Here is a 57671-nt window from a genome sequence, read left to right on the forward strand (position 1 = left end):
CACCAAGTTAGTGCCCATGCCGGGCGCACTTTAAAAAGTCTAGTAACCTTGAATTCAAGATTACTAGACTTTTTGTGTCTATAATTATGCAGTAAATGATTGCTTAATATCAGATAAGATCTTGTCATGCAATACTTTATTATTGATGGAGTTTCCAATAGATATCTAGAAAATGAGAGTATTCTAAATAGAACAACAATTTAACTTATATAATCTCAAACCCAAATCAGTTATTGATCTATATCATAACCGAATAGAAAATCATGACTTGCTTGCGTATAATTTTAACCAAAACTTGAGGTCAAATAATTATGCTCTGGAGTCTTCTTTCAGTTTGGTTACTGTTAATTAATCTTGCTTTAATAGCAGTTATTACTTTGATTGCTTTGATTTAAAAATCTGAGTAACAACGACATTGGCAATAATTATTAGAACTATAAAAGTCAGTTTACCAATTGTTTTAAGGCAGTCCCGGTTCGTGAATTAGGATCGGATATACTGTTCTTAGGTATTCCTTCATAACAAACTTGGCCACCGTATTTCCCCGCATCTGGACCCATATCGATCAACCAATCCGCTTGACTGATCAATGACAAATTATGTTCAATCAAAATTAAGGTATTCCCTTTATTTACAAGATCTTCAAACAAATTGATCAGTCGTTTGGTGTCACTTAAATGTAACCCTGTCGTTGGTTCATCTAAGAAGTAGATACTTCCGGTATGGTTCAATTCCATAGCTAATTTCACTCGCTGAACTTCCCCACCAGATAAAGTAGTCATAGATTGACTGAGATTTAAATAGCCTAAACCAACTTGATCTAATAAACTGACTTTTTTATAGATATTTGGCTGATCCTTAAAGAATTCCAAAGTATCAGCAATCGATAAATTTAGTACTTCGGAAATATCTTTGCCATGATATTTGTATTGCAAAGCTTCTTGACTATATCTCTTGCCACCACATAGTTCACAGACTTGAACGACTGGATCCATGAATGCCATTTCAGTAATCGTCACACCCTTACCTTTGCAACGGGGGCAGGCTCCTTTGCCGTTGTAACTAAACAATTGTGTAGACACGCCATCATTAGCTTTGCTAAATAGTTTTCGTAAGGGATTTAAGATATTCAAGTACGTCGCTGGTGTCGAACGAATATTGATTCCGACGGCATTTTGACTAAGATCAATATAATCTCGATCAGCTACCTGTTGTTTAATGGCATTGACCAAGGTACTTTTACCTGAACCAGCCGGACCAGATATAACTGTCATTACTTGCTCAGGAATTTTAGCACTGACGTTTTCCAAATTATGTGAAGTCACATGATCAACTTGTAACCAGCTCTTTGGAGTTCTCGCTTTTCTAAAAGTAGTCGGTTCACGTAACATTCTGCCAGTGATAGTATCTGATTTTAATAGTTCAGGATAAGTACCGGTAAATGTAACCTCACCACCAGCACTACCAGCCTTCGGACCAATTTCAACAATATAATCACCTGATTGAATAATTGCGGGATTATGATCGACTAACACGATTGTGTTTCCTCGGTCTTTAAGCTTTTTCAGTGATTTTGTTATTAATTGAATATCGTGCGGATGCAATCCAACACTGGGTTCATCTAAAACATAGACTAAATCTGATAATGAACTAGTTAAATATTTAGCAATTTTAATCCGTTGCGCTTCACCACCAGAAATCGTATCGGTCCCTCGATCAAGTGACAAATAACCCAAACCAATGTCTACAAGTGCCTGCACTTTGCTACGCAATTCCCTGATCATTGTTTCAGCAATTGGATCAGAAATACTATCAAGGAATTTTAATACATTAACCAGATCCATTGAACTGACTTCGGCAATGTTCTTACCCTGTATTTTTCCTTTGAGGGCTGTTTTATTCAGTCTAGTACCGTGACAAACTGGACAAGCTTTTCTAGTAACTATTTTAGATAAGGCTGCCTGATGATGTCTTCCAGAAGCACTATGGATAACTGAACGCATCATTCTTGGAACCAAACCTTCATACAAGGCAGTTCTACCCCATTCAGCTGGTGGATTTTTCAACTTTTGTTGGGGAGCATGCATGAATAAGTCATATTCTTTTTGGCTATAATCTTTAATTTTCTCATCTAAATCAAATAACCCACTGTGTCCATACTCATTCCAACGCCAAGTTCCTGGTTGAAATCCAGAAAAGGTCATGGCACCTTCATTGAGGGACTTGTTGGGGTCGATTAATTGGCTCTCGTCAACTTCATCAACAAAACCAAGGCCCTGGCAATTCGGACACATCCCCTGTGGTAAATTGAAGGAAAACCATTCTGAATAACCGACCCAAGGTTTTCCAATCCGAGAAAACATTAATCGCAACACGGACTGAATTCCGGTATAAGTTGCTAAAGTTGATCGTGAGCTTCGTCCAATTGGCTTTTGTTCTACAACAATGGCAACTGGCAAATGATCGATACTGTCAAAATCCGGTTGTCCAAATTTAGGCAAATATTGTTGCGTAAAACTTGGAAAAGTTTCATTAAGCTCTCTTCTTGATACCGCTGCTAAGGTGTCAAATACTAAGGAAGATTTTCCAGCCCCAGATAAACCTGCAAAGACCGTTGTCTGATGTTTTGGTATATCTAAATTGATATTTTTTAAATTATTCTCACGAGCGCCATGAATACTAATAGCACCATCCGCAAATAAATCTTTCATCATGAACCTCCTCAAATCTATCTATATATCGGATAAATCAGATTTACTTCTATACTTTGAATAGTATAGATTACCATTAATATTTTTGACAAGATAAGGGCATTGGGAGTACTTCGTTCATTACTACTAAAAAATCTTTAAAAATAAAAATGGACGAAAACCCGAAGGTAATCATCCACTTTAAGTGTGATCCGAAGAGACACACCCCAATTAGTAACTAAAGTATAATTAAAATCACACATATTGTAAAGTTCACCCCTAGCAATATATTGTTCCAAACTATCAAGGCAAGATTAATTAACAATGGTTTCAGATGTTATTTCATCAATTGATAATCTTTTATAGTTCCTTAATTATTCGATGATTAATAATAGTTTGTGAAAAGGAAGCAAAATCCTCTTCTGTTATCATTTGTAAGTTCCCTGTTGTTTACTAGTAACTAAACCGTGCTCCACCTAATTGTTTAACTGTGGCTGGATCATGCATATTACCAAATAAACTCACACCATTATCAAGTATCCTCATTTTTTTCATCTCTTCATCTGTCAAACCAAAATCAAAGATTTCTGAATTCTCAATAATTCTGGCTTCATGAACTGATTTGGGAATGACAACAATATTGCGTTGATTGAGCCATCTCAAAATAACTTGGCCATTGGTCTTGTCATACTTATCAGCAATCTCCTTAATTGTTGGATCAGTGAAGATACCCTTTTTACCTTCGGCAAATGGTCCCCAAGCTTCAGGTACGATATCATTGTCTAACAACCATTGAACCCGTTCAGGCTGAGCATAAAATGGATGCAATTCAATTTGATCAACGACTGGTTTGATTTCATTGTGCATCATCAAATCCTGTAGTCGATCATTTTCAAAATTAGCAACTCCGAGAGCTTTTAATTTGCCAGCTTTATATGCATCCTCCATCGCTCTCCATGAACCATAGATATCCCCGAGTGGTTGATGGATCAAATATAGGTCAATGTAATCCAAACCTAATCTTGAGAGTGAGGCATTAATCGCTTTTTTAGTATTCTCATACCCTGCATCTTGAACCCAAAGTTTAGTTGTCACGAAAATATCTTTCCGATCAAGACCACTTTCTTTGATTGCCGCACCGACTGCACGTTCATTCGAATAAGCTGCAGCGGTGTCAATCAAGCGATAGCCGTTCTTTAGAGCTTCCAAAACAGCCCTTTTACATTCATCAAAATCAGGAATTTGGAAAACACCAAATCCTAAAGTTGGCATTTTGATACCATTGTTTAAAGTTATTTCTTTATCCATAATTATCTCCTTATTATGCCTCATTAATTCCGACACTGGCTTTGTTATCTAGGGTATCTTCTTGACTTAATTTCACGACATAATCCGCAATACTGTCTCTGGAAACATCATGGCCACCAAATGGTTCACCTTTTTGAGTAATCTCATAATTAACCGGCCCATTTGTATACCAACCTGGACGAATGATCGTATAATTCAAATCTGATTGTTCGATTGCGTCTGCAGCTTCTCTAAAAGATCTTAAGATCCCATTACTATAAGGTTCTGGAGACTCACCTAACCATGACGGAATTTCTTGATAGATTCCCATGGTCGTAATGAATACTAATCTTTGAACTTGTTCTTGATCCATTACTTTAACGATGTGTTCTGCAAAGGCCTTCATATCACCACTCAATGCTACAAAGACAAAATCTTGTTCCTTAATAGCTGAACTCAATATTTCATTATCAGTCACATTACCTGATATTGCTTCTTCTCTCGATGCATCAATCTTCAGTCTATTGGCACGTCGTGAGAATAATGTTAATTGTGCGTCAGTCCTTTTTAAAAACATTTGACGTACGGCATTGCCGATTGAACCGGTGGCTCCAATAATTAATACTTTTTTCATAATATTCCCTCCAGAATCCTTATTTGATATCCTCTGTATTCCAGATAAAGTTTGAATTACGTTCAGAAATCAACCATTTATCATTAACCTTTTCATATTTATCCTCATATCTAACGCCCTCGTTAGTTGTAACGATTTTGCCATTTTCATCAGTCTTAACTAAAACAACATAGTTATAAGCCACACCGTTAGCATGATCTGCATCAACAAAATCAACTGTTTGTTGCCCACTCATATGAAAAACCGATGAATATTCATCCATTGACGAACTGAATGCTTTGAAGATGTTTTCTCGTCCTTTAAGAATAAAACTAACTTTACTATCATTGATAATATTAACGACACCATCTTCAGTGAAAAGTGCAACTTGTTTATCATTTTCTTTGGTATCCGAATAATTAGAGAACAAATCTACTAATTGTTTTAATTCAATACGATCTGAAATTTCTTGTGTATTCATTATATATAACTCTCCTCTATTTGTTTACAAGACCTATTATGTGTCCTGATCAACTATAAAAAAATGGTCAGTATTTTTTATTTGGTTACCTATGCCACTCTTTTTATAAAACCGTGACAATAAATTCTACCTTACCTGCTTGACTGGTTCTTTTCTCGTGAAATTGATAACGATGGCGATAATAATTAAGATAAAGCCAATTATCATAATCATATGCATCCCATTAAATAGAATCGTTCGCAATTGTGGTAATAAATCTTGTGGCAGATTTTTGGCCGATGATGCATCAGTTAATTTGTTGATCATTCGACTAGTAACTTTTCCACCATCTTGACTAGCTGTACTGATACTCAAAACAGCACCAAAGATTGCAGACATAAAAGTTTGTCCCAAGGTTCTAAATAACAAGCCAAACGTTGTTGAAACACTGATCAATTCTTTTCTAACACCATCTTGTAAGGAAACTTGCATTGGTGTAAATGAGAGCCCCATACCAAACCCCTCAAACGCACCACTGACTAATAACCACCAGTATGGTGCATTCTTCGTAGCCATGACCATTGCCAATGATGAGATGAAAACACTGACGATTCCTACCGTAACGATTTTCTTGTAAGCAATTTTGGGCATAAGTCTAGCTGTCAAGCGAGTTCCCAATAACAATAAAATTGAACCACCGATTTGAGTTAATCCGCCATATGTAGCATTCGTTCCAATCAATCCTTGAGACCACATCGGTGCATAAACACTGTATCCAATGAAAAATCCATTGATCAAAAACATAATGATATTTTGAGATTGGATCCGCCAATTCTTTAATAGTTCAGTTGGGACCAAAGGATTCTTTTTAGAAGCTTCAATGCGATAGAAAATAACAATCAAAATCAATCCAATCACGAATAAGATTACTGCTCTAGTTATACTCGAGGCGATAGAATCACTAGCAAATAGCAAAACTACCAATGTCAAAATCAACATCCCTGATCCTAAATAATCAAACGATTTATCAGCGATCATTTCCTTCTTCTCTTGATATGTAAATTGAAGCATCAATAAGGAGATGATTCCAATTGGCAAGTTAATAAAGAAAACCCAATGCCATGAAAGTGCATCGACTAACCAACCACCAATCAGTGGCCCAATAACAGTCGATAATGTATATGAAGCTGTTACCCAACCAAGAGCTCTAGCACGTTCGGAAGGATTTGGATAAAGATCAGCGTAAATAATAAATGGAATCGAAACCATCCCACCAGCACCAATTCCCATGAAGGCACGAGCTACGATCAGCATGATCATATCGGTTGACATGCCGCCGACAACCGAACTGATCACGAATAATAACACTGAAATTTGAAAGGTGAGCTTTTTTCCGATAATCTCACCAATACGTCCCCACAGAACCGTTGTTACCGCAGTTCCTAATAAGAAAACCGAACTGATCCAGCCAATCAATCTAATACCATTTAAATCACTAGTAATTGCCGGTAGGGCTGTATTAACAATTGTTGCATCAAGCCCACCCATAAAGTTGGCAACCAATAATGCCACTGTTGCTATTGCCATTCTTCTTTTTGTCATCATTTTTATTCTCTCCTAATACATTGACGCCTGCGACTTTGTAATTTGCCACTGGTTGTTATTTTTTTTCAATTCTGTTCTGGATTGCAGAGGCCAAGTATTACGAAAACCATATATTCTTGCATCAAGTTCGTTTCTTGAAATAACCTGGGCTGTATCTTCATTAACCACAACCTGCATTAACTTTTCTTTACTGCCGAAATAGTGCATTCGACCCATTTTAATTTGTTTTAACCATTCATTTTTACTTTGAGTCGTTCCCGTGATATGAACAAAGGTTGCCTCAGGAGCAATCACTTTATACAAAATATTTAAATCACCATCAATCATCCCTTTAACCTGTTGACGAACAACTGATGCAACTCTCTCTTCTTCATTAATTTTTGTTGCCATTATTATGCCTCATTGCTTTCCTTTGCGATGAATTCATTATGCAATGGATCATTTAGCAAAAAAATGGGCAGTATTTTTAAATGTGTGACATAAGTAACGATTTTCCAAAAAGAGTGTTATAAAATTTAATAACAACTGAATTTGGATGGAAAAATTTTTGCACACAACTGCTTTTCACTCAAAGAAAATAGGCAATAATAATCGCACCTTTGCGATTATTATTGCCTATTTTCCTTGATGTTCAAGGGCTAACCATGTTATCCACTCTCTTATTCAGTAAGTGCTAGCGACTTGTTTAACGATAATCCATTTATCATTTTGCTTTTCAAAATAGACTTTCATTTGTAGTGGCCAAGTATTTACTCCGCCACCCCAAATTCTGGCTTGAACAAGATTTTGACTAGTAAAACTTGCCTTATTACCCTCAATTTGAATGTCCTTAATATTATCTTCCTTAGAGGAAAAATATTGCATCTCATCGTTTTGAATCTGGTTGATCCATTCTAATTTGGGTTGAACATAACCTGTCATGTGAGTTAATTCCATTGAAGGTGCTAATATTTCATTCAAAGTGGCCAAATCTTTTTCAACCATAGCTTTGTTTTCAGTTCTAAACAATTGTTTAATTATTCCTGTATCAGTCAATACTTATCACGCTTTCCAATTTAAATCTACAAACATGATAATACCTTGGTTATTCGCTCTTAGCTATTTCAATTTATCATGATTTTAATAAGTTAAACTTATGAAAATCTTTGTTTCAATAATGCCGCAAAACTTTCAATATAAAAGCCTGAATTATCAGCTTTCCAATATGCATAATAGTTTTGAATCAACTTATGTTCACCCTTTACCAATTGGATGATTTTAACTATTTCAGAATTTAATTGCTTTTCCATTCGTTTATTTATTATCAAATACCCTTGATTAGATGCTACCATCATCTGAGCTTCATCATAATTTTTTGCTATAACAAACTCACCTTTTACTCCAATAATATCATGGTAATAGCTTTCCTCACTTTGTTGATTACCATCGTCAGAAATCAAAATACACGGAAAGTCAGCCAAAGTAGTAATATCGATTTGTTCAGAACTGACGGGTAAGGTTTTGTTAACCACAACTATGAATTCGCTATTCGTCAAAAATTCATTGTGATATTCATTTGTTAAAGCCCGTCTCTGATCGGAGAAAATTAGGTCCATTTCATTATTTTGTAATAGTTCATAGAGTTCTTCATGATTGCCACTAGTTATATGCAGCTTCACTTGTGGATATTTTTGAGAAAACTCTGAGACTGTTTGTAAAAATTCATTTGTCCCGAAGCTACGTAAATAACCAATATTTAAGGTCACCATATCCTTTTTGCCGATATTAACGATGTCTTTAGACAGTTGATTTACATTTTTAATAATATCTTGACTGTGGATATAAAAATACTGACCAGCCTCAGTTACTTCAAAGCTACGTCCCTTTCGTTCTATAAGATTTACGCCTAAATTGCTTTCTAACTCCTTCATCTGTTGAGAGATAGCCGATTGAGAGATGTTACATTCAACTGCTGCCTGAGTAAAACTGTGGTTCTTTACTATCGCGATAAAATACTCCATTTGTTGAAACATTTACTCACCTCAAATTCTTTTTAATCAATTGTAGCAGATAAAAAGCACTCATTTCTTGAAGAATTGAGTGCTTTTTTCTACTTTGTATTTAGGCCAACACTATCATGTGAATAATAATTCTCATCAGCAATTGCGTTCTTAGCAAAGTCAGCAATTGAACTGACAGAAACATTATGTCCCCCAAATGGTTCACCTTTTCTAGTAATTTCGTAATCAACTGGACCATTAGTAAACCAACCTGGTCTAATAATTGTATAGTTTAAGTCTGAAGCTTCAATCACATCCGCCGCATCACGATATGAACGTAGCATTGGATTCTCACTAACATTGCCACCACCTAAAGAAGCAGGGATCTCATTATAAATTCCCATTGAGGTGATAAAAATCAATCGTGATACATTATTGCGATCCATGGATTGGACAATTTTTCTAGCAAAGTTACCTAGATTGCCCGATAAAGCTACGAACACTACATCCTGGCCCTCAATTGCATTGTCCAAATCATCATCTTTAGATACATTGCCAGCAATGGCTGTTTCTCGGTCACCTGGTGTTATTCTACCAGCACTTCTTGCGAACAAAGTAATGTTAGCATTTGTTTCACGGTTCAAAGTTTGACGGACCGCAGAACCAACTGTTCCTGTGGCTCCAATAATTAATACGTTTGTCATTTTTTTACCTTCCAATTCTTGATTAAAATTTATTTTTCACTAATCAAAATCATTGATTTGATGGCAGTTCTTTTATCCATCGCATCATAAGCATCTTCAATATGGTCAAGATCAAAGCTCTTGGTAAAGACTTTACCTGGTTCAATTTTTCCGGAGAGTACTGCATCTAACAATACATTTTTGTCATCAGTAGTGACTGCTGCACTTCCTCCGCGTAAGCCGATATTTCTCCAGAATGGATTGTTAAAATTCATGTTGGCTTTATGAGGAACGCCGACACGTCCGACAATGGCACCAGGGCGTCCAACATCAATAGCTGTATTAATTGATTGCTCCGTACCAACACATTCAAGCACAGCATCAGCACCACTGCCTGTTAACTCCATAACCTCAGTGACTGCTTCATCACCACGTTCAGCAATAATATCCGTGGCTCCAAATTCCTTTGCCAATTTTTGTCTGTCTTCATGACGACTCATAGCAATAATGCGTTTTGCACCAAGTAGTTTTGCAGCCAGCACGCCAGATAAACCAACAGCTCCGTCACCAATAACTACAACCGTGTCATCTTTCTTTACTTCAGCACTAGTTGCTGCGTGGTAACCAGTTGCCATAACATCAGCTAAAGCCAAAAAGTTATTTAACATATCATCTGAATAATCTTCAGGTTTTCCAGGAATTTTAACTAATCCCCAATCAGCATTTTCATAGCTAACGTATTCAGCTTGATACCCTCCATCACGTGGTTGGGCATTCAAGCAATCTCCGTCAAAGCCTGCCAAACAAGCAGCACAGTGTCCACATCCATGGGTGAATGGAACAATTACAAAATCGCCCTTTTTGATATTCTTCAAATCTGATCCAACTTCATCGACAATCCCAATTGCCTCATGTCCTGTTAATGAATTTGGTTCACGTTCAGCTATTCCACGGTACCACCATAGATCTGAGCCACAGACACTTGCTCTGATAACTCTAATAATGGCATCAGTTGATTTTTCTAATTTAGGTTTTTCAACTTCAGTAGTGGACATTTCTCCTGGTTTAATAAAAATGGCTGCTTTCATATGTAAATTCTTCTTTCTCAAACAATTTTATTATAAATCATTTCTTATTTGGCACTTCCACTATTTCTAACCTCAGAAATATTTCCATACCAATATTGTGCTGTAATACCACCATCAGCCAAAAAGTCACTGCCAGTAATGAATGCTCCTCGACGATCCATCAGTAATTCCGCCAAATCAGCAATTTCATCAGGTGTACCCGGACGTTTAGTTACCATAGAGTCAAACATCTTTTTATATCCGGCACCGCGAGGTCCATTTAATTCATCAATAGCTAATGGAGTCATAATGATACCTGGACTAATAGCGTTAATTCTGGCACCTCTTTCTTGCCACTTAACTGATTCTGCCGCCACGCGTAAGACATTAGTCCTTTTGGCATATTGATAAGCTGCTAGGGAATCTTTAATTATGTCTTTCTGTAGAATTGGTAGATTCAATAATTCTTCAGTTGGCGTCATGGCTAATTTTTGATTATCTTCTGGTGATAGAGCGGGCAAACGATGTCCAGATTGTGATGAAATAACGATTCCCGCACCACCTGAAGTCATGACTTTACCAAATTCTTCTAATAAGACAGAAGTTCCATAAAGATCAACTTTTAAAATTTGTTCTGGACTAGCTTGTGATGGTGAAACACCAGCCGCATTGACTAATCCCATAATATCTCCCAAACTTTGAGCTTTCGTAACGACCCTTTTGATTGATTCACGAGATGAAAGGTCTGCCTTGATGGTTGAAACCACAAATCCCGATTCAGTCAAACGTTGTTTCTGTTCAATTAGTTTTGCTTCATTATAGTCAGCAATTAATAACTTGCGGCCAGCAGAAACTCGTCTAACAATTGCTTCTCCAATTGATCCTGCACCAAATAATACGATAACCTCGTTATTCATTTATATATACCTCATTTATTTTTGATTGATTTACAAGTGCCATCTTACAATCAAAATTAAGATTGACCAATTCCAAATCAATCAACAATTGATAAGATTTACTTATATGTTGATTTTATTTAGTAGAATGAATCAATAATAGTCATTAATATCCGAATTTAGACGATCAAAAAAAGACTGGAACTCAAATTAAGGCAAATAAGCCGCAGTAATCGTATTCTGATTACTGCGGCTTATTTGTTATGTTGTGTTCCACGCTTATGCTGCATGTTTAAATTTAAAAGCAGTTATGTCCCAAACTCTTAATTATTTAATTTCAAAAAATCATCAACTCCACCTTGCATCAAGGCAGTCGCTGATTCAATAACATCTTCGAGTGATTCTTTCTTACCTTGATTTATCCATTGTTTGTAGACATTCAACCCTGTCTGTTCAACAAAATTCAACAAGATCCTTTTTTCCCAATTTTTCAACAGATTGAATTCCTTTGATTCTCCCCAAGTTGAATTCATCACGCTATCAATCATCTGCTGACGAATCCCGACATAATTACCAACTGAACTAGCCGTGATTCGATCATATGCTTCACCTTGTTTTGCTGAATATGTAAAAAAAGACCGCACACTTTTTCCTAAATCACGTGGATACTGAAGTTTCCTAACCTCTTCTAAAAATCCCTTGGCATATTGAGCTTGCATTTCGGCCAACAGATCATCAAGAGTAGGATAGTATCGATAAAAAGTTTTTTTATTAATTTGGGCCATTTCAGACAATTCTTTAACAGTGATTTTTTGATATTCTTTTTCACAAATTAACTTTTCAAATGCCATATAAATACTAGAAATAGTTCGTTGTACCCGTAAATCTTCATACCCTGTTAATTTCATCGTATTTCACCCTTTCTATGATAATCTCAATTCTTTTAATATACCGGTTAATCCAATTTCAGATATTACCTATTAGGATTTTTATAGTTAAGTTATGATATTTTGAAGGGTATTTAACTTACTCCAATTATTCATTTCCGTAAATTTTATTTATCTTTGCGCATAGTCAATTGAATTCGATTACGATTTTTATCAACACTGAGAACCCAAACGGTCACAATATCACCAATCGTCACTACAGTACTAGGATCACTGACAAAATGATTCGACAACTGTGAAATATGAACCAATCCATCTTGTTTAACACCAATATCAACAAAGGCGCCAAAATCGATCACATTTCTGACGGTTCCTTGAAGTTCCATTCCTGGTTTCAAATCTGCCATGGTCAAAACATCTTGACGCAATAATGGTGCTGGCATACTGTCACGCAAATCACGACCTGGTTTACTCAAGCCAGCAATAATATCAGTTAATGTTGCTTCACCAATGTCTAATTGTTGTGACCATTCATTCAGATTCAACTGTTTTAATTGATTTTGAAGTTCAGCAGTACCAATAGAACTATCCGTGGCCGCAATACCCTTTAATAACTTTCGGGTTGCTCCATAACTTTCTGGATGAATATCAGTATTATCCAAAGGGTCACTACCCGCGATGATTCTTAGAAAGCCGACTGCTTGTTGATAGGCTTTAGGTCCCAAACGTGGGACATCTTTCAATACCTGACGCTTATCGTATGAACCATTTTCATTCCGGAACTTCACAATATTTTTAGCGGTTGTAGCTGTTAAACCAGAGATGTGCGTTAATAATTCTGGACTAGCGGTATTAACATTGACACCAACTTGGTTAACTGCCGTTTCCACTACTCGGTCCAATTGTTCATCCAATGATTTTTCAGGAACATCATGTTGATATTGACCAACACCAATGGCTTTGGGATCAACTTTGATCAATTCTGCTAAAGGATCTTGCAGACGACGACCAATACTAATAGCGGAACGTTCTTCAACATGTAGATCAGCAAACTCTGCCCGGGCATTAGCACTGGCTGAATAAACTGAAGCACCAGCCTCATTGACGATGACGTAATATACTGGATGATCCAAAGTTTTCAAAATTTCACTGACAAACTCTTCAGACTCACGACTAGCTGTTCCATTACCAATAGCAATCATTTGAACATGATACTTTTCTAGTAATTCTCTAAACTCTGGTCCAGCTGCCGTTCGTTGTTTACTGCTAGCGGGCTTGTGCGGATAAATGACTTGCTTAGCTAAAAATTGTCCATTGGCATCCATGATGGCTAACTTACAACCAGTTCGATAGGCTGGATCAAATCCCATCACTACTTTGCCCTTCAATGGTGCTTGCATCAAAAGATGATAAAGATTATTACCAAAGACTTGAATCGCGTGTTCATCAGCTTTATCAGATAGTTGGCGACGTAATTCACGTTCAATTGAGGGACCGATGAATCTTTTATATGCATCTTCAAAAGCATCAGTAACCTTAATAACTGCAGGTCCTTGATGTTGTCTGATCAACTTAGAATATCCATACTTCAAAATTTGGGTTGAATCAACTGCAATTCCAACTGTCAAAATTTTCTCACGTTCACCACGATTGATGGCTAAAGTACGATATGGTGGGACTTGTTTCAAAGCTTGAGTAAAGTCGTAATAAGTTTCATAAACTTGTTCTTCATCTTTTTCCTTAGCGCCACGTTTGACCTTACTAGTCAATTCTCCATTTTGCCAAGTGTAACCACGGATCCATTCACGGAAATCAGCTCGATCACTAATATTCTCCGCTAAAATTTCGTTAACACCAGCCCAAACAGCTGTTAAATCTGGCAAATCCTTATCATCAGCAATGAATGTTTTAGCTTTAGCATCCAGACCACTCTTAGGAAAAGTCAATAACCATTTGGATAATGGTTCTAATCCAGCTTCACGCGCAATCGTCGCTTTGGTTCGACGTTTTTGTTTATAAGGAAGATAGAGATCCTCAACTTGTTGTAAAGCAGTTGATTGTTCCAATTGCTTCTTTAAATCAGCTGTTAACTTACCCTGTTCCTGAATCAGTTTCAAAACATCATCACGGCGTTTATTAAGTTTCAACAATCGCTTGGCTTCATCTTCAATATCGCGAATGGCAACTTCATCCAATGTTCCTGTTCGCTCTTTTCGGTAACGAGCAATAAACGGCACAGTATTTCCTTCATCTAATAGAGTCAATACTGCTTGAATCTGTTGCACTCGATATTGGTTCAATTGTTGGTGAACTGGTTGAGCCAATTCGACCATGTTAGTTTCTTCCTGTTTTGTTGCCATGTAGCCCTCCGTTGTCGAAATCTCTTGATTAATTAAGTATTCCTATTATATCACGACAGGTTTCGAAGCTAAGAATCGTCAGTACCAAAAAGAATCCTAACATATATCAGATTCAATTCTGATTGTTAAGACTCTTTTTATATCATCTTTAGCGATTTATTTGATGGAAATCGTAATACTTGAGGCATCTTTAGCATTCGAAACTATTGTTTGTTCTGCGGTTTGAGCTTTGTCTTGTAAAGCTTGATTACCCTTGTAATTAGTATGAATCTCAAATTGTGGGAAATCTGATGAACTTACATCTAAACGTAATTTACTGCCTTTAGATAAGAAATAACTAATTCCCCAAGTATCTAACTCAATATTTGCTAAAGTATTCGGTTGATAATCTGTCGTGTTAGCAGCAATTGTCGTTGCTTGAGTTCTAATATTGTAAGTCTTGCCATCAGGTAAAATCGTACTCAATTTGATTACAAACTCAGTATCCTCAGCACTAGATTTAACATTCAAATTAGCTTTGATTGAACTGTCCAAATGCAGATCTTTTTCTAGCGGTTCACTGACAAAACTCATCACATCAGCACGTGTTCCGATAGCCGGTTGTTCTTGACTACCAACTAGATTCATCGAATGTAACATGGCTTCCCCACCTACTGATATAACCGGATTACTTGGATCGTAAAGATAAGTTGTTTCACCAGTTTTTCCTTGTGGTTTATTAGAATTCAATTGTTTCTGATCACCGGAAAAGTCTAAATACCACGTCAATTGTCTTTTAGCAGTTGCTGTTTGCCAGTTTTCTTCATGCCACTGATCACTACCAACCTCATAAGTCATCAATTTGCCAGGCTTATCTTCACCCTTGACCAATTTTTCATCAAACCAGTTCAACATCAAGCCCATTTCATTACGCATCATTTTATCAGTTGAACGTCCATAGATAGAATTTTGTCCAAAATGATTCCAGCCACCGATTTCCAAATTACTCTTTAATTGCGTTTCCTTTGGTAATTGTTTAAAGGTCGTCATAGAATTTTGGAAATGATGGTCATACCAAGCATCAGAAATAAAGAGTGGAATCGTCACATTTTCAGCAACGGCTGCCAATTCCTTTAACGCTGTTGTGGACCAATAATGGTCTGTTTCTTTAGGACTCTTCAAAACATCACGATACCAATCTAATTTTTGACCCCAAAAATCAACATCGACCGTATATTGAGGTAAATGTCTGTATGATTCGAAATAATCAGTATCAATTTTGAATCCAGCATTGTCCATTGCCCAACTAGTCACGATATCAGGCTTTGTTAGACCATCTTGATAATTTGAAATATTGCCATGCATTCCGTAATTACTCAAATACATTGTTTTCATTTTAGCAGGAACTTTGTCAGCGATAGCCCAACCAGTCATGGCTAAATATGAACTACCGTAGAAGCCCATTGTTTTGACCCAATCTTGATCATTTAACCAGTTAACTAAATCCAAACCATCTTTTCGTTCGTTGATCAATGGTTGCCACTCACCTTCTGAACCACCGATTCCACGGCAGAATTGGAAGACGTAAGCAAAACCTAATTTAGCAACTTCTTGACCGATGATTCTGTTCATTGGGTCTTGAGCTGCATAAGGTCCTCTTTGGACGATTGTTGGCCAAAAACCATTGTCTTCTGGTAGAAAAGCATAGGTTCTCAGTTTTACCCCATCAGCCATGGTAACGGTAAATTCTTTAAAAACTGGTTCATCGTATTTTGGGGGAAGACCGGCATTTCTAATTCCGGAAATAAATTGATTAATATATTCTTGATATTCCGCTTCATCCATATTGATTATGCTTCTTCCTGATTTTTATCGTCGATAGAAAATGAGACATCCTCATCGTTAATGGTGGCAACGATTTGTTGTTCTGGATGATCTTTGATTGGCTCCAAGAAAATTTTTAAACCATCAGAATCTTCCTCAAACCCTCGATAGCTCTTAGAAAGTAATGTTCCCAGAGCCTGCGATTGAACAGACATCCCTTCTGCTACTTGGGCAGCCTTTTCTAAAGACAGTCCAGCTCGATTAAAATGTGCCATGGTAATTACTTTGATAGTTGTACTGACACTGTACTGTCGTGAGTTATTAGCCTTTTCAGCATCTGACTCTATCAAGCCTTTTGACTCCCAATACCGTAGTTGCCGTGAAGTAACTCCTGCAATATTAGCGACCTGTGTAATTCCTAATAACACCTTATTGAACGTATCATATGGATTAAAATCTTCAGCCATGATCTGTCACCTCTTTATCGGTACTTTATACTTGTTCGAAATAATTGTCAATCTCATTGACAAAAAATAATATAATGATTTCTTATTTCTAATGCTTAACAAAGATGATATCTTATTAATAGAACATGAGGTAATTATTGCCTAATCGTGAGGTTTAAACTATGAATCAAATAGAAAAAAGCTTTTATAATCCCGAGAAGAATACGACTGAAATATACTTTGAAAAGTGGATCATGGAGAAATGCAAGGTAAAATATGTTGATAGCCTACTTGTTAATCATCATTATTGGCAAGATTCCGATGGTGAGTTATGGGCTGATTTTAATAATCCCATGGAAAACGTAAAAGCTGATTTTAATGCCTATAGGGAACGTAAGAAATTTATGAATCCCCAAAACATAAAGAAACTAAGAAATGATCTCAATTTAACCATAAGGGAATTTGCAGAGCTAACCGGTCTCGGATATTTCAGTATCTCTCAAATTGAGAATAATCAGCGGGTACAAACAAAATATCAAGATATGATGTTTAAATCAATAAAAGAACAATATGAAACAATAGAATAAATATCTACAAATAAATAACATGATAACTTAATAGACATACGGAAAAAATGAACCATAAAAATAGATCCCTAGCCTAATTTTTCATAAGTTAGAGATCTATTTATTTTCCAAATATTTTATTTTTTCATTAATTCAATTATTATATTCTGTGCATCTTTTGCTTCTGGAGTTGGATACATTGGATAAACATGATTCAACCCTGATCCTATATACTTTGTTACCTTAACATCATTTTTCCGTAATTTTTTGTATAGCTTATTTACATCTGGATAAAATAGCTCCCGCGTTCCCACAAATAACGTAACATTTTTTAACCCTTTCATATTCCCATTTATTGGTGAAACGTGATAATCATTAACGTCCAAATTACCAGCCCATGATTTACCTTCGACTCGTAATTCATCAATTCCTAGGATTGGATCTTTAGATTCATATTTTTCTTCAGATTTATTGGACTGTGTTATATCGATCCATGGTGAAATTAATATTAATTTATCTGGTTGGGCAATTTTCTTTTGGGAAAATGATTCAGCTAATCCTAAAGCAAGTCCCCCACCAGCACTGTCACCAGTTAAAATAATTTTCTTTTGATAATGTTGACTCATCTTTTGGTAAAGTTCCGTCAATAAATTATAGCTAGTTTTCCATGTCTTGTGTGGTGCCGAGGGGTACATCGGTATTACCACTGGTGAATCGCTTTTAGTTGCAATATTATCGATTGCTTTTAATTGAAATGAACTCACTTGATGAACATATGCGCCACCGTGAAGATATAACATAGCCGATTTATTCTTACCTTCAGGATTAAAAATATAAACCGGCATGTCATGAAAGTTTATTTTTCTATAACTACTAGTCAATTTTAAATTCTTCGGTAATTTATATTTTTGATTACCCAAACGTTTCTCTTGAGCCAAAAAAGATTCCGTTTCTTTGGTAGATTTTTTATTAACATCGACTCTCAAATAAATTTCTGACACTGTTGCCATAACTGACCGATGATAATACAAGTGAGATACTGTGAACAAACTGATCCATATTAACCCCATCAAGCTCAATATTATGATTAGACTCTTTTTTAAAAGTTTCATTGATTCCTCCGATAGAACATTTATATTATCCTATGGTAAAATACTTTCATAATATTACAATGGATTACCAATCCGACTAAACAAAAGAGAGGATATTGTCCTATCACAAATAAGAAACAATTAAACGCTTTACAAACAGCCAATCGGGAATCACATACAATAACTCGAGAATCAATTCGACAAGCACTCTTTTTATTAATGGAAGATACCTCATTTGAACGTATCACTATTTCAGCAATTATTAAGAAATCTGGTGTTTCTCGATCAGCCTTTTACCGTAATTATTTAGATAAAGAATCAATCCTAGACGATGAACTTAATCGTTTAGCATTTGTAGTAGAAGCAGCTACTGGAGATAATATTCAGGATAATTGGTTCTTAATATTCAGTGCCGTTGAAAAAAATATGGATACTATGCAACTACTTATAAAAGCTCATCAAGAACCACGCTTATTAATAATATTGAATCAATATTCAAATTCTAAAGATGAAGTTGTTCTAGATACAATTTGGAATGGTATTTTATATAACGTTATTGTTGAATGGTCTAAAGATTCTAATCGTGAGGCCATTGAAACTATTGTCCCAAAAGTTACTCAATATACTAAGAATTTGGAATTATCCAACCATTAAAAAAAACAACCCAAAGTCAGTTCTGAATAAAGGCTTTAACCTTTACTTAGAATTAATTTTGAGTTGTTTTTCATTAAATTATTTCTTAACCAAATAACGCAGCCAAACTGCATCATCATCGTAACTTTGCACACTCTTAAGTTTCAAAGGCACAATTCCATGATCCATACCACGACCGTCAAACACAGCTGCCATGCCACCACGGCCATCGACTCCAGCACCAATCAAAAGACTAATTTCATCGATCAAGCCTTCATCAAGAAAAGAACCGTCAATGTGTCCGCCACCGACAATTGCCATTCGTTCGACCTCAAATTCTGTCTTCAAGATTTCAGTCGCTCGGGCTAAATCAATTTTTGACTCGCCAGCAACGATCCAGGAAATATTTTTAGTATCAAGATAATCCAAATAATCTTTAGTTACTTGTTGGCTAGTAATAATAATATGAGGACGACTATATTGGGCATCATCATCCCACATCAAGGTTCCTTTTGTATCGACAACCACGTTGTATTCCTTGCTGTCCACTTTCTTGGAAAACTTTTCTACTCCAACGGCAGTTTTATTTTCAGCATCAAATTTTCCTGATTGAGCTAGCTCCAATTGAGCAGTGACACGGCCACTCAAGGTTGTTGGTGCATCAATAGCTTGTAAAGTTTGGTAATACTCTGTTGTTCCTGGTAATTGGGCCGTCATATCACAATCGATTCTGCCATCAACTGACATCATCATGTGACAAATAATATAGGGTCTCTTCATTTAAACGTTCCTCCATTAATCAACTTATCTTTTGTGTTAAGATAGTTCCATCATATGACTTGAAGTTAGGTTTAAGTCAAGAAGTACGAGGAAATCATTTTGATGAAAACAACTTATACAATTGGTCAAGTATCCAAATTACTTGATCTATCCAATTCAACAATTCGCTATTACGATAACGAAAAACTACTACCAAATCTAACAAAGAATGACGCTGGTATTCGTAGCTTCACCCAAGCTGACATCGATACTTTGCGTGTTATCGAATGTCTCAAGAAATCCGGCATGAAGATCAAAGACATCTACACTTTCACCAATTTGGTCGCTCAAGGTGACAGTACTATTAAGGAACGCCGCGATATGTTTTATCAAATTCGCCATGATTTTACTGAACAAATGGAAGCAATGAAACGAACTATGGAAATAATTAATTTCAAATGTGACTACTATGATAAAGCTATCAATGATGGCACTGAAAAATACGCTCAAGCAGAAATGCCTTTGTCTGAAATTGTCCCTGTTAAAGTTGCTGAAAAATAAAAAATGATTACCAACATTGACTGTCAGTAATCACATCATTAAATTTCATATCTAGCTGACCTTTTGGTCGGCTTTTTTGCTCTCAATAAAATTATCGTTGTTCATTATAATCGATGGCAAATGTTTCTAGTGCCTTCAAAACTGGCAAGAATTTTTCACCCATCTCAGTTAATGAATACTCAACCTTGGGTGGGACTTCTGGATAAACTTCTCGATGAACTAGACCGTATTCTTCCAACATTCGTAATTCTTTAGTCAAATAAGCTTGGGTCACCATTGGCATCTTGCGGTTAAGTTCTCCAAATCGAAAAACTTTCTGACTGAGAAAATATAGAATAACCATCGTCCATTTACCACGAACGACTTTCTGCACACCTGCTACTGGACAATCAAGGAAATTATCATCTAAACTTGTTTCTTTCATATCTTGCTTCATTATCGACCTCACTACTTTCACTGCTCATAATACCATTATACTAAAAATAACCTGGCACTAAAGAACTTAGGTCAGATTACTCTTCTGAGTTAACGATATTCTTTTTTTATTACTGTCTGTATATCGAGACATCCTACATCTTATTAATCACTTTGTTTAGTGGGACGAACCAAGATCTCGCTGACTGACATATTAGCTTTAGTTCCGATAGCAAATTCAACTGCGTCAGCGATTTGTTCTGGTTGTAAAGCACCCATTTGTTTCATCATTTTATGGCCTTGTTGGTCTAATTCAGGATCATTAGTTTTGTACAAATCAGTTTCCGTGGCACCTGGTGAAACAATGGTTGTTTTAATATTGTTTTCAGCTTGTTCCTTACGTAGTCCATCCATAATTGCTCGAACAGCAAACTTAGTTCCTGAATAAACGGCTCCGTTAGGAAAAATAACGTGACCACCAACTGAGTCGGTTGCGATGACATGCCCTGATCCTTGTTTGACCATCTGAGGTAGGGCAGCAGCAATACCGTTCAAAACACCATTAATATTAGTGTCGATGGTTCTTTGCCATTCATCACGTTTACCATCAATCAATGGTGACTGAGGCATAATTCCAGCGTTGTTATCAATTTTAGTAACGTCAGCTTGTTTGATCAAAACTTGACCTTCGGGAAATTCTGCTTGAATCTTTTCTAATCGATCAAGTCTTCTGGCAGCAATTACTAACTTAGCTCCATCTGCGGCCAATTTTCGACTAATAGCAGCACCCATTCCTGATGATGCGCCCATGATTACAACTACTTTATTACTTAAATCCATTTTGATTTTCTCCGTATTTTTTATTATTTAGTATTTAAAACAATAATTCGTTTACCTTGATTACTACCCTTTTCAAAATCTAAATGTGCTTGTTTAACATCCTTTAGTACAAAAGGATATGTCTGCGAAACATTAACTTGTAACTTTCCAGCAACGTACATCTTTAGAATCTCAGTTATGGTGTTATTAGAGACATCGCCCATTGCATAGACTGCCTGAATTCCAAACTTAGCCGCCTTCTTTGGATCGGGAACACCATTGACTGAAGTTAAAATGCCGCCTGGTTTTATAACTTGATAACTCTGATCTAAGGTTCTTGAACCAGTCAGATTAACTACTAAATCAAGATCATGCACCATTTTAGTAAAATCCTGAGTTTGATAGTCGATGATCTCATCTGCACCAAGTTCTTTTAGGTATTCAGTATGTTTAGCTTTGGCAGTCGTAATGACATAAGCCCCAAGATTTTTAGCAATTTGAATCGCCATAGTCCCGACACCACCAGCACCACCGTGGATTAAAATTTTCTGTCCAGCTTGAATTTTGCCATTGAGAACCACTGCAGACCAAGCAGTCACGGCTCCTAAGAGAAGTCCTCCTAATGGAACCAAATCAAGGTCCTCCGGAACAGTTATGACTACTCCATTCTGATTCAAAGTTAGATATTCAGCATTACTACCCTGCATCGAGAATCCCACGACATGATCTCCAACCTTAAATTTAATTACATTAGATCCAACTTGAGAAACAATTCCTGAAAAATCATTTCCTAACATATGTGGTAGGGTTGGTCGCATCTCCTTAGGCATAGTGGGAAATGGTCCATTTTTTCTCATCACAATATCGGGGTCATTAATTCCAAACGCTGCTACTTTGATAACTACTTCGTCAGATTTAGGAGTTGGCATTGGAACGTCAATTTCCTTCAAAACGTCTACTGAACCATATTCGTTAACAATAATTTTTTTCATAAGTGTAACCTCTTCTTCTAATTAATAATTCTTTGCAACTTTTGAATGTGATATTAGAATAAATGATACCTACAAATAACGTAAGTACCATTTTTATTAATAGATACTATCTTTTAATGTTGAAATGTATCAAATTAGGTATTTACAGATAAAAAAATATAGGCCCATGCAGTTGCTGATAAGTACTCGTCAAAAATTTCGTTATTGAATGATCAAAAAATTCTAATCGGGATTCCATTGAGACCATTATTCCCCAAGTAACCAACTATACTAAAAATATAGCTTTATCTAGCTCAAAAAAACTGACCATCTCTTTGAGAAAGCCAGTTTTTTGATTCATTCAGAATCATCGTTTTTCTTGTTTATTATTTCTACAGCTGGAGCAATAACTAATCTTTCAGACAATAAAACATCATCATACAACCCGTAAACATATTCTTGATAGCTATTTTCTTTTTGTGAGACCATATCCAAATAAGCCCGTTCTTTGGCAAAAGCATTCATGAAGGCCCGCATCTCTAATTCTTTTTCTGAGCTGGTAAATTCTGGACGTCTGACGACATCGACCCACGCTCTGACAAAGTCTCGTACCCTTGTGCGCCTTTTTTGACTCATCAAATCAAAAACTACTGATTTTTTCACATTATCAGGTAAATACATAGCATTTACCGCTATAATTCCTTGGTGAACCATTTCCGTTCGTAGTTTATCGATTTCTGATGCAACCCTTTTTTTACTGATCTCCGGCTTCAGAATAAATCGAAAGACTATTGTTGGAACTAATAAACTCAAGATTATCAGCACCCCTTCAGACATCAAAACCAAATTGAAATCACTTCTTCTAACGTGCATTTCTGCCAATGTGTAAGCTAAAGCCAACGTTACTGAACCATGGACTCCACCCAATGAGAAGATCCAAGCCGACTTATTCTTGAATTTTAATTTTAACCGGCTATAAACATAGCGAGTAATAACATTGATTAAATAAAGAACCGCCCCGATTGTCACCCAATTTAATGAATGGGAAGATATCTTTTCATCGGCAATGATTTTTACAAACATCACACCCAAAATAACAAAAACTGCACTATTGAACATTTCTGTCATTACGGCAACTAAACCATAATCTTGATTAACTTGAGCTGAGTTAGTTAAGAGTGATCTTTGTGCTTCAGCATTATGAACCAATCCGGCGCAGACGACGGCAATGATTCCCGAAACATGGATCTGCTCAGCCAAAAAGTACAGTATTAACGGCGTTACGATATAAATCATATTTTGAGCCGTTAATGAATTATAAGCAGTCCGTAACAAAAATTGTCGAAAGATGACAATGATCGAAGCACTTATGAAACCAAATAACACCCCACCAACAGCTGAAATTAAGAAGTTAGAAATTGTTTGTCCATAATTGATATAACCATTAACATACCATAGAACTGCCATATTCAAGAGAATGATTCCGGAGGCATCATTAAATAATGACTCCATTTTGAGAAGAGTTCCCTCCTCTTCTGGTATTTCCAAACCATTAGTTGCCGATTCCATGGCGGTCGCATCTGTTGGTGTACTGATAGCAGCCAAAATAAATGCTAATGGTAGACTGATTCCACCAATCAACCAAACACTGAATCCGCCAAATATTAAACACAGCACAACTAAAATTACTGCTGTCTGAATGATATGTCGAAATTCTTTTCCAACCACATTCAATTGGGTCTCTTGCCCCTCAAAAAATAACAATGGCGCTACGATAAAACCGATAAATATTTCGGAGTTAAAGGTTTGCATTTGATTTCCAAAGGTTGGAACCAAAGAAATCATTCCACCAATAATCATACTAATATAGCTAACTGAAATTTTTGGAAATACTTGTGCTAGGATAATGCTGATAATTGCCGCAAATACGATGATAAATCCTGAAATCATCAAATTCATAAGATTGTCCCTCAAGTTCTCAATTATTATTCTTGCTTATCTTGAAAATCGACACAGTATTCTTTACCCCAATCACAGATACTTCGCAAAATTGGAATCAAAGTCCGTCCCTTGTCAGTTAATGTATATTCAACCTTCGGTGGAACTTGTGGATATTCGTGTCGCTCAATTAATTCGTTGGCTTCTAATTCTTTTAATTTAACTGATAAGACATGTGGTGTAATACTGCCAAGTGTCTTTTTTATTTCTCCATACCGCATTGTATCAAATTCTGATAGACAGAAAAGCAAATTCATCTTCCACTTCCCACTGATTAATTTTAATGCTCCATCAAAGGGATTCATATCAATATTTCTAAATTCTTCCAAATTAATTTTATCCATAAACGCTGATTCTCTCCAATACTATCATTTTTGACCCTAGGTATTAAAAATGTCCATACTTGTTTAATACATATCGCAATAATATACTAAATTTTGTTAATTTACTAATTTTTGTAAGGAGCGATTCGTATGGATCATTATCAATTTGATACACAAACTTTAATTACTGGCTGTACTCTCAATGAAGATGAACTTCGTGAAACTATTACTAGTAAGTTTGAAGGTAATAGTTTAATTCTAGGTGGTGACAATGACTTAATGAAAGTCCACTTTCACACAAATTATCCTGGTTCAGTAATCGACTATTGTGCCACTCTAGGAGATATTTTCGATGTTGTGATTGAAAATATGGATCGCCAAGCCGCTGGGAAAAAGGGTTAAAAAAATAAAAAAGGTTGGAATAATATTATGTTAAAAATATCTATCTGGACAGACTATGCTTGCCCATTTTGCTACATCGCTGAAGCAAGAGTTGATAACTTGGTTTCAGAATTAAAACTTGAGAATCGAGTTGCTTTTGATTATCACAGTTTTGAGCTCTACCCTGATGCTCCTAAGGACGTTCAAGAGATTACTCTAGTTCGCTTTGCTAAGAAATATAATTTGAGTATGGAAATGGCCGCTGAGCGGATTGATAAAATTGCTCAAATGGGACGAGCTGAAGGTTTAGATTTCAAATACAGTAGCACTCAGAATACCAATACTATGGATGCTCATCGTCTAACTCAATATGTTAATAGTTTGGATGATCCAAAATTGACTAAGAAATTCTCAGATTTTTTATTCAAAGCTTACTTCAGTAATAATTTGAAATTAGCTAATCACGATGTCTTACTCGACGTTGCCAAAAAGGCCGACCTTGATTTATCTAAGATAAAGGAAGTTCTCAATAGCCAACAATATTTCGAAGCTGTCCGTAAAGATGAAAAGTTTATTACTTCACAAGGTGTCAATGCTGTACCTTTCTTCATTATTAATAATCAAGGTATCATGGGTGCTCAGCCTAAAGAAGTCTTTAAAAAGGTAATTACTGATGCTCTTAAGGCAGAGGATGACTTAACAACTGGCATGAGTTGTGGTATCGACGGTTGTAACTTCTAATGCGGCTTTACGTACAACCAGTTCGTGACATTTTTCAAACTAATGCTTATTTCTATATTAATGAAGAAAATAATCACGGCTGTCTCATTGATCCGGGCGAACAATCCCATTTATTGAACCAAATAATCACAGCACACCAGTGGACGATCGATGAAATTTTGCTAACTCATGGTCATTTCGATCACACCGGTGCTGTTGATGATCTAACTAAATCACTTGACATACCTTTTTACATTCATACCAGAGGAGTTGAATATCTTCAAGATGATGAATTGAACTTATCCAAAAGAAACCAACGTCATATTAATATCACCGAATCACCTGATTTACTACAAGGTGGTGACAAACTCACATTAAAAAATACTAATCTAACCTTTGATATTATCTATACTCCTGGTCATTCTTTTGATTCAGTCACCTACTTTGATCGTCAAAATAAAATTGCTTTCGTAGGCGATGTTCTTTATAACGATGGACCTGGCATCTGGCAATTCCCTGGTGGCGACAGGAAACAGCTAAAAGATACTATCAATCAAAAAATTGAAGCATTACCCAATGAAACACAATTTTTCGTTGGGCACACTGGACCAATGAACATGCAGCAAGTTCATCAGAGCATGCTGCAATTCTAATTTTTGAGAATACAACAACTTATAGTCAAAATATTCATTTGATAAGTATACGCACTTTTCATATCTAGTATCAGAAAAGATGGTATTGGAGGATATTAACTTTTATGGATAAGATTAATTTAAAAGAATTTAGAAGTATCGATATGGATCCCTTTAACGGAGCTATGGCCTTAATAAGTGGCAAATGGAAAATGAACTTACTTTTTTGTTTATCAGAAATGGATACCATGCGCTATGGAGAGCTCAGAAAGACGCTTGGTGGCATTACCCCACATGTGCTCTCCGTCAAATTAAAGGAACTCGAACAAAACGAGTTAATCATTCGACATGAATATCCGCAAGTTCCACCCAAAGTAGAATACACACTAACTGATAAAGGTCGTACCTTGATTCCAATCTTGAGAAGTATTTGCGATTGGGGTAAACAATATTGTATGACCCATCAAGAAAGGGATACTAACTAAATTGAATACACTTGATATCATGAACAATCATCGTTCCATCCGTAATTTTGAAAACCAGTCCCTCACTGATCAGACCAAACAAAGCTTACTAACAGCTGCACGAGCTGGATCATCTTCGAATTTCGTACAGGCTACTTCCATTATTGAAATTCAAGATAATCAAATAAGAACGGAAATAGCTGATATTTCTCAGAGTGCGACCTACGTGAATCAAAGCGGTGCCTTCTATATATTTGTGGCCGACCTTTATCGACAATCCCAGCTGCTTAATGAGCACCACCGCAATCTAGCTCCCCTTAAAACCATGGAATCGCTATTAGTCAGCGTGGTTGACACAACAATTGCCGCTGAAAATATGGCCGTTGCAGCGGAATCTCTAGGTCTGGGTATCTGCTTTATTGGTGGAATCAGGAATAACTTACCGCAAATTAGTAAGTTGTTACAATTACCTAAATACACAGTACCCTTATTTGGTATGACAATCGGTATTCCTACTAGTAAAAACGCTGTAAAGCCAAGGATGCCATTGAATAATTTTACTGCAACTGACCATTATGATCCTGCCAACTTTACAGACTTGACACAGTACGATGCGGTCATGCAAGAATACTATCAAAATCGCCCCAGTCATCCAAAACAAATGGACTGGTCTACTAGTCAACTTGATTTTTTCAAGACCCTTCGTCGACCAGAAGTTACTGAATTCATTCATCAACAGGGATTCCTAACTGACTGATCATTCACTAATTCTTGGTGAACGCCTGTATCAATAGTTCATTGGATAAATTCGGTCAACTTGATTCTAATAACGTCAATAATGGAATTCGACAAGCATTTAAAGATGATAAATATAGCAGGGATAGCACCACTTATTGTTAATACAATTATTTATCTAATTATGAAAGAAGCATAACAAAATGAAACTAACAATTACTTCAGAAGCATTAAAACGGATTAATAAAATTATGACTCCAAATGATGTTTTGGTATTGGATGTTGATGATGGATCTGGGGGATTTTCTAAGTCTTATCTGAAACATTTGGAGTATCAATTATTAATTGTTGATCGAAAAATTTTACCGGCAGAATTCGATCAAACGTTGGTATCCAATATTGGACCCATTTACTTCAGTAAAGATACAGAATGGTTCTTATATCAGAATATGAGAATTGAGTTTAAGGCTAATAGTAGCACCTATAGATTATGGAGTACAACAGGACTATTAGGCAGCTTGCCAATTAAACGGGCAGTTCCTAAAGCAGTTGCTGAAATAGAATTGGAGTGAATTATTCTCTAAAGTTTGACCTTTTATCCATTACATAAATACAAAAAAACTTCAGCAAGAATTAGACATAAAATCTAATTATGCTGAAGTTTTTTATTTCTTCTTGACCGCTATTTTAAGCTATTTAAATAATCAAAATCACTATCAGAGATTTGAAAATCAATCATTGTATTTTGTTTAATATGATTTAAAGAAGTGGATTTACGCCAAAGAGGTAGACCCATTTGCCAAACATATCTGATACATAATTGAGAAACCGTGACCTGATATTTATCGACCATCGTTTGAATCTGAGGATACTTCAAGGTAACTCCATGGGTCACGACCGAGTATGCCTCTGTTACTATCCCCTGCTCTTGATCAAATTTGATTAAATCATTCGGTACGTGACCAATATTTACAACCATCTGATTAACACTGGGAATTACACCAGACTTGTTGATCAGATTATCTAGGTCTTCTTTTTCAAAATTACTGACACCGATTGCCCGAATTTTTCCGATTTTTATACTATCGATCAATGCTTGCCAAACTGCCAAATTCTCGTCAAAATACTGACTCTTGACATCGAGGGCTTTCGACCAAGGGGTTGGATTATGAATCAACATCAAATCTAAATAATCATGGTTCAGCTTTGACAATGTCGTATCGATTGAATCTGTCACTGATCGATAGTCCTTCAATTCAGCATCAACTTTGGAAGTGATAAAGATATCACCACGCTCGATACCAGACTCTTTGATGCCTAAGCCAACCTCTTGCTCGTTATCATAGGATTGAGCTGTGTCGATCTGACGATAACCAACTTGAATAGCTGTCTTCACTGCTGAAATGGTAGTATCTTTTTGATTCATGAACCAAGTTCCCAACGCCAACTTGGGCATTTTGATACCATTATTTAAGATTACTTCTTCTTCAGTAATTGACATAGTTATTTCACGCTTTTACCAATTCATCTAGGACTTTATCAAGTTGTTGAGTACTATCATAGATTGAACTGTCAATCTTGAAACCAGCAAGGTAGTTACTACTTTCTGGTAACATCTCTTGAATATCATGCTTGTAGTTATAGTCAGTGTCGACACAAGTCCAATAAGCTTTAACATTTTTGCCACTCAGATCGGCTTGATTCAAATAAGCCATGACAGGATCTGATAAAATCCAGCCCCAAACAGGCCCACCAATTATGACATTCTCATAATCAGCTAGGGGTAATCGACTGTTGATTGAATATTGAAGATATCAATTTGATATTTGTCATGAATTCTCTGCGCAATGGTTTCATTCAAACCAGTTAAAGAATAATAAACTAATAATGCTTTTGCCATATGATATTCCTCCTTACTTAATATTTTTGCCTAATTCAGCTACTTCAGTAATATGCTGATTCAATTTACTAGGATTCCATGAGTCAGAAGCCAACACTTCACCACGAAGATTCCAACGCATGTATTTGCACAATTGGTCGAAATATCCCGTTAATGAACGGTAAGCCGGACTGTCAATCTCCCCAGCATCATAACCAGAAATGAGGATATAGACATCCTTGTCATCTTTTAATTCATGATTATATTCATAAAATCGATCGATCACAGTCTTTAATTCAGCATTGATCCCGTAGTAATAAAGTGATGTACAGAGTACTAAGACATCAGCATCTATAATCTTAGGCATGACCTCTTTGGAAATAATGTCATCATCGTGAATTGTTGTCTCATTTTCATCTAGTTTCAAAAAATGGACTTGATCAGCATTCAAACCAGCGTCAAAGCGGAATAATTCCGATTGATCGGTGACACCATTAATAAAGGCATCAGCTAACTTACTAGAAGTTCCGTTCAAATGTGGACTACCAGTTAATACTGTAATTTTCTTGGCCATGTATAATTATCTCCTATCTATTTATAATCGATTTCCCATTCGTTACGATCCTGATTCAGTTGCCAAAACGTTTCAGCAATATTATCGGGGGCAAAATGCGTTTCGGGTTTAATTTCACCATAAATTGTGACCGTTCCGACAAAGACACCTTGTTCTTGAAGTTCATCATGTAATCCCTTGGTCAAATTACGCAAGGCTGCTTTCCCGACGGCCAAACCTAAGAAACCAGGGAATGGCTGCACGGCGGCCAAACCACCTGTAAATAAGATTGCTCCATTGACTCACTTATTTTGTCCTGTAATTCAACAACAGCTTGGAAAGCGCCAATAACATCCAAATTTAAATGGTCTTTTAATTGATCCACCGTTAAACTGTCACCATCAGGAGCAGTAATTCCAGCGTTGTAGATCAAAGTATCGATTCCTGTAGTACTTTCTTTGATTTTATTCAAACTATTTGTAAAAATTGCCTGATCAGTAATATCAGTTTGTACGGGAATTGCTTCAATATTACTTACCTTCAATTCTTCAGCAATACTATTCAACTTTTCAAGATTTCTGGCCATCATGAAGACCCGATAATCATTATTTCCAAATTGTTTTGCTAAACTCTTACCTAAACCTTCACCAACGCCAATAACTACTGCTACTTTTTTCATTATGTTGTATCTCCTTTTGTAATTAACAGTGATCATTATGTCAGGAATGAGTCTGGGGTGGAATTGCTTGATTTGTTAGCAGTGTATTAACTTCTAATTAATACCAATTGGACAAAGAAATACCTACCAGAAGATTATCCAAATACTTCTTCGGTAGATATTTTTAAAGACCTGATTCAATCAAATTCCACATGGCTTCAAAACGACTCTGATAAGCGGTATCTTGCCAAAATTCTGAAAAGTTCGGCAATGTGAAGACTGAAAATGCTGCCATGATCGTCTCAGCCTTGACGATTTTTTCTCGGTCATAGTGCATTATTTGATTTATTTGGTCATATGAACTCATTAAAACTTTTCTCAGGGCATAAGGATCATTATCAATGTACTTAGTATTTAATTTGAACATTTGTTGATTCTGCAAATAGGCATCCTTCTTGGCGTTAACGAATTTCCAGATCCAATCATGCAATTGTTTCTTCCTATTATCTATAGACTTATCGATTACGATTGAATCAAAGATATTCTCATTGAACCACTTTTGAGCTACTGCCTCCCAGAGTTCCTGTTTATTATCAAAATATTTGTAGATAGCGGCATGTGTGATGCCAAGTTTTCTGGCTATCTGTGGTACCGACACTTCAGACTTGCCAGTTTCTTTAATTAGTTGTTCTGCTGTTTCAATTATTGTCGTCTTCGTTATTCTATCCATTTCTCAAACAACCTTTCTTAATATTGGAAAGTTTAACACAAATAAAGTTAAGTAACAGTTATTGACATCTGTTACCAAATAATTTATACTAGCTTCAAGTTACAGAAACGATTATTTGTTACTACATTGGAGGAAACCATGAAAGCAGCTCAATTATTGAAATATGACAAGCACGCACAATTAGAAATTAACGATCTACCAATTCCTGAAATATCCACAATTGAGGTCCTGGTCAAAGTAAAAGTTGCTGCGGTCAATCCTCTGGAAAATCTCATTACTACTGGTAGCGTTAAGTTAATTCAAAACTATCAGTTACCTGCGACCATGGGCAACGAACTAACTGGAGTAATCGAAAAAATTGGTTCGAATGTCACTGATTTCAAAGTCGGTGATAAGATTTATACCCGCTTACCACTAAATAAAATTGGCGCTTTTGCTGAATATGCCGCCGTTGATCACCAAGCCATTGCCCTACTTCCCAATAATTTGGATTTCTCAACTGGGGCTGCGGCTCCTTTGACCGGTTTAACTGCCTATCAAGGTCTCCATGAAGAATTATCGGCTAGTGCTGGCAAAACTATTTTCATCCCTGGTGGTTCCGGTTCCTTTGGTCAAATGGCTGTGCCTCTAGCTAAAGAAATGGGTTTAAAGGTAATTGTCAGTGGTAACGCTCGAGCTAAGGAACAAGTCATGAGTATTGGTGCCGATCAATACTTAGATTATAAAACTGATAATTATTGGGAAATTCTACATGATATCGATTATGTGATCGATACTTTAGGCGCTACAGAAATTGCCAGAGAACTATCGATCATGAAAAAAGGTGGCCGTCTCCTATCCTTAAAGGCTGGTCCCAACAAGCAATTTGCCATTGACCATCATTTACCTACTTGGAAAAAAATGCTCTTTTCTTTAGCAGGTAAAAAGCTTGATAACTTAGCTCAAAGTGCTGGTGTCTCATATCATTTTATTTTTGTCAGGAGCAATGGTCAACAACTTCAAGAGATCACCAAAATCATCGAAAAAAATAACATCGTTCCAGCCGTTGATCCAACTGAATTCTACCTTAAAGATATCAACCAGGCTATTACTTACATGACTACTGGCCATCCTAAAGGCAAAGTTCTAATCCATTTCTAAAACAAAAACGATACCAACGGAATGAATTCAATTCCTCGTTAGTATCGTTTTTTTAATAAGCTTCTTGTCCCATAGAGCTAGGCCAGTTGACCCCTGAATGACCTTGATCCAAGGATTTGATTATATCAAGCTCATCGTCAGTCAATTTAAAGTCAAAGACATTCAAATTTTCGGCAATGTGAACTGGATTGGTGGACTTAGGGATCACCATGATATGTTGTTGTGTCAAAAATCTCAAAATCACTTGTGCTGTTGATTTTTGGTACTTTTCAGCAATCCTAATAATCGCAGGTTCACTCAAAACCGGACTGAGTCCTTCACCCAAAGGTGCCCAAGATTCATGTAAAATATTATTTTGATTTAAGAATTTATGCATTTTATTTTGTTGCCAATAAACATCAGTTTCAATCTGATCAATCATTGGTTTGACTTCAGCACGGTCGATTAATTTTTGCACTTTACTACTATTAAAGTTGCTGACACCAATGGCACGTAATTTCCCAGCTTGATAAGCTTCTTCTAAAGCTTTATAGGTACCTGAATTGTCAATTGTAGGCCAATGAATGATCATTAGATCAAAGTAATCTAGTTGGGCACTACGTAAGGATTCATCTATTCCTCGTAAAGTAGTTTTGTAACCTGATGTTTGAGTCTTAGAAGTTACGAATAAGTCATCTCGTGAAACTCCACTACCATTAACGGCTGCTCCAACTTCGGCTTCGTTACCATAATTTTGAGCGGTATCAATACTTCGATAACCTAGATTGATTGCTTTAGCCACGTTTTCTTCAGTAATTGCTGGAGGCATTTGATAAGTTCCAAAGCCAAGTGCCGGAACTTTGACTCCATTATTCAATTCAAAATAACCCATTTTTTCTACTTCCCTTTTCATCGATAAACCAATTGTAATGACGATGACTTCAAAAGAGAATATTGTATTAATTAGCACTTCATTAACTATTTGTTAATGCTATTTTGCCGATTATATTCGGAACCCAAAAGCTCAATGAAATTTTTAACTGTCAACGAAGCATGATCAGAATAAACTATTCCATAAGGCATTCTGTATTCTGAATCCATTTCGATGGCTTTAATAGGAGCATAAGCATCTTTCCAAATATCAAGTGTTTCCATAATATAATTGTTCTGACTACAGATATTAAAAGTATTGATATCATAGAAATCTTCACTATCAATCACAGTAATGCCATGTGCTTCTAACTTATCACGCATATCATCCAACCGTGGCGATAAGCCCCTTCTGACTAAGAGAACCTTATCGTTCTTCAAATCATCCAATGATATCCTGGACTTATTGGCTAAGTGATTATTTATCGGCACACCCCAATAAGCCTTGGTTTCGGGTAATTCATAAGTCTGATAAGGTCCACGACTGATCTGTTCCGAATTTATCGGACCAACAAAAAAATCGATTTTTGTTCCTATATTAGTAAACATATATTGCATACTCAACGGATCATCCTCAAAGGAAACTAAATCTAGCTGATACTGGTCCTTATTGTTCATACTTGACCATAATCTAATCAATGGTTGAGCGGAACGTAATAAAGAAGTCCCAATTTTAATAACTTTCTTACCCTGATTGTCAATCTCACGGGTTTGTTTCAAGATTCCATCCGACTCAGAAATATAATTACCAGCGGATTCATAAAAGAACTTACCAGCCTTCGTTAAAGTAACACCTTGTGTAGTACGGTCAAGCAATTTTACACCGACCATATCTTCAAGACTATTCATCTGTTTCATAACTGAGACCGAAGAAATAAACAGATGTTCCGCCGCCTTGGAGAAACTACCATCCCTTACAACTTGGACGAACGTATCTAACTTTGTATCGTACACAAAATCCCTCCTCGTATTAACTAATCGTTAATGCAATACTAGTTTTTTTGACAATTCATTGTCAAGAAAAAGATTAGTCTAAATGGTATTAACATGAAGGTAATGCGGAGTTAATTAATCACCCAATTCTCAAGTATCACCTATCTGAATATAATATATCTTATCAATTGATTCAATTGGAGGAAAAAATGGAAACAAAAAACACAATTTTAAATCGTCATTCAACACGCTACTTTACTGACCAAAAAGTTGATCTAAAGGATATTAAAGAAATCCTAATATTAGCTCAAGCAACACCGTCATGGGTCAATTCCCAACCAGAACATATCTATTTGGCTACTGGTCAGTCATTAGAAACAATCCGTCAAAGATATCTCAATCGCTCAAAGACAGCAGCACATGGTAAGCCAGAATTGCCTGTTAAGAGTCGTAAAGACTGGTCAAAACAAGGCCAAGATAATATGGCTGCTTGGTCCGATGGCGTCAGTGAAACTTTAGGTTCAACTTGGCAAGATACCATGGGTTCTGCAGCTGACAAACTCTACAATGCACCGGCAATACTCTATTTAACCTTGCCAAAAGATTATTCACTCTGGTCTTTATATGATCTAGGAGCTTTTGGACAAACTCTGATGTTGTCGGCTACTGATAGGGGTCTTGGCAGCATGACCGCTTATCAATTGATCAAATTTCCTGATATTGTTCGTAATAACTTACCAATCTCTGATGATGAGGTAATCATTTCTGGAATTGCATTAGGTTTCCGCGATAATTCAGCTACTGTGAATAAAATAAATTCTAATAGACAACCACTGGAACAAATCTTGACTATCAATAATTAATTGTTAAATATTAAAAAATTGAAGTATGATAATAAGACATAATTTTTAACATCTTATGATCAAAGGAGACTTCTATGGAGATTAAACTTTGTACCACTCGTACACCAGAGTTAATAGAAGAATTAGCTCAAATTTGGGAAAATGCGGTTCGAAGTACTCACAAATTTTTATCGGAATCAGCAATTGAAAAATTTAAAACCACCGTACCAACAATTATTCAGGACGTACCGGTTGTATTAATTGCCACTGACCAAAATCATCCAGCAGCTTTTTTAGGCCTAACTGATCAGGAAGTTGATATGCTATTTGTTGATTCAAATCTTCGTGGTCACGGGATCGGCAAAAAGTTGCTACAGTATGCTATCACTAACTATTCAGCTAATACTTTAACGGTGAACGAACAAAATCCTCAAGCAGTTGGCTTTTACGAACACTTGGGTTTTGAAGTTTATAAAAGAACTGAGACAGATGGTCTAGGGAATCCTTACCCTATTTTATATATGACTAAGGGTTGAATATCTTTTTTAATTAACAAAAAACGATATCTAAAAAGAATTGATAAAATTCTTTTATGGATGTCGTTTTTTCGATTTATAAATTATTCTATTTTGCTTGCCAGATACCATACAGATCACTAGCTTGTGTTGGATAGGCAAATAATTGTTGTATTAAATCATCAGTGCTAACATGCTGCTGCATCATCAGCACTAAGTAATTTACTAAATAGTCAGCGTCCTGACTCAGAACCTCGGCTCCGACAATTTGTTGACTTCCCTTGTTAACGACCAACTTCATTTGTGCTAAGTTATCGCCATTACGAGAATAAGTCTGCCATTGACTGAGATCGACATTTTTAACTTCAAGATCACTTTGTTGAGCTGCTTTTTGGACACTAATCCCCACTTGACCTAACTTCGGTAAACTGAAAACAGTCAAAGCTGGAACTGGATACTTAATAGAAAATCTAGCGACACTGCCCAACGATGTGCCCAAATACTTACCTTGATAAATTGCAAAGTTACTTAGCTTAGGCACTGGAGCATCACAACAATCACCTAAGGCAAAAATATGCGGATTAGTTGTCTGCAACTTTTCATCAACTTTGATACCATATTCACCAAAACGAACGCCCATAGCCGACAAATTTAAATCTTCAAAGTTAGGAATTCGACCAGCCACACAATAAATTGCATTCGTTTTAAAAGTAGTTTTATCGGTATTAACTTCATAATCGTTTGTTGATAAACGAGTTATTGACTGAACGTTATTATCGAACTTAAAATCGACTCCAGCATCTGATAGTGTGTGAACTAACTTCTGAACTAAATCACGATCAAAAATTCCCAAAGCCCGCTGATTATGTTGGACAATTGTCACTTTGGACCCAGCTTCGGTCGCAATACTAGCTAAAGCAAAGGAAATGATTCCCGCACCGATAATGGTAATATTTTTTGGCAAGATGGCACTCTTTAGAAAGCTAGCACTGTGTTCCAAATATTGGTCACCAGGGAACTTCAACATCCGTGGACGAGCTCCAGTTGCTAAAATGATCCACTTAGCTTGATATTGTTGACCATGTACCTTAATCGTTTGAGAATCAACAAAGGTAGCGTGTCCTTCAATTGTAGTGACGCCAGACTTTACTAATCGACTGCCATATCGTTGATTAGCTGCCATAGTAACTGAGGCACTATGAGCCGCCATTTCTTCCCAACTTAAAGGCAAAACTGGTTGACGTAATTGTCTTAAACGATAATGAGTTTCGGCACTAGCCAATAAAGCTCTCTTAGAAGTACTGCCGCGATTGATTGTTGTTCCTCCCCAATCACGTTCTTCAACGATAATGACTTTGTAACCTCGAGTGGCTAAGCTCAAAGCGGCTGCACCGCCACCAACACCGCCACCAATAATTATTGCATCGAAAATTTGCATTTTACTCACTCCCTACTTAAAAACTTGGTTAGCTTTTAAATTCAAATTCTCCACTTGTTCGTTATTTTTATGGCTTTTCTTATCTTTGGAACGGTCTTGATCGTACCAAACAACAGCTGCTTCTTCTTGAGGGAATTTTTCAACTGTCTTAGGACTAACATTTAGATGATTGGCAACCATTTGTGTTGGTGATGTTGCTAACCACTTATTGAGTGATTCATCTGAATAAACTGGATTCTTGAAAACTTCCAAGAAGATCAACGGTTCATCACCGATATTTTGAATATAATGACCAGCTACGATTGGAATAACGCCAACGTCTCCGGCCTGATAATTGAAGGTTCTTGCGAGAGATGCAGAATTAAAGACTCCGACCTTAGCTTTTCCTTGGACAAAGTAATCCCATTCTTCTGATTTAGGGTGCCAATGCATTTCTCTCATTCCACCTGGTTCAACCTCAACGATAGCGGCAGAAATAGTTTGAGCAACTGGGAAGACTTTGGAATCAACGATCCAAACTTTTCCAGCTTCAAATTCATGTGGCTTCAAGTTATTCATATGGAAAGTGAATGGTGAAGGAACATCCCCATTGATATTGTTTTTCTTAACTTCACTAATTGGTCCAGGAACTTCGCCATTAAAAATATACTTTTCTTTACCAGGTAAATTAGCTAAAACATCTTCACCGACTTTGAAATTAGCGGCAATGACATCTTTGGGAGTGTGTGCCAACCAGTCAGTTAATAAGAAGGTATTATTCTCTGAAAAATCTGGTTCACTAAAGACTAATAGGAATTCACATCCCTGGTCTAGTGCTTGGATTGAGTGAGGAATCCCAGCTTCGAAATTCCACAAATCACCAGCATTGATATCATCGATAAAACTACGTCCCTCTTCATCTAGAGCAGTGACACGAGCATTTCCTGCAATCATAAAGGCCCATTCAGCTTCTTTGTGCCAGTGCAATTCACGATAAGCACCTGGTTTCAAACACATGTCAACACCTGCTAGATCATGTGATGCTGGCAATTCACGATTAGTTACTTCACGAGTCCAGCCACCCTCTTCGATACGCATATGTGCATCAGAAAAACTGAATCTCAAATTTGCGACTGTACCGTGGTCAGTAATTGGTGGTACTAATAAGTCTGGATTTTGAAGATCACGTTCATAATTTCTTGGTCCACGATCAATCCATCCACCATTATCATCCTCACGTTGTGGTTCTACTCTTTTATCTGCCATACAATGTTCCCTCCTTGGATTTTATAAATCCATAATATATTACGTTTATCGAAAGCACAAACATTAGATATACATAATGTCATTTTTTTGAATTTATTCATTTAAATATGAACAAAACTTTCGAACAATCATTTTCGAGCATTAACTTGAGGTTAACGAAAAACTAACAATTTAGTCAATTCTAAGATTCTCCGATTCCTTGTAATATATTACCTATCAACAAACGGAGGAATCAATATGTTACTTTTCATAATCTTAGGTATTACAACTGGTGGTTTTTATTCCACTACAAACTTCAATCAACTCACAATTACGTAATCGGGTTAAAACACCCTTTCTATCATCACTAATCTCATTTCTAGTCGGAACAGTTTTCTTACTTATTCTTAGTATCGCCACGGGCTCAGGTATCCCTTTAATTAATGGTTCACTTTCAGCACTACCATGGTGGGGATATTTAGGTGGAATTATCGGTATGATCTGTTTAACAATCAATATCTTCTTATTCCCTATCCTTGGCAGCGTACAAACTGTCATCATCCCTATGGTCGGTCAAATCTTGATAAGTGTTGTGATTGATAATTTCGGCTGGTTCTACGCCAAAACTAATCCATTATCTTTAACAAAATTATTAGGACTGATCTTAGTTATTGTCGGTATTATGGTAACCATTGCCTTACCATCTATCTTAGACAAGAATAACCAGCAAGTTACCACGACCGATAAAAGCAAAAAATTAGTTTGGCAAATCATTGCCCTCTTAGATGGATTCGCTTTCTCAATCGAGTCAACTATCAATGGTCACGTTGGAACCGTACTACAATCACCAATCCATTCAGCTTTTCTAACCTTCATCATTGCGTCAGTTATTTTAATTGTCATCAATCTTGTTCAAGGTAACTTCAGAAACATCAAATTCATCGCTACGACTCATACTCCATGGTGGAATTTCTTAGGTGGTATTATCGGTGGTATCAATATCTTCATCAATGCCTTCTTGGTACCACAAATTGGTATCGGTTTAGCAACTATTTTAGGATTACTCGGTCAAATTATTATCAGTTTGGTAATCGATAATTGGGGCTTCTTGGGTGCTGAGATCAACAAGATCAGCAAATTACAGACCACTGGGATTTTGACTATTATTTTAGGCATTGTTGCCATAGAATTAATCTAATGCAGCATTTATAAATTAGAGGTCTAATATCATGGAAAAATCACTATCCTGTTTTGAATTAATCGGTGCCTGGCTCATTTTTATCTTTCCACTCTATCAGGGAATGTTGGAGTTACAAGAACAGATTCAGAGCGTCAAAAGAAACGAAATCAAAGAATCTACATTACCAAAAATATCCATGTGGTACTGGCTATTTCCACCTTTGAAAATAAGATTGGAAAAACAAAGAATGTTCAAGTTACTCAGTCAACGCCATACATCAAATACAGAACTTGAAGCCTTTCTACACTTTTTAGATAAAGCCACCGCTTGGTTTTATGTCGCCTTAGGTGGACTGTTGACAGCAATTTCTGTCACTTATGGAACCTTAGAACAATTCAAAATTGAACTTTCACCACCGATCTTTTGGCTACTGATTATCGTTATTATCATCTGTACTTTTGTTTCGGATAATCACCGGATCAATAGTAAAAGAAAACAAAGGATAATTCAGAAGATCCAAAATGGTATGGATAACAATTTATAATAACTAAGAATCACTAGTATTAATCAAAAAAGAGGGAATCCGTATTATCAGGATTCCCCCTTTTTTTGTGTCCCGAATATCATTGAACGATACATTAAAACTCACTTCATACTGGGTCTGATACACCTTTCCTCTTAGAAAAGAGTATTCAGTTATCAAGGTCACTAACTGATTTTGTTTTATTTGTATTATTAGTTATTCCTGTAAGTTCAAATGGACTTAAATGTCTTGTTTTCATAAAAATATCAGTAATTTCTTTCTCTGATAATGTTGGAGATTGTTGAAACCAGATTTTAAGGATTGACCATAATTGACTTACAATAAATTCTTGAGCAAATTCTAAAGGAATTACGGGATGAATGTCATAGTATTTTTGTACTTGCTTTAACCTTTCACCCATTTTTTTATTTATTAAATCAACAAATTTAGTAACTGTTTCCGGATCTCCTTGTGAACCAAGCCATGCTTGACAGAATTCCCAATCATTATTGATGAAGTCAATAACCTTTTTGAAAAGCGGGTATAGTGCGTTTAAATTGTCTTGTTCCCCATAATTAACAACATTGGACGGTTCCTTATTAATAATTGCAGCAATTTGGCCTAGAAAGTTTTCCCTATATTTATCAATTAGATCAGGCTTATCAAGGTAATGTCGGTAAAATGTTGTCCTATTGATGTTAGCCGAAGAACTAATCTGCCGCACAGTAATTTTACTTAATCCTTCGTTATCAATTAGTGCAATTACAGCATTGCGAATTTCTTTTTCTGTTCTAGTGTATTTAAGATTGGCTCTCATATTTCCTCCTTAACTTAAAGCAACACTTTTTTTAAAAATGCTGATTGTTTCTGTTCTAACAATAAATTATAGTACACAGTGGTTCGAAAACGAGGAGGAATGAAATTATGTTTGGAAAATTTATAAAGAGTAAAGGTGTTACTGTCGCATTTCTTGTGATGTTAATATATAGCTTTTCAGTATTTGCAATTTACTTCACTGGGTACAAGCCTTTACCAAGTCATGTAACTGATCTGCCAATCGCATTAGTGAATCAAGACAAGCAGAGCAATAAGCTAAATTCTCAACTAAAGCAGTCATTAAGTTCATTTAAAACTGTTCATGAAACAGGAAACCTAAAGCAAGCAGTTAATGATTTACAAAGCCGTAAAAATTATCTGGTAGTTGATATTCCAAAAGGCTTTAGCAGTAATGTTCAGAATAATAAAAATGCTAAGTTAAAATTCTATATCAATGAAGCTAATCAAGTTTCTGTTGTTAGTGGAATGAACACTGTCGCTACTAAAATTGGAAATGCCGTCAATAACAAAGTTCAATTAGAAAAGGGAAAAGTTGCATTAACAAAAGTAACAATGCAGCAAATTCAAGCAGCACCTGCAGCCGTTCAAGTACAACAAGCCCCAATTGCTCAGGCAAAGGTTAATAGCCTTTATAATAAGATTGGAAATTCAGTGTCCACAGATATTCATCGCATCAACAAAGTTGACACCGGTATGAATCATTCAATGGCACCATTTTTCATAAGTCTAGCAACTTATTTAGCAGCAATGATCGGTACTGTTGTCCTTTATGGAGTCTATGCGAAATTTGCTAGAGAAATAGGACGTTTTAAATCTTTTGCATTGTTAGAAATTGTTTTCACAGCGCTTGCCATTATTGGTGGAGCGTTCGTTGCTACAATCTTAATTTGCATTACAAAAAATGGTGCAAGTAATTGGTTAGGTATTTGGCTCACTCAAGGGTTAGAAATTATGGGGGCTTATAACATTAATCTAATTCTTGTTCTCTTGTTAGGTCAAAGTGGAATGGTTCTAAACATTTTCATAACCATAATTCAAGTTGTTGCAGGTGCTGGTATGATTCCAGTAGAACTTATGGGCAATTTCTTCAAAATATCTCATAATTTTTCCCCAGTATATTATAGTGTCATGTCAAACTTTGATCTACTTAATGCCAACAATGCTCCTAGTAACTTGGCATGGTCAGCATTATTACTCATAATTGGTTATATTATTGTAAATTCAATTATCGTTACTTTCCGAAAGAAACAACCAATGCTTCACTTCGAGAATCTTGCTTAAACTATAGCATCCAACAAATTCGTCCACAAAAAGTCTGAAATATGATGTTTGATTAAAAACTGGTCATCCCTTATAATATCTTTGTAATCGAAAAGAAGACACAGGGATGCACCCCCGTGCCTTCAACATCAGATGGAATAGTATTTTGTGTTAGCTAACCTTTACGGTTAGCTTTTTTTATTGTTGCGACGACGTTAGCAAAATGCTCGAAAGCAAGTGCTAATATATACGCCCCAATAATCGTTTGCACGAAACACACTCCAAACTTTTCCGATTGACATGGCAATTACCTCCATCTTCAGGAATGAACGAGGGGTATTGCACTATTCAATATTCTGACTAAGCCAACAAAGGGAGCTACCCTTTGAGAACATGACTATATCAATATTATATTCCAAACTTTCGTTGGAAAAAGCAAAAATTCTATCTTAGATAGATGTATTATTATTTACACTTTCAACGTTCTTTTATGAAACTAGAACTTGTGAGACAAGCATGACATCTCTAGGATAATCGTATAAGCTAATCAGGTCACTTGAGTAACCTTTTTCGGGTCTTTTCAATAATATGCGGATTATAGTAATGCAGAAATGAATCTTTAAAAATAAAATCAAGAACAAATCAGATTTGTCTTTGTTTTTTACCGGTTTTAAGAATATGATTCTCACATTATTTACTACTAAAAAATTACTTCTATACTTAAAAGTTATAGATTATCCTCATCCAATTTCTAATTATCAAAAACAATAACATTCTTACCTTGATTACTACCTTTTTCAAAGTCCAAATGTGCTTGCTTTACGCTGAACAAATTAAATGGATAAATCCGATTGACATTCACTTTTAGTTTACCATTGCTGTACATCTTAACTATAGAATCAAGTGTCTCTTGACTTAAATCTCCTAAAGAATACTTCACTTTCACTTTATAGTAGAGTGCCATTAATTTACTGGGCAGCGCATTAACTGAAGTTATTCGTCCACCAATCTTGACGACCTTATAACTGTACATCAAAGTTTTAAATCCGGTTAAGTTGACGACCAAATCGACATTATTGACTAATTTAGTGAAGTCCTGTGTCTTGTAGTCAATAATTTCATCAGCGCCTAACTCTTTTAAATAATCATAATGTTTCGCTTGAGCGGTCGTAATGACGTAGGCACCGGCATTTCTCGCTAATTGAATTGCCATCGTCCCGACGCCACCAGCTCCACCGTGAATCAATACTTTCTGTCCCGCTTTGATTTTTCCATCTTTAATAACGGCACTCCAGGCAGTAGCTGCTTCCAAATAAAGTGCCCCCAAAGGAACTAGTCCTAAATCCTTAGGGACTTTCGCCACAGGATCATTTTGATCTACAACCAGGAATTCTCCATAGGTTCCATTCTTAGAGAAGCCAATTACATGGTCACCAACTTCAAATTTGGTTACCTCTGATCCAATTTGAGTAATAACTCCTGAGAAATCTTGACCCAACATATGTGGTAACTTTGGACGATATTTTTTGGGCATAGTAATAAAAGGTCCACTCTGTCGCATTGCTATATCGGGATCATTGACCCCAGTGGCCGCTGTTTTAACGATTATTTCAGTTTCTTGGGGAATTGGAATTGGTTCGTCAACTTCTCTTAGGACATCGACTGAACCATAACTATTCACAATAATTTTTTTCATTATATAACATCCTTTTATCAAATTAACTACTGTTATGTAGCTGATATAGGACATTAGAGTATATGATACTTACATCTTTTGTAAGTACCATTTTTATTAATAGATACTATCTTTTTAAATTGAAATGAACAAATTAGGGCCATTGATCCAAAATATAACTTAATAAATTCCATATACAAAAAAAGATGTAACTGAGATCCAACACTCAGATACATTTTTTTTGATTCAACAATATTTATATTTACAAATTTTCTTTAAAGAATGACTCAAATTTATCAAATGGAATCAAGTCCATTTTATCGTACAAATCAGTATGAGTTGCTCCAGGAACAATGACTAATTCCTTGTGATCCCTCAAACGATTATATGACTCCTCAGCCATATAACGTGAATGAGCCTTTTCACCAGTAACAATTAAAACGGGACGAGGTGAAATTTCTTCAATATGTGCTTGCAATGGGAAGTTATAGTAACCCCATGGTGTTGTTGCTGACCAAGCACTATTTGAGTTGATTGAACGTGGATGGAAAGCTCGAACTTTGTAATAATTATAAAATTCAGTTGTTACAGGATCAGCATCTGTTGGCAATTCATCATCAAATAATTTGTCAGTTTCAACTGGTTTATTATTCTCGTCAAATGGTAATTCATGGAAACCTTTGGCTGTTTGACCAGTTTCAGCATCATGCCAACGTTTATCAGCTAGATATTGTTTTTCCAATTTGCGTTGTTCAGCAGTCTTCGAATTATTAAGACCCTTCCACATTGAATCGGACATATCATACATCACTGATGTAGCCACGGCCTTGATTCGAACATCGATTGAAGCAGCTGTCAAAACGTGACTTCCTAATCCACAGATACCGATGGCACCGATTCTTTCACGATCAACAAATTTTTGGACGCCGACAAAATCAACTGCGGCTGAAAAGTCTTCAACAAAGATGTCTGATGAAGCAACATTTCTAATATTTCCAGAACTTTCGCCAGTCATTGATTGATCAAAAGCTACCGTAACAAAACCACGTTCAGCAAGTGTTTGCGCGTATAATCCACTTGATTGTTCTTTGACAGCACCAAAGGGACCAGAAATAACAATAGCGGGGTATTTTTGACTGTCATCAAAGTTCAATGGTAGATAAAGATGCCCAGCTAAAGTAAAACCATAGCGATTAGTGAAGCGGACATTTTGAACCTCAATTTCAGGATCAATTTTAAAAACTCGGGTATCATTTGCTAATTTACTCATACTAAATTCCTCCATTTTTAAACACTTTGTTGAATTGGTCGAATAATCATTTCGTTAACATCGACATTATCTGGCGCATTGATAGCAAAAGCCACCGCCTCAGCAATATTTTTGGCATTTAAACCAATTTCCTTTTCAGTTTCGATTTCAGCCTGACGATTATTGGGGTTCCCAATTGATTTATATAATTCAGTTGAGACAGCTCCTGGAGAAACAATTGTTGTTCTTATCTTATTATCATGTTGTTCCTGACGCAAACCCTCCATGATAGCTCGGACGGCAAATTTTGAGCCATTATAAACCGCTAAGTTAGGGACCACAACATGTCCAGCAACTGAATCAGTGGCAATAATATGACCAGCCTTTTGATCGATCATGATTGGTAACACAGCTGCAATACCATTTAAAACACCCATAACGTTAACATTCAAGGTTCTCTGCCATTCAACTCGTTCACCAGCAGCTAAAGGATTGACTGGCATCACACCAGCATTATTATAAAGAACATCAATCTTGCCATACAAATTCATGGCTGTATCGATCAAAGCTTTAATTTCATCGTAATTTGTTACATCGACCTTTTGAACAGTGATCTCTTCATCAGGTAATTCCGCTTTCAAAGCTTCCAACCGATCAACTCGTCTAGCACCAATGATCAGTTTGGCATGTTGCTTAGCCAAAACTCGCACTGTTTCAGCACCAATACCACTGGAAGCTCCAGTAACGATAATTACTTTATTTTCAACACTCATTTGTTATTCTCCTCACATTAACAACTATTTTCTTTAATTTTATATCGGAGATAGTCCAAACATTCCAGTTTTCTTTGCACGCCATGCAAATTTTTTAAAATCTCAACACGAGCTCGATCCAATTCACAGCTTTGTTGTGCCGATGTCAGATTGAAATACTCAAGAATCTTTTCATCTGAAAAACCGCTGTCATATAGAATCCTTGTGATTTCATCTTGTTCAAGCATTTTGACTACCTCCTTTCAACAGTCATAACTATATCGCCAATGATGTATAATGTTAAATGCTTATTGATTATGTTTTGACATAACTTTATAACATGGCAAAAAAAGAAGGTACCCTTATGGATTTACAGCAATTGCAAAATTTCTTGATTGTTGCCCAAGAAGAAAATATCACTCATGCAGCAGAATATTTACATATCACTCAACCTGCTCTCTCTCGTCAGATGCAGACTCTCGAAAAGGAGTTCGGTAAACAACTCTTAATTCGTGAGAATAAAAAAACCACCTTAACTAAGGATGGTGTACTCTTACGAAAACGAGCTAATGATATCGTTAATCTGGTCAACAAAACAAGTGCTGAAATGTCAGAAGATAATTCTGATTTAGCTGGCCAGATTTTACTAGGTGTTAGTGAAACTGATGCCATCAAATATATTGGTCACTGTGCCAAACAATTGATAGATCAACATCCTAAAGTATCTTTAAAACTTCTCAATGGTGACAACAATTCTGTGCTCCGGATGGTCAATAATGGACTGGTTGATATAGGATTATACTTTGGCGAAGTAGATCAAAACATTTTCAATCAGATCAAATTGCCACAAGTCAACCGCTTCGGAGCATTGATGCCTAAGAATCATCCCTTGGCAGATAAAGATGTGCTTACCAGTACTGATCTAGTTGATGAACCTCTGATCCTTTACCAAGGTTCATTAGATGACGGCACCTTACCTGAATGGTTTCAACGTAAGACTAGTGAATTAAATATTGTCGCTACTTTCGGTATGTATATGAGTGCCAAGAAATTAGTCGAAAGTGGTTTAGGAATCGCCTTAATATTTGATGATTTAGTCGACTATCAAAATGACGACTTAGTTTGCCTACCGATTGAACCTGCACTAGAGACTAATGTTAATTTAATTTGGAAAAAATATCAGGTTTTCTCGGATTCATCACAAGCATTACTATCATTGATCAAAGATCATTCTATTCAAAAAAATATTCCATCAATTAACAAAAATAGTATGACTCCGAATTAGGGGATCATACTATTTTTTATTCTAAATTATTAATTACTTTGTAACTTTAACGATAATTTTCCCCACTGAATCACGATGGGTAAGTTTTTCTAGACCAGAAACTAATTGATCAAACGACAATACTTCAGTGATACTTGGATCTAATTTATCCTGTTCAACTAATTCAAGTAATTCAGTAGCCATTACTCCCAAATCCTTCTTTTGAGCATAATTATTGTCTTGGTGTGCCCCACCCAAGTTTAAAGCACTAATAGTAATACCTTTCTCAGCAAGAACATCCTGATTTACTGACTCTGGTGCTGCAGCAATCCAAATCAATTGTCCGTTATAAGCTAATCGCTTTTCAATATCCAACTGTGCTTCATGGGCATTAACTGTATTTAAAACCAAATCAACACCCGTTCCCTTGGTATACTTCATAACCTCATCGGTTACATTTTCTTTTCTGTAATCGATAATTTTATCAGGTTCAAAATCCTTTACAAAATCCATCTTAGCAGTTGAGACTGTCGTAATTACTTTTAATCCTACCGATTTTGCCAATTGAATAGCTATTGATTCCACTCCACCGGCACCAGCATGAATCAAAATTGTCTTCTTGCCAGTTAAATTCATCTTACGGAAAATTGCTTGATAGGCAGTCATTGCCCCACACAATAAAGCTGAAGCTGTTTCAAAAGAAACCTTGTCAGGTATTTTAGCCAGACAATAATCAGGAAAAATTGCGTACTCTGCAAAGGTTCCATTATTTGCTAAATTATCATGACCAGATACATGATCGCCGACTTTAAAATCTTCAACGTTTTCACCAACTGATACTACAGTACCGGCTGCATCAAGACCAAATGTATGGGGATATTCAAACGAATCTAATGGCGATTCTATTAACTTATAATCAACTGGATTCAAACCGATACTATCGATCATGACTAAAACTTGATTTGCTTTTGGCTTGGGAATGGGTGCATCTTCTAATTTAGATTTTCTAAACCAGCTTGTTTACTGGAACTCAAAGTGTATGCTTTCATTTCATTTTTCCTCACAATTCTATTAATCATTTACATCTTCTAATCAAATTTCAGGTACCTTTCCACCACAGAACTAAAGTATTACCAATTATTATTTTAAAAAAATCTTTTACTTATTGTATTCTGGTGCATCAGTTTTATATAAACCAACTGTTGATTCCGAATTATTCTGTGAATACAAACTGGTTGAAGATGCACCCAAATCATCATCAGTCTTATCTAATTTGGAAACCTCATCGGTATATTCATAATCACTGGGATCGACTGGCTTGAATCCTGTTGGAGTATAAAAACGTAACAAATTCTTACTATTAATATCATCTGACATCGTCATTATTTGTTGTTTTTTAGTGGCAATTTTTGTTATTTTTTCATTTAGTTCAGGATCAGCGCTCAAATTAATCAACTGTCCAGTAGTATTATCGTAAACATTGTACGATCCTTTTGAGTTCTTCAAAGACGTATAATTTTTATTAATAAAGTTACCATTGCGAAAGATCACTGTTTTATCATGGTCTTTCGAGAAAAGATCTGATCCAAATTGGAGGTACTTCTGATTATTTATTCCCAATAAATGTAATAGCGTTGGCAAAACATCGATCTCACCACCATAGGTATTATCGACCTTCCCTTTGATTCCTTTCATATGAATCATAAACGGTACTCGTTGCATTTGCGCTGTATCAAATTCATTCCAATCAGCCTGTTCCTTGTTCATTAAGGGTGCCAAAGCAGCTATTTTATCATCTGAAATCCCATAATGATCACCATAAAGAATGATCATTGACTTGTCGTACAAACCACTAGCCCTTAAATAATCAAAAAATTCTCTCAACGAAGCGTCCAAGTAGTGGGCTGTTTCAAAATAATTATTGACCACTTTGGAAGTTGTTGCGGGTTTTACAAAACCATCATTATCCATCTCAGGTAAATCAAATGAATAATGATTCGTAAGTGTAATAAATTTGGCATAGAACGGTTGTTGTAACTTTTCTAAATATTTGGTGCTTTCAGCGAAAAACAATTTATCCTTCAAACCAAAACCAACATTAGTATCAGGGCCGACATCAAAATATTGTTGATCAAAAAAGTAATTGTAACCCATATTTTTATAGACACTATCTCGACTATAAAAGCTCCCCACATTACCATGAAAAACGGCGCTGGTATAACCTTGCGTCTGTCCTAAAATAGCAGGTGCTGACTGAAAAGTATTAGTTGGACCCATCTTTGTAAAGAATGATCCAGTTGGCAAACCAAATAACCCACTTTCCAACATCGTTTCAGCATCGCTTGTTTTCCCTTGTCCAACCTCGTGGAAGAAGTTATCGAAAGAAACTGTATTTTTATTACCATATAGACTATTCAAAAAGGGCGTTACTTCCTGACCATTGACCTTCATGTTAATCAAGAATTGTTGAAAACTCTCTAAATGAATCACAATAACATTCTTTTTATGAGCAACTCCATAATATTGTTTATTAGGGGTGGCATAATTATCGGTTACATATTGTAAAGGCACACTAATCTCGTTATTAGAAACGGTTGACTTAACTGCCTGCTCATTGGCCTGACTGATTATATCGTTGGTCAGAAAAAAATTTAATCCTAAATACTTAACGGTATAAGTTTGATCAAAGGTTCGCCCTAATAACTGTGGTCGATTCATTTCAGCAATTGATAAATTAAAAATCGTCAACATAATTCCAACCATGGTGCAAGCCACAGCATTTATTAATCGTATTGCTTTCAATTCTAGCCGTGGTCCCATGTAGATAAACAATCCCATAACCAACAAAATATCAATCAGATAAATAAAATCATGTGGCAACATTGTAGTTAAAATACTATTGCCTAATCCCTTCATAACTCCTTTAGCACCAAAAATAGTGCTAGCTGAAAGAAAATTAGAAAATTCTCGATAATAAAGTACATTAGAGTACAATAATAAGCTTTCAGTAAAATACAAAATTGTTAAAACAACCAAAAATACTTTTTTACGTATAAAATACAATGACAGACTAAGGATTAGGATGATTGGTCCAAAGGGATTAAAAACAGCAATAAAATATTGTATAGCATCATTTAAACCCAAGTTAAATTCTAAGAAATAGGTACAGAGCGTTTTTACCCACAAAACAACGGTTAAAACCAATAAAATCGAAATTCTATTCACCTTAATCTTGGACAGTTTCATCTTAAAATCCCCTCATTTAACAATTTTTACTTTAATTAAAGTATACAGTCATATGAATACGCTTACCACTTCAATTAATTGCTTATTTTTATTGTTAAAAACGTCGATAATCGTAATACTTTAAGTATCAACTTTAAGGAGAATTTCATGAAGAAATCTTTGATACTACTAATTCCTCTATCAATCATCTTTTCAATTACCGCCTGTTCAGCTAAAAACGTTGGGATCTCTAATACCAAACAACTATCTGAAGAACAACAGATTACACTTAATTCTAAAAAGTGGAATCAAAAAACCAAAAATCTACAAGTGTCTCACCAACCAGAATACTCTGATGACTTTGCAGGAAGCGTTCATTCACTCGCAGGATTCCAAAAGATTCATTCAGGAACTTGGGTTATTAAGGCTAAAGTTCAAAATCTATACAAAGTCATTAATAAAAAGAATTTATCTTCCAACATTCCTCCAGTTTATACCCGTGGTGAAATCAAGGTTGATCAAGTCATTGCTGGCACTAAACAATTAAATCAAAAAATAATCAATTTGGCTTTTTGGAGTGGTATAACTTCTGCCGATAATAGTTACATTTTTGAATCTGGCGAACTGAAAAAAATCAATCATTCAATCTTAATTCAGGATGATAATGTTCCCCTACCCAAAATCGGTTCTGAAATCATTTTATCCATACAAAACGTTGATTGGGATTTTTATTCATCAAATGATCAATTTGCTGAAAATGGCTTCACAAAAGGAACAACTTTCCAGCCGGTTATGGCTACCATTCATTTTTGGATCAAGGAACCAGGTACCGAAAAGTTTGTTTTAAACAATTCCTTGATCAAGAACAAACAAAATGCCGTTAAGGTTCCAATTGAACAAAATATGACTGACGAAATAAATCAAACTTATAATAATTAATTAAATTATATATACTTACTAATTTTTCTTCTTAATTTGTACTGAGAATACTATTCCTAGAGTAGACATTATTGCTGCCAATAACATTGCTGCCCGAAAACCACTAGTAAACAATCTCGTATTAATAAGGCTACCAAATTGATAAAAGGCGATCACCGAAATAGTTGTTCCCATCGCACCACCTAATAATCGGAAGACATTATAAATTCCTGATGCCTTGCCAATAGCCCTAGGATCAACTGCACCTAAAACTGCTTTTTGCAAAGCTGGACCAGCCATAGATAGACCAATTCCAGCCAATGCCAAAGGAATTACCATAACAAAATAGGAACTTTGATTATTAATAAAAATTGCAATTAAAAGATAACCTAGACCTTGGCAGATAAGACCAATAGTTGCAATCATCTTCTCACCAAATTTATCAACTGCCCTACCAGCAAATGGTGCTACCAAAACTAATGTCCCCGTCCATGGCAGAATTTCTAATCCCGTAGTAAAGGCGTTAGCTTTGCCAACTACTTGTAAAAATTGTGGTAAAAAGAAAACCACACCATACATAGCCGCATACAGCAAAAAGGTCGCAATGTTCCCATCTGTAAAGGTACTTGATTTAAAGTATTCCAAAGGAATCATTGGTTTAGCTTCAATTCTTTGACGTCGAACAAACCAGATTCCAAGTATTAAACCTACGGTTCCAACCGCCATTGGAATCAATAAATTATTTACTGAAGTTATTTCTGAGAGTGACCAAATAATCCCCGCTGATGCCAGAACTATTAAAACTGAATCCAGCGGACTGGTTTTGTCGCTGCTGCCAACACTCTCGGGTAACAGCCGTTTTGAGAAATAAATTGCAATAATTCCAATCGGAACGTTGATCCAAAAAATCCATTGCCAAGCTAATTTGGCTACGATAAATCCCCCTAAGGATGGACCTACAATCAAAGCCAAGCCACCAATTCCGCTCCAAATCCCCAAAGCCTTACCTCGTTTTGATTCTGGTATTGCCTGAGTTAAAATTGCCATCGACATGGGCGTCATTACCGATGCCCCAATACCTTCAATCACCCGTGACATAATCAAGGCATTAATATTATTCGATAAAGCGCAAAAAACTGATCCTAAAGTAAAAATGAAAATTCCTAGGTTATAAATCCGTCGACGTCCAATTCTTTCACCTAGTGAGACACCCACAAGAAGTACAGCTCCAATCGTGATATTGTAGGCATTTAATGCCCACTGTAAAGTGCTAACTGAAATATTAAAATCAGTTCTAATTGCAGTCGATGCGGTAGTAACAATCATTGAGTCCATCATTGACATGAAAAATCCCAGTGATGTTAGTATCAGAATCCAAGTCGTATTGACCTTCGAATTTTCCATTACTTGGTTCTTTGTGGTAGTTGTTCTCATTTGGAAACTCCTTCGAATAGTATTCTAAAATAGTTCAAACATTTTTGAACTATTTAACATTACCATGCATCAAAAATCACAACAAGTAAAAAAACAGACCCCTAAAAGGGTCTGTTTTGATAGATTCATTGATAGCAATGTATTAACATCACTTTGATAAATAATTAAATGTTTCGATAAAAATCAGTAACATATTTATTAAAAGTTTGTTCATTGAGCGTGACATACTTTTCTCTAGCTTCTCTTCTAGTATTAATTAACCCAGCTGATTCTAATAATTTGAAATGATATGACCCAGAAGTCTTACTGATCTCAATTACCTTGCCAACTTCCCCGCAGGCCACTTCGTGATCTAAATGTTTCAAGTATTTAATAATTTCAAGTCTAATTGGATCAGCCAATGCCTTAAATACTAATAATTGAATTTCATCATTTGATTTTGTTTGTTTATTATCTGACATAGTCTTATTTTACTTGAGGACGACACTTAATTTCAAGATATAAGATTCAATTCAAATAGCTTAAGAAACTCATAATAAGACCAGCTATTGGGAAAATAATCCACCAATAATGTGCCCAAAACTCCCAGCCATTCATGTGATCATCTGTCCCTTTAACTGTAATATGTCTCTGTAATTCACTATCACCCTTTATCAAACTATCCAAGGTAACATTAAAAAGGTCACTAATTTGAATCAATCGCTCAATATCAGGATAAGCGCTATCTAATTCCCATTTGGAAATTGATTGACGGCTAACATTTAATTTTTCAGTTAAGTCAGTTTGGGTCCAATTTCTTTTCTCACGTTCTTCTTTGATTCTTTGCCCTAATATCATCTTAAACATCACCCTTTGACTTCATTTTCTTTAATCCTATTATCATATATGATTGTCAAAAACTCACGAATTTAATCTGAGCAGTCACGCAACCATTGGTTGCATAGTTGATATAAAAGGATTTAACACTAATGTTATTTTTAGTATGATGCCCTATAGAAAAGTTTTCCTAATACTAATTTAAAATTGTTTAAATCTTTCAATTACATCCTGACAACCTTTAATATTCTTTTCTCTGCTTGGCATGGAATCGTGAAATATTAAATCATAATTTGCATCTCGAGGTCTCACTTGGTTAACTCCATAAACAATACTATTGGCAGGGACATCTTTGGTCACAATAGCCCCAGCCGCAACCGTAGAATTATCTCCAATAATAATTGGTCCTAGAATCTTGGCACCATCGGCAATAACCACATTTCTACCTATCACTGGATTACCCAAGTTCTCCCATTGATTGGTTTTCTTATTAAACTTCTGATTAGATCCAATCGTTACGTTCTGAAAAATAACTACTCCTTTAGACAACTTGGAGGCAATGACGATACAATTACGGCCATGATGGGCAAATCTAACAGTCTCATCCATCTCAAGACAATTAATTTCACAGCCATAATCTTTCTCAAGAATTTCTGCTGCCTGTTGCCGTTTAACAGCATCTTTTGAAAAACAATTTTGTTGTAATAACATTTGAAAATCCATAATAATAATCTCCTTATTTAAATTTCACAAAATACGTTGGTTAATTAATCCTTAATAATATTTTTGAACAGTTAGCAATATTGTTTCCACGGCAACAATATTATCATTTTTTGTTTCCTTGTCAACAAAAATTATGTAAAAAAAAGAAATCTAATTAATTAGACTTCTCACTTTGGCTATTTGTTCTTGGTTTCAGACAATTCTTTATCTAAATAAATATTGTAGGTTTTTAGAAATTTCAAAACCACCTTAATTTGATCAGCATTATCCTTAAAGACACTCTCATCTCTTTGCATAATCTGCTTCGTTAATCGTTCGTGGATATCAAAAACTTCTTGTCCCTTTGGAGTTAAATGAAAGTATCTCTCCTTTTGATTGTCCTTATCCCGATAACTTTCAATTAGCCCTTTGTTAATCAGACGCTTCGACATCTTACTGACCGCACCTTTTGTCACATATAAAGAATTGGCAATAGTAGTCACATTACTATCAGCATGCTTACCAATAAATTCAACCGTATGAACTTCTGAAGACTTGTAATCTGGCAATTCTGCTTTAAAAGTATCTTGGCTCAGTAGCGTCATTTTATCTAATAACATATTAAGTTCAGATTGAAATTGTTCCTGCTTATTCATTAATATTATCCTCTTAAATTAGATTCATAATATCAATATTTTGTTTCCAATTCAACATTAATCTATTTATCGAAAAATTTACGTACTTCTTGCTCATAATCAAATTCAGCATTAATCTTTTGCAACAATTCTTGATTATGTGTGATTGTTGAACCGGTCTTACGCAAATATTCATACAAGTTCACATATAGAATTTTTTTATTTTTTAAGTTTAGCATTTTATAGTTTTCGCAAACCTTAAGTTTGAAAATAAAGATGATTCTAAATTCCTTATTAAGACAAGATTCAGAGTTACCCTTTTTGCATCATAAACGCGAATCAAATTACAATTTTCCCATCTAATAAAAAATATCTCCGTCAATTCAAATTACGAATTGATGGAGATATTTTCGTTAGTGCTCGAAAGTTAACTATGTTAATCCAACTCTCAAAACTGAGCTTAGGTTATTTTTTTAACTTTATTATTCCCAATCATAGTCAGTTGGATCTTGTAAGCCACGTCCAGTGGCATTATCAAGCATAATTCTTTGTTCAAAATGAGCTACATTACGTTTTGTTTCTTTAACCATATCAGGGTTAACTGATACATAATCAATACCAGATTTAATCAAGAAATTAGTAAACTCTGGGAATTCAGATGGTGCTTGTCCACAAATCCCAACAGTCTTGCCGTCTTTATGAGCCGCTTTGATTAAATGTCTAATGGCACGTTTAACGGCTAAGTTACGCTCATCAAAAAGACTAGCAACAGTATCATTGTTACGATCACAGCCAAGAATCAACATTGCCAAATCATTTGATCCAATTGAGTAACCATCAATAAATTGATTAAATTGATCAGCCAAAATGATATTTGAAGGAATCTCAGCCATCATGTAGATCTTGAAGTCAGCTCCACGGATGAGTCCTTCGCCTTTGATAATATCAGTTACTTTTCTGGCTTCGTCAACGGTTCTGACGAATGGAATCATGATATTCAAATTCTTCAAACCAAATTCGTTACGTACTTTCTTAACTGCTGCTAATTCAAGTTTGAAAGCTTCAATATATTTTGGATCATAGTAACGTGATGCTCCACGCCAACCTAATAGATCAGCTGGTTCATGTGGTTCATATTTTTCTCCACCCTTGAGGTTACGATATTCACTTGACTTGAAATCTGAGAGACGTAGAACCATTGGACGAGGTGCCATTGCCCGGGCTACTTTGGAAATTCCATCAGCTAACATATCGACAACTTTTTCTGGATGGCCTTGTTCAATCAAATATAGTGGGTGTTCATGAATGAAGGTTGTCCAAAGGAACTCTTCACGCATCAAACCAATTCCATCAGCTGGCAAGCTAGAATATTTATCAGCTAAGTCTGGATCACCCAGGTTCATCATGACTCTAGTAGCAGTAGGAGCAAAGTATTCCGCAGCAACTACTTGACCAGCTGCTTGTGCTGTCTCAGGTTTCTTAAGCATGCTGTCAACTTTACCTTCGTAAACAACCCCATTAGTAGCGTCAACAGTGACAACATCGCCAGTCTTGAAGGTGTCAGTTGCGGCTACACCCTTGCTCTTAGTACCAACAATACATGGTATTTGCATTTCACGAGAAACGATAGCAGCATGGCAAGTCATTCCACCATTATTAGTAACAATGGCTGCAGCTTTCTTCATAGCGGGAACCCAATCAGGTGATGTCATTAAAGTAACTAAAATCTCACCCTTCTTGAATTGATCAATATCTTTCGGACTGTCAATTACGTGAACAATCCCACTGGCTAATCCAGGACTAGCTGGTAATCCACGAACAGCAACTTTAGCATCAGCTTCTGCAACCACGTTCTCATCTCCAGTATTGTCTTTCTTCTTATTCTTCTGTGACCAAACAGTTTCGGGACGTGCTTGAACAATCCAGAGACGATCGGTATTGATATCCAAGGCATATTCCATATCCATATAACAGCCATAGTGACGCTCGATCTCTTTGGCATAACCAGCCAATTCAATTACCTGACTATCGGTGATCACTTGTTTATCTTGCAACTCTTCAGGGACAGCCTGCTCCTTAGTACCACCATCGCCAACTCTGACTAATTCAATCGTTTGTTTAACAACATTCTTTTCTACGATCTTCATTGATTGTTTATCGACCACAAAGTGATTTGGAGTAACTTTACCCAAAACAATATATTCACCTAAACCATAAATGGCATCGATTACGATTTTAGAAGCATCCCCATTGGCGATATTAACAGAGAACATGATTCCTGAAGCTTTTGAAAAGACCATCATTTGAACAGCAGCTGATAAAGCCACTTTTTCATGTGGGAAGTGTTGCTTGTGACGATAATACGTTGCCCGATCAGTAAAGAGTGATGAATAACATTGCTGTACCCGATTTACAACATCATCGGCACCTTTAATATTGAGATATGATTCTTGCTGACCTGCAAATGAAGCATTAGGTAAATCTTCGGCTGTGGCAGATGATCTAATAGCTACAAACGGATCGGTCTGTCCCATTTT

Annotated in this window: 64 protein-coding genes (1 of these 64 running past the window's edge); 17 read left to right on the forward strand and 47 right to left on the reverse strand. The window is 36.0% G+C overall.

Features of this window, described 5'->3' with window-relative positions:
• Positions 1-443: 443 nt before the first annotated feature.
• The 15 genes from IV57_RS00005 to IV57_RS00075 all read right to left on the reverse strand — a co-directional run bounded on the left by IV57_RS00005 (position 444) and on the right by IV57_RS00075 (position 16797).
• Positions 444-2711 (reverse strand): ATP-binding cassette domain-containing protein, encoded by a 2268-nt coding sequence (locus IV57_RS00005; protein WP_057879433.1) that lies wholly within the window; start codon positions 2709-2711, stop codon positions 444-446.
• Between the two features lie 432 nt (positions 2712-3143).
• Complete coding sequence (locus IV57_RS00010) at positions 3144-3998, reverse strand: aldo/keto reductase (protein WP_057879434.1); 855 nt, start codon at positions 3996-3998, stop codon at positions 3144-3146.
• Between the two features lie 13 nt (positions 3999-4011).
• A complete protein-coding gene (locus IV57_RS00015; RefSeq protein WP_057879435.1) occupies positions 4012-4611 on the reverse strand; it encodes an NAD(P)H-binding protein in 600 nt (199 codons plus the stop codon).
• A gap of 19 nt (positions 4612-4630) precedes the next feature.
• Positions 4631-5071: a nuclear transport factor 2 family protein gene (locus IV57_RS00020; RefSeq protein ID WP_236704293.1), complete on the reverse strand. Its 441-nt coding sequence runs from the start codon at positions 5069-5071 to the stop codon at positions 4631-4633.
• Between the two features lie 126 nt (positions 5072-5197).
• Positions 5198-6655 carry an MFS transporter gene (locus IV57_RS00025; RefSeq protein ID WP_057879437.1) on the reverse strand — a complete coding sequence of 486 codons (1458 nt, stop codon included), beginning with the start codon at positions 6653-6655 and terminating at the stop codon, positions 5198-5200.
• Between the two features lie 12 nt (positions 6656-6667).
• A complete protein-coding gene (locus IV57_RS00030) occupies positions 6668-7045 on the reverse strand; it encodes a nuclear transport factor 2 family protein (protein ID WP_057879438.1) in 378 nt (125 codons plus the stop codon).
• Between the two features lie 273 nt (positions 7046-7318).
• Positions 7319-7690 (reverse strand): nuclear transport factor 2 family protein, encoded by a 372-nt coding sequence (locus IV57_RS00035; RefSeq protein ID WP_083488823.1) that lies wholly within the window; start codon positions 7688-7690, stop codon positions 7319-7321.
• Positions 7691-7788: 98 nt separating this feature from the next.
• Entirely contained in the window at positions 7789-8667 is an 879-nt protein-coding gene (locus IV57_RS00040; RefSeq protein WP_057879439.1) for a LysR family transcriptional regulator, read from the reverse strand.
• Between the two features lie 77 nt (positions 8668-8744).
• Positions 8745-9338: an NAD(P)H-binding protein gene (locus tag IV57_RS00045; protein WP_057879440.1), complete on the reverse strand. Its 594-nt coding sequence runs from the start codon at positions 9336-9338 to the stop codon at positions 8745-8747.
• 29 nt (positions 9339-9367) lie between these two features.
• Positions 9368-10405, reverse strand: coding sequence for a zinc-dependent alcohol dehydrogenase family protein (locus IV57_RS00050; protein ID WP_057879441.1), 1038 nt, complete (start codon positions 10403-10405; stop codon positions 9368-9370).
• Positions 10406-10449: 44 nt separating this feature from the next.
• Complete coding sequence (locus IV57_RS00055) at positions 10450-11301, reverse strand: SDR family oxidoreductase (RefSeq protein WP_057879442.1); 852 nt, start codon at positions 11299-11301, stop codon at positions 10450-10452.
• A gap of 302 nt (positions 11302-11603) precedes the next feature.
• Complete coding sequence (locus IV57_RS00060) at positions 11604-12188, reverse strand: TetR/AcrR family transcriptional regulator (protein ID WP_057879443.1); 585 nt, start codon at positions 12186-12188, stop codon at positions 11604-11606.
• Between the two features lie 146 nt (positions 12189-12334).
• Positions 12335-14527: a Tex family protein gene (locus IV57_RS00065; protein WP_083488824.1), complete on the reverse strand. Its 2193-nt coding sequence runs from the start codon at positions 14525-14527 to the stop codon at positions 12335-12337.
• A 156-nt stretch (positions 14528-14683) separates the two neighbouring features.
• Positions 14684-16351, reverse strand: a complete 1668-nt coding sequence (locus tag IV57_RS00070; RefSeq protein WP_057879444.1) for a CocE/NonD family hydrolase — start codon at positions 16349-16351, stop codon at positions 14684-14686.
• A 5-nt stretch (positions 16352-16356) separates the two neighbouring features.
• Positions 16357-16797: a MerR family transcriptional regulator gene (locus IV57_RS00075; RefSeq protein WP_057879445.1), complete on the reverse strand. Its 441-nt coding sequence runs from the start codon at positions 16795-16797 to the stop codon at positions 16357-16359.
• Between the two features lie 161 nt (positions 16798-16958).
• Here IV57_RS00075 and IV57_RS00080 point away from each other — a divergent pair, with 161 nt between their 5' ends.
• A complete protein-coding gene (locus IV57_RS00080; protein ID WP_057879446.1) occupies positions 16959-17363 on the forward strand; it encodes a helix-turn-helix domain-containing protein in 405 nt (134 codons plus the stop codon).
• Positions 17364-17479: 116 nt separating this feature from the next.
• Here the strand turns inward: IV57_RS00080 and IV57_RS00085 are convergent, their stop codons facing one another.
• Positions 17480-18454, reverse strand: coding sequence for an alpha/beta hydrolase (locus IV57_RS00085; protein ID WP_057879447.1), 975 nt, complete (start codon positions 18452-18454; stop codon positions 17480-17482).
• A gap of 198 nt (positions 18455-18652) precedes the next feature.
• Between IV57_RS00085 and IV57_RS00090 the strand changes: the two genes are divergently transcribed.
• The gene (locus IV57_RS00090) at positions 18653-19087 is read left to right on the forward strand and encodes a TetR/AcrR family transcriptional regulator (RefSeq protein ID WP_057879448.1); all 435 of its coding nucleotides are present in this window, start codon (positions 18653-18655) and stop codon (positions 19085-19087) included.
• A gap of 78 nt (positions 19088-19165) precedes the next feature.
• Here the strand turns inward: IV57_RS00090 and IV57_RS00095 are convergent, their stop codons facing one another.
• Positions 19166-19846, reverse strand: coding sequence for a dihydrofolate reductase family protein (locus tag IV57_RS00095; protein WP_057879449.1), 681 nt, complete (start codon positions 19844-19846; stop codon positions 19166-19168).
• A gap of 102 nt (positions 19847-19948) precedes the next feature.
• Between IV57_RS00095 and IV57_RS00100 the strand changes: the two genes are divergently transcribed.
• Positions 19949-20386 (forward strand): MerR family transcriptional regulator, encoded by a 438-nt coding sequence (locus IV57_RS00100; RefSeq protein WP_057879450.1) that lies wholly within the window; start codon positions 19949-19951, stop codon positions 20384-20386.
• 91 nt (positions 20387-20477) lie between these two features.
• Here the strand turns inward: IV57_RS00100 and IV57_RS00105 are convergent, their stop codons facing one another.
• From IV57_RS00105 to IV57_RS00125, 5 genes are all read right to left on the reverse strand, one after another.
• Positions 20478-20810: a winged helix-turn-helix transcriptional regulator gene (locus tag IV57_RS00105; RefSeq protein ID WP_057879731.1), complete on the reverse strand. Its 333-nt coding sequence runs from the start codon at positions 20808-20810 to the stop codon at positions 20478-20480.
• A 155-nt stretch (positions 20811-20965) separates the two neighbouring features.
• The gene (locus tag IV57_RS00110; RefSeq protein WP_057879451.1) at positions 20966-21640 is read right to left on the reverse strand and encodes an SDR family oxidoreductase; all 675 of its coding nucleotides are present in this window, start codon (positions 21638-21640) and stop codon (positions 20966-20968) included.
• 23 nt (positions 21641-21663) lie between these two features.
• Positions 21664-22611 (reverse strand): NADP-dependent oxidoreductase, encoded by a 948-nt coding sequence (locus IV57_RS00115; RefSeq protein WP_057879452.1) that lies wholly within the window; start codon positions 22609-22611, stop codon positions 21664-21666.
• Positions 22612-22947: 336 nt separating this feature from the next.
• On the reverse strand, positions 22948-24549 hold the full coding sequence (locus IV57_RS00120) for a cation:proton antiporter (RefSeq protein ID WP_057879453.1): 1602 nt from the start codon (positions 24547-24549) through the stop codon (positions 22948-22950).
• 26 nt (positions 24550-24575) lie between these two features.
• On the reverse strand, positions 24576-24932 hold the full coding sequence (locus IV57_RS00125; RefSeq protein ID WP_157051861.1) for a winged helix-turn-helix transcriptional regulator: 357 nt from the start codon (positions 24930-24932) through the stop codon (positions 24576-24578).
• Between the two features lie 129 nt (positions 24933-25061).
• Here IV57_RS00125 and IV57_RS00130 point away from each other — a divergent pair, with 129 nt between their 5' ends.
• The 6 genes from IV57_RS00130 (at position 25062) to IV57_RS00155 (ending at position 28415) form a co-directional block, all read left to right on the forward strand.
• A complete protein-coding gene (locus IV57_RS00130) occupies positions 25062-25313 on the forward strand; it encodes a kinase to dihydroxyacetone kinase (protein ID WP_057879454.1) in 252 nt (83 codons plus the stop codon).
• Positions 25314-25340: 27 nt separating this feature from the next.
• Positions 25341-26033, forward strand: coding sequence for a DsbA family oxidoreductase (locus IV57_RS00135; RefSeq protein WP_083488825.1), 693 nt, complete (start codon positions 25341-25343; stop codon positions 26031-26033).
• On the forward strand, positions 26033-26665 hold the full coding sequence (locus tag IV57_RS00140; RefSeq protein ID WP_057879456.1) for an MBL fold metallo-hydrolase: 633 nt from the start codon (positions 26033-26035) through the stop codon (positions 26663-26665). Before IV57_RS00135 ends, IV57_RS00140 begins: the two co-directional genes overlap by 1 nt.
• 104 nt (positions 26666-26769) lie before the next feature.
• Positions 26770-27129: a winged helix-turn-helix transcriptional regulator gene (locus tag IV57_RS00145; protein WP_057879457.1), complete on the forward strand. Its 360-nt coding sequence runs from the start codon at positions 26770-26772 to the stop codon at positions 27127-27129.
• A gap of 1 nt (position 27130) precedes the next feature.
• Positions 27131-27865 carry an oxygen-insensitive NADPH nitroreductase gene (nfsA, locus tag IV57_RS00150; protein ID WP_057879458.1) on the forward strand — a complete coding sequence of 245 codons (735 nt, stop codon included), beginning with the start codon at positions 27131-27133 and terminating at the stop codon, positions 27863-27865.
• Positions 27866-28046: 181 nt separating this feature from the next.
• Positions 28047-28415, forward strand: a complete 369-nt coding sequence (locus IV57_RS00155; protein WP_057879459.1) for an iron-sulfur cluster biosynthesis family protein — start codon at positions 28047-28049, stop codon at positions 28413-28415.
• A gap of 110 nt (positions 28416-28525) precedes the next feature.
• Here the strand turns inward: IV57_RS00155 and IV57_RS00160 are convergent, their stop codons facing one another.
• The 7 genes from IV57_RS00160 to IV57_RS00185 form a co-directional block, all read right to left on the reverse strand.
• Positions 28526-29344 carry an aldo/keto reductase family protein gene (locus tag IV57_RS00160; protein WP_057879460.1) on the reverse strand — a complete coding sequence of 273 codons (819 nt, stop codon included), beginning with the start codon at positions 29342-29344 and terminating at the stop codon, positions 28526-28528.
• A 7-nt stretch (positions 29345-29351) separates the two neighbouring features.
• Entirely contained in the window at positions 29352-29558 is a 207-nt protein-coding gene (locus IV57_RS00165; RefSeq protein ID WP_057879461.1) for a hypothetical protein, read from the reverse strand.
• A gap of 62 nt (positions 29559-29620) precedes the next feature.
• Positions 29621-29743 (reverse strand): flavodoxin family protein, encoded by a 123-nt coding sequence (locus tag IV57_RS13400; RefSeq protein WP_162261204.1) that lies wholly within the window; start codon positions 29741-29743, stop codon positions 29621-29623.
• Between the two features lie 13 nt (positions 29744-29756).
• Positions 29757-30296, reverse strand: a complete 540-nt coding sequence (locus IV57_RS00170; RefSeq protein ID WP_057879462.1) for a flavodoxin family protein — start codon at positions 30294-30296, stop codon at positions 29757-29759.
• A 17-nt stretch (positions 30297-30313) separates the two neighbouring features.
• On the reverse strand, positions 30314-30538 hold the full coding sequence (locus tag IV57_RS00175; RefSeq protein WP_057879463.1) for a Rossmann-fold NAD(P)-binding domain-containing protein: 225 nt from the start codon (positions 30536-30538) through the stop codon (positions 30314-30316).
• Positions 30514-30954, reverse strand: coding sequence for an SDR family NAD(P)-dependent oxidoreductase (locus tag IV57_RS00180; protein ID WP_057879464.1), 441 nt, complete (start codon positions 30952-30954; stop codon positions 30514-30516). Before IV57_RS00180 ends, IV57_RS00175 begins: the two co-directional genes overlap by 25 nt.
• 163 nt (positions 30955-31117) lie before the next feature.
• Entirely contained in the window at positions 31118-31663 is a 546-nt protein-coding gene (locus tag IV57_RS00185) for a TetR/AcrR family transcriptional regulator (protein WP_057879465.1), read from the reverse strand.
• 138 nt (positions 31664-31801) lie between these two features.
• Between IV57_RS00185 and IV57_RS00190 the strand changes: the two genes are divergently transcribed.
• Entirely contained in the window at positions 31802-32803 is a 1002-nt protein-coding gene (locus IV57_RS00190; RefSeq protein WP_057879466.1) for an NADP-dependent oxidoreductase, read from the forward strand.
• Positions 32804-32855: 52 nt separating this feature from the next.
• On the opposite strand, the gene IV57_RS00195 is transcribed toward IV57_RS00190, so the two are convergent.
• Together IV57_RS00195 and IV57_RS00200 are read right to left on the reverse strand one after the other, a co-directional pair.
• Positions 32856-33674 carry an aldo/keto reductase gene (locus IV57_RS00195; RefSeq protein WP_057879467.1) on the reverse strand — a complete coding sequence of 273 codons (819 nt, stop codon included), beginning with the start codon at positions 33672-33674 and terminating at the stop codon, positions 32856-32858.
• An 86-nt stretch (positions 33675-33760) separates the two neighbouring features.
• Positions 33761-34666 (reverse strand): LysR family transcriptional regulator, encoded by a 906-nt coding sequence (locus IV57_RS00200; protein WP_057879468.1) that lies wholly within the window; start codon positions 34664-34666, stop codon positions 33761-33763.
• 188 nt (positions 34667-34854) lie between these two features.
• On the opposite strand from IV57_RS00200, the gene IV57_RS00205 reads away from it, so the two are divergent.
• Together IV57_RS00205 and IV57_RS00210 are read left to right on the forward strand one after the other, a co-directional pair.
• The gene (locus IV57_RS00205) at positions 34855-35508 is read left to right on the forward strand and encodes a nitroreductase (protein WP_057879469.1); all 654 of its coding nucleotides are present in this window, start codon (positions 34855-34857) and stop codon (positions 35506-35508) included.
• A gap of 74 nt (positions 35509-35582) precedes the next feature.
• Positions 35583-36023, forward strand: coding sequence for a GNAT family N-acetyltransferase (locus IV57_RS00210; protein WP_057879470.1), 441 nt, complete (start codon positions 35583-35585; stop codon positions 36021-36023).
• A gap of 88 nt (positions 36024-36111) precedes the next feature.
• On the opposite strand, the gene IV57_RS00215 is transcribed toward IV57_RS00210, so the two are convergent.
• Entirely contained in the window at positions 36112-37440 is a 1329-nt protein-coding gene (locus IV57_RS00215; protein ID WP_057879471.1) for an FAD-dependent oxidoreductase, read from the reverse strand.
• A gap of 12 nt (positions 37441-37452) precedes the next feature.
• Positions 37453-38685 (reverse strand): oxalate decarboxylase family bicupin, encoded by a 1233-nt coding sequence (locus IV57_RS00220; RefSeq protein WP_057879472.1) that lies wholly within the window; start codon positions 38683-38685, stop codon positions 37453-37455.
• A gap of 271 nt (positions 38686-38956) precedes the next feature.
• Here IV57_RS00220 and IV57_RS00225 point away from each other — a divergent pair, with 271 nt between their 5' ends.
• Together IV57_RS00225 and IV57_RS00230 are read left to right on the forward strand one after the other, a co-directional pair.
• Positions 38957-39862 carry a DMT family transporter gene (locus IV57_RS00225; protein WP_057879473.1) on the forward strand — a complete coding sequence of 302 codons (906 nt, stop codon included), beginning with the start codon at positions 38957-38959 and terminating at the stop codon, positions 39860-39862.
• A 31-nt stretch (positions 39863-39893) separates the two neighbouring features.
• Entirely contained in the window at positions 39894-40388 is a 495-nt protein-coding gene (locus IV57_RS00230) for a hypothetical protein (RefSeq protein WP_057879474.1), read from the forward strand.
• Between the two features lie 148 nt (positions 40389-40536).
• Here IV57_RS00230 and IV57_RS00235 read toward each other — a convergent pair whose 3' ends face one another.
• Positions 40537-41184: a TetR/AcrR family transcriptional regulator gene (locus tag IV57_RS00235; protein WP_057879475.1), complete on the reverse strand. Its 648-nt coding sequence runs from the start codon at positions 41182-41184 to the stop codon at positions 40537-40539.
• 107 nt (positions 41185-41291) lie between these two features.
• Between IV57_RS00235 and IV57_RS00240 the strand changes: the two genes are divergently transcribed.
• Positions 41292-42485 (forward strand): YhgE/Pip domain-containing protein, encoded by a 1194-nt coding sequence (locus tag IV57_RS00240; RefSeq protein ID WP_057879476.1) that lies wholly within the window; start codon positions 41292-41294, stop codon positions 42483-42485.
• 730 nt (positions 42486-43215) lie between these two features.
• On the opposite strand, the gene IV57_RS00245 is transcribed toward IV57_RS00240, so the two are convergent.
• The 4 genes from IV57_RS00245 to IV57_RS00260 form a co-directional block, all read right to left on the reverse strand.
• Positions 43216-44160 carry an NADP-dependent oxidoreductase gene (locus IV57_RS00245; RefSeq protein ID WP_057879477.1) on the reverse strand — a complete coding sequence of 315 codons (945 nt, stop codon included), beginning with the start codon at positions 44158-44160 and terminating at the stop codon, positions 43216-43218.
• Between the two features lie 241 nt (positions 44161-44401).
• Positions 44402-45409, reverse strand: coding sequence for an alpha/beta hydrolase (locus IV57_RS00250; protein WP_057879478.1), 1008 nt, complete (start codon positions 45407-45409; stop codon positions 44402-44404).
• Between the two features lie 17 nt (positions 45410-45426).
• Positions 45427-46161 (reverse strand): SDR family oxidoreductase, encoded by a 735-nt coding sequence (locus IV57_RS00255; RefSeq protein WP_057879479.1) that lies wholly within the window; start codon positions 46159-46161, stop codon positions 45427-45429.
• 17 nt (positions 46162-46178) lie between these two features.
• Complete coding sequence (locus IV57_RS00260) at positions 46179-46388, reverse strand: hypothetical protein (protein WP_057879480.1); 210 nt, start codon at positions 46386-46388, stop codon at positions 46179-46181.
• Between the two features lie 116 nt (positions 46389-46504).
• On the opposite strand from IV57_RS00260, the gene IV57_RS00265 reads away from it, so the two are divergent.
• Positions 46505-47425, forward strand: coding sequence for a LysR family transcriptional regulator (locus IV57_RS00265; RefSeq protein ID WP_057879481.1), 921 nt, complete (start codon positions 46505-46507; stop codon positions 47423-47425).
• Positions 47426-47458: 33 nt separating this feature from the next.
• On the opposite strand, the gene IV57_RS00270 is transcribed toward IV57_RS00265, so the two are convergent.
• The gene (locus IV57_RS00270; protein ID WP_420806311.1) at positions 47459-48385 is read right to left on the reverse strand and encodes an alcohol dehydrogenase catalytic domain-containing protein; all 927 of its coding nucleotides are present in this window, start codon (positions 48383-48385) and stop codon (positions 47459-47461) included.
• A 177-nt stretch (positions 48386-48562) separates the two neighbouring features.
• On the reverse strand, positions 48563-50650 hold the full coding sequence (locus IV57_RS00275; protein WP_057879482.1) for an LTA synthase family protein: 2088 nt from the start codon (positions 50648-50650) through the stop codon (positions 48563-48565).
• 147 nt (positions 50651-50797) lie between these two features.
• Here IV57_RS00275 and IV57_RS00280 point away from each other — a divergent pair, with 147 nt between their 5' ends.
• Positions 50798-51568: a hypothetical protein gene (locus tag IV57_RS00280; protein WP_057879483.1), complete on the forward strand. Its 771-nt coding sequence runs from the start codon at positions 50798-50800 to the stop codon at positions 51566-51568.
• Between the two features lie 18 nt (positions 51569-51586).
• On the opposite strand, the gene IV57_RS00285 is transcribed toward IV57_RS00280, so the two are convergent.
• From IV57_RS00285 to ppsA, 7 genes are all read right to left on the reverse strand, one after another.
• Positions 51587-52951, reverse strand: a complete 1365-nt coding sequence (locus tag IV57_RS00285; protein WP_057879733.1) for an MFS transporter — start codon at positions 52949-52951, stop codon at positions 51587-51589.
• A 194-nt stretch (positions 52952-53145) separates the two neighbouring features.
• The gene (locus IV57_RS00290; protein WP_057879484.1) at positions 53146-53442 is read right to left on the reverse strand and encodes an ArsR/SmtB family transcription factor; all 297 of its coding nucleotides are present in this window, start codon (positions 53440-53442) and stop codon (positions 53146-53148) included.
• A gap of 46 nt (positions 53443-53488) precedes the next feature.
• A complete protein-coding gene (locus tag IV57_RS00295; RefSeq protein WP_057879734.1) occupies positions 53489-53818 on the reverse strand; it encodes a helix-turn-helix domain-containing protein in 330 nt (109 codons plus the stop codon).
• 180 nt (positions 53819-53998) lie between these two features.
• Complete coding sequence (locus IV57_RS00300) at positions 53999-54523, reverse strand: LbetaH domain-containing protein (protein ID WP_420806312.1); 525 nt, start codon at positions 54521-54523, stop codon at positions 53999-54001.
• Between the two features lie 173 nt (positions 54524-54696).
• Positions 54697-55155 carry a MarR family winged helix-turn-helix transcriptional regulator gene (locus tag IV57_RS00305; protein WP_057879486.1) on the reverse strand — a complete coding sequence of 153 codons (459 nt, stop codon included), beginning with the start codon at positions 55153-55155 and terminating at the stop codon, positions 54697-54699.
• 62 nt (positions 55156-55217) lie between these two features.
• Positions 55218-55373, reverse strand: a complete 156-nt coding sequence (locus IV57_RS13060; RefSeq protein WP_157051862.1) for a hypothetical protein — start codon at positions 55371-55373, stop codon at positions 55218-55220.
• Between the two features lie 243 nt (positions 55374-55616).
• Positions 55617-57671, reverse strand: partial view of a phosphoenolpyruvate synthase gene (gene ppsA, locus IV57_RS00310; RefSeq protein WP_057879487.1) — the 3' portion only. 342 nt of this gene lie beyond the right edge of the window; 2055 of the gene's 2397 nt are visible here — the last part of the coding sequence; its start codon lies off the right edge, out of view; it ends in the stop codon at positions 55617-55619.

Source organism: Companilactobacillus kimchiensis (assembly GCF_001438805.1).
Taxonomy (GTDB): Bacteria; Bacillota; Bacilli; order Lactobacillales; family Lactobacillaceae; genus Companilactobacillus; species Companilactobacillus kimchiensis.

Coding starts and splice junctions, on each gene's coding strand:
- IV57_RS00005 (WP_057879433.1), bottom strand. CDS start 2,711: ATGAAAGATTTATTTGCGGATGGTGCTATTAGTATTCATGGCGCTCGT.
- IV57_RS00010 (WP_057879434.1), bottom strand. CDS start 3,998: ATGGATAAAGAAATAACTTTAAACAATGGTATCAAAATGCCAACTTTA.
- IV57_RS00015 (WP_057879435.1), bottom strand. CDS start 4,611: ATGAAAAAAGTATTAATTATTGGAGCCACCGGTTCAATCGGCAATGCC.
- IV57_RS00020 (WP_236704293.1), bottom strand. CDS start 5,071: ATGAATACACAAGAAATTTCAGATCGTATTGAATTAAAACAATTAGTA.
- IV57_RS00025 (WP_057879437.1), bottom strand. CDS start 6,655: ATGATGACAAAAAGAAGAATGGCAATAGCAACAGTGGCATTATTGGTT.
- IV57_RS00030 (WP_057879438.1), bottom strand. CDS start 7,045: ATGGCAACAAAAATTAATGAAGAAGAGAGAGTTGCATCAGTTGTTCGT.
- IV57_RS00040 (WP_057879439.1), bottom strand. CDS start 8,667: ATGTTTCAACAAATGGAGTATTTTATCGCGATAGTAAAGAACCACAGT.
- IV57_RS00045 (WP_057879440.1), bottom strand. CDS start 9,338: ATGACAAACGTATTAATTATTGGAGCCACAGGAACAGTTGGTTCTGCG.
- IV57_RS00050 (WP_057879441.1), bottom strand. CDS start 10,405: ATGAAAGCAGCCATTTTTATTAAACCAGGAGAAATGTCCACTACTGAA.
- IV57_RS00055 (WP_057879442.1), bottom strand. CDS start 11,301: ATGAATAACGAGGTTATCGTATTATTTGGTGCAGGATCAATTGGAGAA.
- IV57_RS00060 (WP_057879443.1), bottom strand. CDS start 12,188: ATGAAATTAACAGGGTATGAAGATTTACGGGTACAACGAACTATTTCT.
- IV57_RS00065 (WP_083488824.1), bottom strand. CDS start 14,527: ATGGCAACAAAACAGGAAGAAACTAACATGGTCGAATTGGCTCAACCA.
- IV57_RS00070 (WP_057879444.1), bottom strand. CDS start 16,351: ATGGATGAAGCGGAATATCAAGAATATATTAATCAATTTATTTCCGGA.
- IV57_RS00075 (WP_057879445.1), bottom strand. CDS start 16,797: ATGGCTGAAGATTTTAATCCATATGATACGTTCAATAAGGTGTTATTA.
- IV57_RS00080 (WP_057879446.1), top strand. CDS start 16,959: ATGAATCAAATAGAAAAAAGCTTTTATAATCCCGAGAAGAATACGACT.
- IV57_RS00085 (WP_057879447.1), bottom strand. CDS start 18,454: ATGAAACTTTTAAAAAAGAGTCTAATCATAATATTGAGCTTGATGGGG.
- IV57_RS00090 (WP_057879448.1), top strand. CDS start 18,653: ATGGAAGATACCTCATTTGAACGTATCACTATTTCAGCAATTATTAAG.
- IV57_RS00095 (WP_057879449.1), bottom strand. CDS start 19,846: ATGAAGAGACCCTATATTATTTGTCACATGATGATGTCAGTTGATGGC.
- IV57_RS00100 (WP_057879450.1), top strand. CDS start 19,949: ATGAAAACAACTTATACAATTGGTCAAGTATCCAAATTACTTGATCTA.
- IV57_RS00105 (WP_057879731.1), bottom strand. CDS start 20,810: ATGAAAGAAACAAGTTTAGATGATAATTTCCTTGATTGTCCAGTAGCA.
- IV57_RS00110 (WP_057879451.1), bottom strand. CDS start 21,640: ATGGATTTAAGTAATAAAGTAGTTGTAATCATGGGCGCATCATCAGGA.
- IV57_RS00115 (WP_057879452.1), bottom strand. CDS start 22,611: ATGAAAAAAATTATTGTTAACGAATATGGTTCAGTAGACGTTTTGAAG.
- IV57_RS00120 (WP_057879453.1), bottom strand. CDS start 24,549: ATGAATTTGATGATTTCAGGATTTATCATCGTATTTGCGGCAATTATC.
- IV57_RS00125 (WP_157051861.1), bottom strand. CDS start 24,932: ATGGATAAAATTAATTTGGAAGAATTTAGAAATATTGATATGAATCCC.
- IV57_RS00130 (WP_057879454.1), top strand. CDS start 25,062: ATGGATCATTATCAATTTGATACACAAACTTTAATTACTGGCTGTACT.
- IV57_RS00135 (WP_083488825.1), top strand. CDS start 25,341: ATGTTAAAAATATCTATCTGGACAGACTATGCTTGCCCATTTTGCTAC.
- IV57_RS00140 (WP_057879456.1), top strand. CDS start 26,033: ATGCGGCTTTACGTACAACCAGTTCGTGACATTTTTCAAACTAATGCT.
- IV57_RS00145 (WP_057879457.1), top strand. CDS start 26,770: ATGGATAAGATTAATTTAAAAGAATTTAGAAGTATCGATATGGATCCC.
- IV57_RS00155 (WP_057879459.1), top strand. CDS start 28,047: ATGAAACTAACAATTACTTCAGAAGCATTAAAACGGATTAATAAAATT.
- IV57_RS00160 (WP_057879460.1), bottom strand. CDS start 29,344: ATGTCAATTACTGAAGAAGAAGTAATCTTAAATAATGGTATCAAAATG.
- IV57_RS00165 (WP_057879461.1), bottom strand. CDS start 29,558: ATGGCTTATTTGAATCAAGCCGATCTGAGTGGCAAAAATGTTAAAGCT.
- IV57_RS13400 (WP_162261204.1), bottom strand. CDS start 29,743: ATGGCAAAAGCATTATTAGTTTATTATTCTTTAACTGGTTTGAATGAA.
- IV57_RS00170 (WP_057879462.1), bottom strand. CDS start 30,296: ATGGCCAAGAAAATTACAGTATTAACTGGTAGTCCACATTTGAACGGA.
- IV57_RS00180 (WP_057879464.1), bottom strand. CDS start 30,954: ATGAAAAAAGTAGCAGTAGTTATTGGCGTTGGTGAAGGTTTAGGTAAG.
- IV57_RS00185 (WP_057879465.1), bottom strand. CDS start 31,663: ATGGATAGAATAACGAAGACGACAATAATTGAAACAGCAGAACAACTA.
- IV57_RS00190 (WP_057879466.1), top strand. CDS start 31,802: ATGAAAGCAGCTCAATTATTGAAATATGACAAGCACGCACAATTAGAA.
- IV57_RS00195 (WP_057879467.1), bottom strand. CDS start 33,674: ATGGGTTATTTTGAATTGAATAATGGAGTCAAAGTTCCGGCACTTGGC.
- IV57_RS00205 (WP_057879469.1), top strand. CDS start 34,855: ATGGAAACAAAAAACACAATTTTAAATCGTCATTCAACACGCTACTTT.
- IV57_RS00210 (WP_057879470.1), top strand. CDS start 35,583: ATGGAGATTAAACTTTGTACCACTCGTACACCAGAGTTAATAGAAGAA.
- IV57_RS00215 (WP_057879471.1), bottom strand. CDS start 37,440: ATGCAAATTTTCGATGCAATAATTATTGGTGGCGGTGTTGGTGGCGGT.
- IV57_RS00220 (WP_057879472.1), bottom strand. CDS start 38,685: ATGGCAGATAAAAGAGTAGAACCACAACGTGAGGATGATAATGGTGGA.
- IV57_RS00230 (WP_057879474.1), top strand. CDS start 39,894: ATGGAAAAATCACTATCCTGTTTTGAATTAATCGGTGCCTGGCTCATT.
- IV57_RS00235 (WP_057879475.1), bottom strand. CDS start 41,184: ATGAGAGCCAATCTTAAATACACTAGAACAGAAAAAGAAATTCGCAAT.
- IV57_RS00240 (WP_057879476.1), top strand. CDS start 41,292: ATGTTTGGAAAATTTATAAAGAGTAAAGGTGTTACTGTCGCATTTCTT.
- IV57_RS00245 (WP_057879477.1), bottom strand. CDS start 44,160: ATGAAAAAAATTATTGTGAATAGTTATGGTTCAGTCGATGTCCTAAGA.
- IV57_RS00250 (WP_057879478.1), bottom strand. CDS start 45,409: ATGAGTAAATTAGCAAATGATACCCGAGTTTTTAAAATTGATCCTGAA.
- IV57_RS00255 (WP_057879479.1), bottom strand. CDS start 46,161: ATGAGTGTTGAAAATAAAGTAATTATCGTTACTGGAGCTTCCAGTGGT.
- IV57_RS00260 (WP_057879480.1), bottom strand. CDS start 46,388: ATGCTTGAACAAGATGAAATCACAAGGATTCTATATGACAGCGGTTTT.
- IV57_RS00265 (WP_057879481.1), top strand. CDS start 46,505: ATGGATTTACAGCAATTGCAAAATTTCTTGATTGTTGCCCAAGAAGAA.
- IV57_RS00275 (WP_057879482.1), bottom strand. CDS start 50,650: ATGAAACTGTCCAAGATTAAGGTGAATAGAATTTCGATTTTATTGGTT.
- IV57_RS00280 (WP_057879483.1), top strand. CDS start 50,798: ATGAAGAAATCTTTGATACTACTAATTCCTCTATCAATCATCTTTTCA.
- IV57_RS00285 (WP_057879733.1), bottom strand. CDS start 52,951: ATGGAAAATTCGAAGGTCAATACGACTTGGATTCTGATACTAACATCA.
- IV57_RS00290 (WP_057879484.1), bottom strand. CDS start 53,442: ATGTCAGATAATAAACAAACAAAATCAAATGATGAAATTCAATTATTA.
- IV57_RS00295 (WP_057879734.1), bottom strand. CDS start 53,818: ATGATATTAGGGCAAAGAATCAAAGAAGAACGTGAGAAAAGAAATTGG.
- IV57_RS00305 (WP_057879486.1), bottom strand. CDS start 55,155: ATGAATAAGCAGGAACAATTTCAATCTGAACTTAATATGTTATTAGAT.
- IV57_RS13060 (WP_157051862.1), bottom strand. CDS start 55,373: ATGCTAAACTTAAAAAATAAAAAAATTCTATATGTGAACTTGTATGAA.